Here is a 56,264-nt window from a genome sequence, read left to right as displayed (position 1 = left end):
GGGAGCGCGCTGCCGGCCGTCCGGTGCCCCGTGCGCGGTCCGGAAGCCGTGCGCGGGCGCTCGGCGCCTGTGGCGCCAACGGTGAAATCGGATGCGCGTTCGCGGGGAACTCCCCACAATGGTGCGGTTGTTCCCCCTGTCACGCGATCACGGAGGCCACCACGTCCGCAGAACAGCAGCCCGCCGTCCGCCGCCACGAGCTCACCTGGGAGACGCTGGCCCCCGGACTTCATCCCTTCCGTCTCGACGACGAGGAGGGGGCCCGGCTCGTGACGCGGGTGGAGGCGCTCGTCCCGGAAGGTGTCGCCTGGTCGTGGCCGGACCACCACTGGGAGGAGCGGCACCGCTGCGTTGAACGGATCACGGATCTGTTCGTGGACCGGTACGGCCCCTGGGCGCGCGAGTGGAACTGGAGCGTCGGGGAGGGCGACAAGGACGGCGGCCCGGTCGGTTCCTGGTGCTGCGGATCGCATTCGGTACGCGCGCCGCGGGAGACCGCCACCAGGGCGGTCGCCGCCCTGCTGGAGTGGCGGGCCTGGCTGGAAGGCCTCGAAGCGGTGTTCGCGCAGCTCGCCCCGGCGCCGGACGCCACGCCCGAGCAGCGCAGTTGGCACCTGGAGCGGGCCGCCGTACGACTGGTGACACGGGTGCTCGACAGTAGCGGCGGGGAGAGTGGCTGGTACGGGGGCTGCTACCTGGCGCTGGAGTGGTTCCTCACCTCGTGCGGTATGGACCGCGCGACCGCGGGTGCCGCCGTGCGGGAGGCGATAGGCGGACGCTTCGAGAGCTGGGTCGCGCCCTCGCGGACGCTGATCGACTCGGTGGGCGAGGACCTCGCGGTCCGGTTGACCGGGCGGATGCCGTACCGCGACCACCGGGAGTACGAGGGCATCGAGGAGCGCCACGACCGGGGCCCGCGTGAGCGGGGCTGAGGCACTCTCCGGCACCGGTGCCGAGGAAGTCCACGGCACTGGCTACCAGGCGCTCCCCGGCACCGATTCCCTGGCGCTCCCCGGCACCGATTCCCTGGCCGACTGGTGCCGCGTCCGGCAGGAGGTCGACTGGGCGGGCCTCGACGCCCCAGCGGTCACGGGTCCGGTGACTCCTGCGGCCGACGGGTTCGTCGCCTGGTGCGCGGGGCCGGCCACCGACCGCGATCCGGTACGCGCCCGGCGCCTGCTGGCCGGGTACGCGGCCGTGCGCGCCGATGCCGAGCGCGGGGTGCCACTCACCTTTGCCCTGCTGTCCGGCTGGCAGCGCAGGGTTCTCGGTACCCGTGAAGCCCCGTTCCGCACCGGGGACGCCTACGCGAAGCGGGGGCGGGAGCGGTACGCCCTGACAGCCCGTACCCGTGCGGACCTCGAGGCGTGCCTGCGGGAGAGCGGCGCCCGCGACGTGCCACTGGTCGCGCGCGCCGCCCGGACCTACCTCGACGTGGCCTTCTTCCACCCCTTCGAGGACGGGAACGGCCGCGCGGCCCTTCTCACGCTCACCTACGTCCTCGCCCGGGAGCGGGTATTCCTGAGCGAGGTCGGGCCGCTGCAGACCACGCGCTACGCGGACGACCCGGCGGGCGCGGCGGATCTGGCGGTGCTGGTATCGGTCCTCGTACGGCGGTCGGCGGCGGAGTCCGGCCGTCACGGTCGACGGCACCCGCGCACCCCGGTCCGGACGGCGTCCGGGAGACCTTGACCACATCACGGACCAGCGGGGATTCGGATGCGCCCTCCGGTTGTTGGGGACGGGTGGACCTGCCCCCACCCGACGAACAGGACTCCCCGTGACAGACGAGCATGCCCGCCGTGCGGCCGACGCCCTCTCGCGTCCGTTCTCGGTCCGCGGACTGACCTCCCCCAACCGCATCGCCATGGCGCCGATGACCCGTCAGTTCTCGCCCGGCGGTGTCCCGGGCCAGGACGTGGCGGACTACTACGCCCGCCGCGCCGCCGGAGGTGTCGGCCTGATCATCACCGAGGGCACCTACGTGGACCACGACTCCGCGGGCACCAGCGGCAGCATCCCGCGCTTCCACGGCGAGGACGCGTTCGCGGGCTGGGCGGGCGTCGTGGACGCCGTCCACCGCGAGGGCGGCACGGTCGTCCCGCAGCTGTGGCACGTGGGTGTCACCCGCGCCGAGGGTGCCCCGCCCGTGGCGGAGGCCGAGCCGGTCGGCCCGTCCGGTGTGTCGCTGTCGGGCGAGCCCAAGGGGCGTGCCATGACGCGGAAGGACCTCGACGACGTCATCGGGGCGTTCGCCGGCGCGGCGGCGGCCGCCGAGCGGCTCGGCTTCGACGGCGCCGAACTGCACGGAGCACACGGCTACTTGATCGACCAGTTCCTCTGGGAGGGCAGCAACCGCCGGACCGACGCGTACGGCGGGAGCATCGTCGCGCGCACCCGGTTCGCCGCCGAGATCGTGGCGGCCTGCCGGGCAGCGGTCTCGGACGACTTCCCGCTGTTCTTCCGCATGTCCCAGTGGAAGATGGACGCCTACGACGCGAAGCTCGCCCGGACCCCCGAGGAGCTGGAGAGCATCCTCACGCCGCTGGCCGAGGCCGGCGTCGACGTCTTCCACGCCTCGACCCGGCGCTACTGGCTCCCCGAGTTCGAGGATTCCGACCTGAACCTCGCAGGCTGGGTGAAGAAGATCAGCGGCAGGCCGGCCGTCACGGTCGGCTCGGTCGGCCTGGACGGCGACTTCTTCAGCGCCTTCCAGGGCAACGGTTCGTCCGTGACCGGGATCGAGCAGCTCCTGGAGCGTATCGAGCGCGACGAGTTCGACATGGTCGCCGTCGGCCGGGCCCTGATCGCCGACCCCGAGTGGGCCGCGAAGACCCTCCGCGGGCGCACGGAGGACATCACGCCGTTCTCCGCGGAGATGCTCAAGACCCTGCGCTGAGCGGCGGGCCCTCAGGGTCCGGGACGGGCACGGAGGGCCGGTGCCCGCCCCGGGCACCGGGCCCGTCCGCATCCGCATCCGCGACCGGCGGGGCTGCCGGGCAACGCGGTCGCGTCGCGGAACGGGCACAGCACCGCTGAGTTGCCCCGGTGTCACACGTATGGCTACCCGCGCAGTCCCGCGTAAGCGGCTGGGGAGACCCCGCCGACGGCCCCGGCGGCGCCGCCGACCGACCAGACCCTGCCGGAGCGATCGGTCGAGGCACCGTAGAGGTAGCCGGCGCCTGAGGGGGATTCCGTCCGGGTGAAGGCACCGCTCCGGTCACGGGTCAGCACGTAGTCGCCGTCCTCGTCGACGGCGGTGTCCGCGGTCTCCCCAACGATCACCGGGCGGCCGGAGCCGTCGAAGGCGATGTCGTACAGCTGCCCGGTCTCCTGCGGTGCGGGGATCTCGCGCCACGACTTCCCGTCGAAGCGCATGATCGCCGGGCGTCTCCACAGCTCCTCGTCCGGGTGGAACCCGACCGCCCAGATGTCGTGGGCGGACCGGATCTCGATCCCGGCGAGCACGGTGTTGTCGTCGGGGAGTGCCTGCCTGGCCCACGATCGGCCGTCGAAGCGGGAGATCCCGTCACCGGTGGCGGTCAGCGTGCCGTCCTCGCCCGCCTCGATGCTGTCGACCCAGTTCAGGCCGGTGTCGGCGGGCAGGGTGGTCCAGGTGCCCGCCGTGTCCCTGTGGAACAGGATGTTCCCACCGCCTTCCTCCGTCGCGTACCAGCCGTACGCCCAGACCTGGCCGTCGGCCGTGGTGTCCAGCGCGTCCAGCCCGCTGTCCGTCGCCGTGGCGGGGAGCGGGAGGGCCGCCCTGCGCCATGAGCCGTGCTGCCTGCTCACGAGCAGGGCGTGGGAGGACTGTCCCTCGGCCGTGGTCAGGGTCTCGGCCCCGGCTGCCCACGGCTGCCCGTGCGCTCCGCCGGACACGTCCAGAAGTCGTCCGTGCTCGGCGGGGAGGACGGACCGCTCCCAGCCCCGGCCGGTCCAGCGCACGGCCAGGAGAGTTTCGGGGCTCTTGCCGGTGCCCAGGACTCCGCCCACCGCCCAAGCGGTGGTACCGGACGACTCGACGTCCCTCAGGATGCTGCCCGCCCCGGTCGTGGGGCTGACGTCCCGCCAGGTCTGCCCGGCCGCTGCGGCGGTCTGTGCGGCCGACAAGGTGAGGACGAGGGCGAGACCGGCGGCGGCACCGGCGGTGACGGGGGACAATCGCGAACGCATACGAACTCCTCGCTCGTAGATGACTCGGTCACCCCTTCGGTGCGCCGGCACCCCGTTTCCGTTTCACCTGATCGATTTTTTCCAGCCGCTCACGCCACGGCCCCCACATCCGTACCTGGCGTCTCCCAGTCGCCGGTGCCCAGCCGCCAGCCCGGTGGCCGCATGCCCAGCTCCACGGCGACTGCCGGGCACTTCCCTCAACTCCCCCACCAGGAAGACAAGTAGGGGATGTCCGCACCCGGCGCGACGCGACGGATCGCGGCGGTGGTCACCTCCAGGTCCGCTCGGATCTCCTCTGCGGCCCGGCTGCCCACGGACCAGTGATCCCGCGCTCCGGGCCCGTCCTCGGTGTACAGTTTTCAGGTCCTGTTGTCTCCGATAGAGGTGGACGTTGCGCATCTGAGGTCCGCGATCATCGCGCGGTACGGCCCCGCTGCCGTAGCCCGTCACGCCCGCGTCGGCTCCGCCGCCGCCCGTGACTCCGCGTGGATGCGACCTCGGTGCATGAGCCGTCCCCCGTCTGTCCACAGGCCTCGCACCCATCCCTCCTCCGGCCGGTCGCCGCGTGGTGCTCGCACACGAAGCCCCTGTTCCCATGCTTGCGACTGCGAGGATCACATGTCCCACCCCACCGCGCCCTCCGCCTCCCTCACCTGTTCCGCCCTGTCCTTCCGCCTGCCGGACGGTACGGCGGTCTTCGACGGGCTCTCCCTCGGCGTGGGCCGGGGCCGCACCGGGCTCGTCGGCGCCAACGGCTCCGGGAAGTCCACCCTGCTCCGCCTGCTGGCCGGCCGGCTGAAGCCCTCGGCCGGCTCCGTCACCGTCGGCGGCCACCTGGCCTACCTCCCGCAGAACCTCACCCTCGACACCGGGCTGAGCGTCGAGGACGCCCTCGGCATCACCGCGCGGCGTGCGGCGCTGCGCGCGATCGAGGCCGGAGACGTCGCCGACGCCCACTTCGAGACGGTCGGCGACGACTGGGACGTCGAGGAGCGGGCCCTCGCCACCCTGGGATCGCTCGGACTGGGCGAGATCGGGCTCGACCGGACCGTCGGGGAGCTGTCCGGCGGCGAGACGGTCCTGCTGCGGCTCGCCGCGCTGCTCCTGGAACGCCCCGACGTCCTGCTGCTGGACGAGCCGACCAACAACCTCGACGTGTTCGCGCGGCGCAGGCTGTACGACGCCGTCGAGTCCTGGCGCTCCGGTGTGCTCGTCGTGGTCAGTCACGACCGTGACCTGCTGGAACGCGTCGACCGGATCGCCGAGCTGCGGGCCGGCGAGATCAGCTGGTACGGCGGCGGCTGGTCGGCGTACGAGGAGGCGGTCGCCACCCAGCAGGAGGCGGCGGCGCGCATGGTGCGGGCCGCCGAGTCCGACGTACGCCGCCAGAAGCGCGAGCTGGAGGAGGCGCAGACCAAGGTGGCCCGCCGCCAGCGGCACAACAAGAAGATGGACGCCGAGCGACGGGCGCCGCGCATCGTCGCGGGCGCGCACAAGCGGTCGTCCCAGGAGTCCGCGGGCAAGCTGCGCGGGCTGCACGAGGACCGCCTCCAGGAGGCGCGGGACCGGCTCGACTCGGCGTCGGAGGCGGTACGCGACGATGCCGAGATCCGGGTCCGGCTCCCCCGCACCGCGGTCCCGGCCGGCCGTACGGTCCTGAGCGTGAAAGGACTGCGCCCTCGCTTCGGCACCCTGCGCGAAGGTGAGCTCCACGTCCAGGGGCCCGAGCGCATCGCGCTCGTCGGGCGCAACGGCGCGGGCAAGACGACGCTGCTGCGCACCCTCACCGGAGAGCTCGCGCCGGAGTCCGGCGAGGCCAGGGCCTTCGTGCCCCTACGCTTCCTGCCGCAGCGCCTGGACGTGCTCGACGACGGGCTGAGCGTCGCGGAGAACGTGTCACGCCTGGCGCCCGGCATCACGGACAACGAGATCCGTTCGCAGCTCGCCCGGTTCCTCTTCAAGGGAGCCCGTGCCGAGCAGCCGGCGGGCACCCTCTCCGGCGGCGAACGCTTCCGCGCCGCACTCGCGGCGACGATGCTGGCCGCCCCGGCACCCCAGCTGCTGCTGCTCGACGAGCCCACCAACAACCTGGACATGGCGAGCGTGCGGCAGCTCACGACGGCACTCGACTCCTACGAAGGGGCGCTGGTGATCGCGGGCCACGACCTCGCGTTCCTGGAGTCGGCCGGCATCATCCGCTGGGTGCTCGTGGGGGAGGAGCTGACGGAGCTGGGCGTGGAGGAGGTACGGGAGCTGTTCGGCGCGCCCGGCGCGACCGTGTGAGCGGTGTTCTACTGGAGGGGTGCGGGCCGTTTCCGGGCCCGCACCCGGCACCACCGGCAGTCGATCCGGACACCGCCATGGATTCCTCCCCCGCATTCCGAGTCATCTCCCGGGCCCTCGCGGGCACGGCCGTGGTCCTGCTGACGGCCCTGGCCCCACCTGCCGTCGCGGCCGACGGCCCTCCGTCGCCCACCGCCGTCGCCACCACCGGGCCGTACGCCGCCCCCTCCGACCGGACCGACCCGCGTACCGCCACCGCGGACCTCACCATCCCGTCGATCGGGGTGACGGACCTGCCGGTCGTTCCTTACGAAGGGACGACCGACGACACCCCGGGCACCCGTATCCAGAACCGTGGGGTGGCCGCCAGCCCGTACGGCGAGGACGGCGGCGTCGGGCCCGGCGAGGTCGGGAACTACCTGGTGACCGCCCACCGGATCACCTACGGGGGACCCCTGTACGACCTGCCGTCGCTCGACGAGGGCGGATCCGTCCTCGTCGAGGAGGACGGCACCGTCTACGAGTACCGGATCACGGAGACCCGGCAGACGTCCTTCCGCTCCGAACGCTCGCTCACCGAGCAGCGCGCCGAGGTGCCGGGCGAGCCGGGTCAGAAACCGACCCGGGCGATGATCACGATCTCCACCTGCGCGACCCCCGAGGACGACGCGGCCGGGAACCACTGGCGTGACGCCCACGACAACCCGGAGCACCGCATCGACAAGATCGGCGTACTGGTCTCCTCCCGGCCCGCGTGACCCGGCCCGAGGTGCACCCGGCCCTGGTGCTCCGGCCCTCGTGACCGGAAGGCGCCGGCCCGACGGCCCCGGTGTTCCGGCTCTCAGGGTCCGCCGTCGATGTCGTCCGGCAGCTCCAGCCACCGCGAGGTCCCCGGCTCGACGACGTACGCGCTGCCGTCCAGGCGGACCCGGACTCCCGGCCGCTCCGAGTCCGGTACGGCGATCCTGAGGCGTTCCGCGCGCAGGCGCAGGTCCACGTCCCAGTGACGCCTGAAGCGCAGGCGCATCCGGAACTTCGAGAGCTGGGGAAGCGTGGCCGGCGCGAGCCACAGGGCGTCGTCCCGGGTCTCCAGGCCCGTCATCCCACGCTGGACGAAGTCCAGCGTGCCGGCCATGGCGCCCAGGTGGATGCCCTCCTCCGTCGTACCGCCCTGGATGTCGACGACATCGCCGATCAGGGCCTCCTCGCAGTATTTCCAGGCCTGTTCGCGGTGCACCCTCGCGAGCACCCAGGCGTGGACGAGCGAGCTGAGGGTGGAGCCGTGGCTCGTGCGCCGCTCGTAGTAGTCGACGGTCGCCCGCCAGGCGTCGTCGTCGAGATCGTGGCCCAACCGCCCGAACAGTGCGGCAAGTTCCTTGGGGGAGAAGAGATAGCCGAGCATCAGCACGTCGGCCTGCTTCGACGCCTGGTAGCGGTTGACCGTGTCGCCCTCCGCCTCCAGGATCCGGTCGAGCCGCCGGATGTCCCCGTACCGTTTGCGGTAACCCGCCCAGTCCAGCTCGGCGAGCTCCCCGTAACCGGCGAACTGGCTCAGCACGCCCTGGTGTCGCGGCACATGGAGCCGCCGGGACACGTCCTCCCAGTGGTCCAGCTCGGACGGGTCGATGCGGATCATCTCGAGCAACTGCCGGCACCGGCTCGGCGGCAGGAGGCCGCAGAGCTCGCCGGCCCTCGCCAGCACCCAGGCGGCCGTCACGTTCGTGTAGGTGTTGTCGTCGAGTCCGGACACCTCGGAGTCGGGATAGGCATCGTGGTACTCGTCGGGCCCGACGACCCCCCGGATGCGGTACCGCCCGACCGAGTCGTCCCACGTGGCGCTGTCCGCCCAGAAGCGCGCGATCTGCAGGATCATCTCGGCGCCCTTGGAGTACAGGTACTCCGTGTCACCGGTGGCCTGGCAGTACTGCCACACGTTGTAGGCGACGGCCGACCCGACATGGTGCTGCAGCCGCGAGCGGTCCGGCAGCCAGCGCCCCGACCTCGGGTTGAGGTGCACCTCCTGGGTCTCCTCGCGCCCCTCGTCCGCGCTCTGCCACGGGTACATCGCACCGCGCCGCCCGGTGGCCTCGGCCGCCGCGCACGCGGCGGGCAGGCGCCGATGCCGGTAGTCCAGCAACCCCCGGGACACCTCGGGGAGATGCATGTTCAGGAAGGGCAGCACGAACAGCTCGTCCCAGAAGACGTGACCCCGGTAGGCCTCCCCGTGCAGCCCCCTGGCCGGTACGCCGACGTCGAGTTCGGCCGTGTGCGGCGAGAGGGTCTGCAGCACATGGAAGAGGTGCAGCCTCAGGATGCGCCCCGGCTCCCCCGGTACCTCCAGCTTCACCTGCTGCCACAGGTCACGCCACGCCCTGCGGTGGGAGGACCGCAGCCGGGAGTAGGGCGGAGCGTCGCTCACCGCCGACACGGCGGCCCGCAGCGGGCTGCCGATCGCCGGGTCACGAGAGGTGAACAGGCCGACCGTCTTGTCGACGACGGCCCCGGCGTCGGGTGACAGGGGAAGCAGCAGCCGCTGGTTGACGGCGCGGGGCTGCTGCTCCGGTTCGGCGCGGTGGTCACCGTTGCGCTCAGGCCCGCAGGAGGCCACCGTGCGGGCGGCCAGGGCGATTCCGATGTCCGACTCCACCGTCCGGCAGCGCAGCCACACCAGGGAGCCGGCCTCCGTGCCGGTCTCCCAGCCGGTGAGGTGCCGGTCGGCCAGGGCCCGGTAACGGGCGACTCCGGTGTTGCGGATGTCGCCGTCGATCCCCGCCTCCACCTCCAGCTCCCCCGACCAGCCCTCTGCGGTGAACTCCGCGTGCAGCGCGGCGAGATGGGGGTCACCCATGTGCACCAGGCGTTCCTGCTCCACCGTCAGCCGGCGACCGGCCTCGTCCTCGTACACGGACCGGCGCGTGAGAATCCCGCCGCGCAGGTCGAGCGACTGCCGGTGGTCGGTGAGGAACTCGTGGTCGGGTGTCAGCCACGGTCCGGGCGGGATGCCCCCGTCGGGGCGGATCCGGTAGCGAAGCGGCAGCCAGTTGGGGAGGTTGACCACGTCCTCGTTCTCGACCTGCCGTCCCTCGACGGACGAGGTCAGCCGGTTGTAGCAGCCCGCCACGTAGGTGCCCGGGTAGTGGACGTCACCGGCGGGGGTCTCGGGCGCGGCCCCACGGGTCGCGAAGTAGCCGTTGCCCAGGGTGCACAGCGCCTCCCGCAGACGCTCCTTCTCCGGGTCGTACCCCTCGTAGCTCCAGGTCCAGCCTCGGGCCATCAGTCCTCCCCGTTGATCAGCAGTTCACCGGGATCGGAGACCACCACGTCCGCGCCGTGACGCCGCAGGTCCCCGGCACCTTCGGGACTGTCGGTCCGGTCCACACCGACGACGAGACCGAAGCCGCCCCGCCTTCCCGCCTCCACACCGGCCAGCGCGTCCTCGACGACGGCGCTCTCCCCCGGCGGGATCCCGAGCCGCCGTGACGCCTCCAGGAACAGGGCCGGGTCCGGTTTGCCGGGCAGCTCCAGGCGCCGGGCCTCGTTTCCGTCCACCACCGCCTCGAACATCTCCAGGAGTCCGGCCCCTGCCAGGAGCTCCGTCGCGTGCCGGGACGCGGAGGCAGCGGCGAAGGGCACCCGAGCGTCGTGCAGCACGCGCAGCAGACGGACGGTCCCTGGCCAGACCGCGATCGGGTTGGTACGCATCCGGCGGGTGAACGCCTCGTCCTTGCGCGCGGCGACCGCCCACACGGTCCCGGTGCCGGGAGGGTCCTCGGGACTGCCCTCGGGGAGGTCGACACCTCTGGCCTTCAGGAAGGAGGCAGCGCCGTCCTTGCGCGATCTTCCGTCGACATGCCGTCTGTAGTCCTCCGCCTCGTCGAAGGGCGGCTGCCCCTCGTGGCCGGCGAGGCAGGCGTCGAAGGCCACCTTCCAGGCCGCGGCGTGTGCCGGGGCGGAGTCGGTGATCACACCGTCCATGTCGAAGACGACGGCGTGCACGGAGAGCAGGACTGCTGCCGGTGACGGTGCGCGTGCCATGACCGGGTGGTCCCTTCGTCGAGGCGTCCCCCGCTCCATGGCACCAGGAACCGGCTGGTCCCGCCTCTCGTACCGCGGCCCGCTCGTCGCTCACGAGACCCCAAGGCAAAATGTCGTAAAACTTTCTCTCTGCCCCATTCGGGACTACCGTGAAGTCATGGCCAGAACCGAGCGTCAGACCGGTCGGCAGGCTGAGTACGCGTGCCCGGCCTGCAAGAAGCCCGTCGCGACCGTCCTCGCGCGGCACAAGACTCTGGGCATCTTCGTCCCGCACTGGGGACCCGGCGATTGCCACAACCCGGCGTGCCATCGGTACACCGAGCCTGATCAGAACGTCTCCGCCGGACGAGGCGCACACTCCACCCGCCGGTGAGCCGTGGTCGGGAGCATGTAGCGCGCCCTGGTGGCCGTTGCGGCCGTGAGTGCTGGTGAGGCAGTCGGCCATGGGACCTTTCCGGACTTCTCCGGCAACCGGGCTCCTCGCGGATGACCGCGCGACGGTCCGCTCGAACCACCGCTTCTCCTGCTCGAACCACGTCTCCTGCGTGTCCGGCTCGAACCACGTCTCTCGCTCGAACCGCTCAGGCACCGTGCGCACTTCACCACCCACGTCTCGTCCGTAGTCCTGGCTCGACACTGCTGGCCGCTCGAACGGGGGAAGGCCCATCGCCTTCTCGTCGTGACTCCACCGGTCTTCGCGTCACGGTGGTGCCTCGGGATCAGAGATTCCGCTGGCTCAAGGTTTCAGCCTGTCCGGCTGTCCTGCCGACTCACGAGCCCTGCTCGGTCATCGATCCCGCTGGTTCATGGGTTCCGCTCATTCGCAGTGCTGCTGGTTCATGGGTCCTGCTGGTCCACCGGTCCTGCTTGGCCCATCGGTCCTGCTTGGTCCATCGGTCCTGCTTGGTTCATCGGTCCTGCTTGGTTCAGGCATTCAGGCGCAGTCGCTGGCCGGGGAAGATGAGGTGCGGCCCCTGGTCGAGGACCTCGCGGTTCATCTCGTACAGCGCGGGCCAGCCGCCGTCCACGTCAGCGCGCTCGGCGATCACCGAGAGGACGTCTCCGGACTCGACGACGTAGCTCTCCTCTTCGGCCAGATCCGCGGAGTACCGAGTCGCACCGTTGTCGCTGCCGGCCGAGCTGCTCTTCGCGCTCTCGTGGGAGCTGCCGGAGGATCCGCCTGAGTACGAGTTGCCGGAGGACGAACCACCGGACGAGTAGCTCTGGGACCCGCCGTTCGAACTGCCGGTCGACTGTCGCTGCGGAGTCGACTGCGTGGTGTCACTCCGGTCGGAGCCACTGGACGAGGAGGACGAAGACGAAGAGGAAGAGGAACTGGAGGAGCCGCTCGCTCCGAGCCGGCCGCAGGTGGGCCAGGCGCCCATCCCCTGCCCGCGGGCCACGCGTTCACCGACCGCGATCTGCTCGGACCGGGTGGCGAGGTCCGCGCGAGGCGCGTACTTCGCGCCGCCGTAGGCCCGCCAGGTGGAGGGGGAGAACTGCAGTCCGCCGTGGTAGCCGTTGCCAGTGTTGGTGTTCCAGCGGCCGCTGCTCTCGCACTGGGCGATGCGGTCCCAGTCCGTACCGTGCTGCACACCCGTCACCGTGGTGACCGCGGGAGCGACGGCGGCGGGAGCGGTGGCCGCCTGGGCCGGAGCCTGGGCGGGAGCCTGCGCCGGGGTGGCGGCGGCGCTGCGGCCGGAGAGGCCCAGCACGCTCAGGAGGACGAGCAGAAGGGCGAGCACCGATTCGACGGGCCGCTTGGCGAGGGGTGATGCCGGCATGACGGTATTTCCTCCGCTGTGCTCCAGAAGGTGTGCAAGGGCACGAACAGATAAGCCGCCGATATTCTTTTTATCTGGCTTTGACGCGTTCAAGGTCCGCACATTCACTCGGGTGGAGGGTCCTCAATGGCACTGTTCGGCAACGCGCACACCATCGATCCGGCAGGCGCACAGCGTGACTACGCACGGCTTCTCGGGCGGGGAGAGCAGGTGCACGCCGCCTACCAGCTGATACGCGACACGATCCTGTTCACCGACCGCAGGCTCGTCCTCATCGACAAGCAGGGGATCACCGGCAAGAAGGTGGAGTACCACTCCGTCCCGTACCGCAGCATCACGCACTTCGCGGTGGAGACCGCGGGCACCTTCGACCTGGACGCCGAACTGAAGATCTGGGTCTCCGGATCCGCCACCCCGATCCAGAAGACGTTCACCAAGGGCGTCGACATCTACGAGGTGCAGGCGGTCCTCACCCAGTACGTCGCGGGGTAGTCGCGTCAGGAACTGGCGTGCTTGGCACGAAGGTTGGCCATCTCCTGGCGGATGGAAGGCAGTTGGGCGTACAGCGCCTCACCCGGGCAGTAGGTCTGAAAGGTGTCGCGGTGCCCTGCCACCGTGTGCAGATAGACCACTTCGCCCCGGTGGTACAGGCTGTCGTCGTTCGTCGAGACCATCCGTACGAAGCCCTTCGGATCGACGGACCGGTCGAGCTTCCATGCGCCCACCTTCGCGATGCCCTCGATCATCGCCTTCGGCACCGGCACGCCGGGGTCGAAGGTGCCGAGGGCCGCGATGCCCACGCTGTGCGCGTTGAACCCCGTCGTGTGGGCTCCGCGGACCGAGCGTCCGACACCGCCCGCCCTGCCCTCGTAGATGTTCCCGCAGCGGTCGACGACGAAGTTGTAGCCGATGTCGTCCCAGCCCTTCCCTTCGATGTGCGTCTCCTCCATCTGCCGCAGCATCACGGGGGCGTCGGCGCAGTCGTATCCGTTGGGGTGCCCGGTGTGGTGGACGAAGACCGCCTTGACCGACCCCGTGTAGACCGCGTGCTCCTTCACCAGGCTCTCGTCGGCGTGCCACTGCGCCCTGGTGATGATCATCGGCTTCGGGGCCGCCGGAGTCTCCACCGGCTTCGCGGCGGCACGCTCGGGCGTGCCGAGCCGCACCGGCGCGTCCCGGATGACCAGGAACGCCAGCGGCACGACCATCGCGCACACGATTGTTCGGCGAAGCCACATAGGGCCACCATGCGTGCTGACCAGCCATTTCGCAGGTGACCGCACCCGATCGGGTGACAGGTGGAGGCAGTCCTCGACGCGGCCCGGAGGTCAGGAGACCGCGACGCTCGGGGCCCGGGGGTCAGGAGACCGCGACCGCCTGCTGCTGCTCGATGAGGCGGGCCGCGCGGTGCGGAGAGGTGTCGAGGCGGGCCAGCACACCAGGGACCGCGTTGTTGGGGAGGATCAGCTCGAACAAGGCGGAGATCTCTCCCACCAGGTCCGGCGGCTCGGCCATCGACTCCGTCACCAGCTGGACCCCTGTCCAGGCACCGACGAAGAGCCGGGACGTGGTCTCCGGGTCTACGTGCGGGAGGAGCTCACCGCGGTCCTTGGCCTCCGTGAGGATCTCCGCGCACAGAGCTATCCAGTCCGGCCAGCGGGTACCGAACAGCCCCCGCGCCCGGGGGTCGACGGAGAGCCGGATCGAGGCGCTGAGCAGGGGTTCCCTGGGCAGCCGGTAGGCCAGCAGGAGCGCCATGTCGACCCATTCCTGCAGCTTGAAGGTCTGCGGGGTGACCCCGTCCGAGGTCACCGCCTCCTGCAGGACACCCCGGGCCAGCTCTTCCTTCGACGTGAAGTGGAAGTAGAGCGCGCCCCTCGTCAGGCCGGCCCGGTCCAGGATGGCCGCGATCGTGGCCGCGTCGTACCCGTGCTCGTCGAAGACCTCTGCGGCTGCTTCCAGGAAGATTCTGCGCGTGCGGATCGCCCGTTGCTGTCGTGCCAACTCGCGCTCCTCTTGAACGTGCCTGACGCTTCTTCAAAAAGTACCGGTGGACCGGTATTCTATCAGCGCCGTAATGACCATTTTGCGCCATGCCCGGGAGTGCCATTGCCCGACATACCCACCGTTCCGAGCCGACCGCAGGACACCGCTGCGGGCTGGAACGGCGTCCGCGGCGAGGACGTCCACCTGCGGCGTTCCGACACGGTCCTCCTCACCGCATGGCGGCCTGTCGCGGATGGCGAGTTCTCGCTCACCGCGAGCTGGCCGCCCCCGGCCGCCGGGCTCCCGTACGACCCCCGGATGCTCACCCAGACGGTCCGCCAGAGCGGCCTGCTGATCGCGCACGCGGCGTACGGCGTACCGCTGGTCAACCAAACCCTGCTCCACAACTTCGACTTCACCGTCCTCCCGGGATTCGAGGTACCCCCGGACGCGCCGGCTGAACTCACGATCGAGGTGTCCGCCTCGACACCCAAGAAGCCCGGCAGGTCGGTGAGTTCCCTCGGCGTGGACGTTCGGTTCCTCCAGGGAACCACCTTGGTTGCCCGTGCCGCATCGGAGTTCGGCTGGATCTCCCCCCGGGTCTACAGCCGGTTCCGCGGTGCGACTCCCGGCGCCGGCTGGAACACCTGGGAGCTCCCAGCCCCTTCCGACCCGTGCGTCGTACGGCGCCCGACCGCGGCCGAGGTGGTCCTCTCGCCCGGGGACCGGCCGATGCGCTGGCAGTTGCGCAACAACGTGGCGGACGCCGTGCTCTTCGACCACCCGGTCGATCACGTCCCCGGACTGGTCCTGATGGAGGCGGCACAGCAGGCGGCACAGGCCGCCCTGCATCCCGCGACCCTCGAAGTTACCAACTTCAGCAGTTCTTTCGAGCGTTACACCGAGTTCGACCGGCCCTGCTGGATCGAGGCGGAGGTGACCTCCGCCGCCGACCCGGGCGAGGTCTCCGTCCTGGTCACCGCGACCCAGGACGGAGAAACGGTTTTTCACAGCCGGCTGTCCGGCCGTTCCGGGCCGGTCGGACCGGACAGCGGCCTCACTGGTTGAGGAAACCGCCGTCCACCGGGAGAACGGTGCCGGTGAGGAACGGGCTGCGGTCACTGAGCAACCAGGCAGCCGCCTGAGCTATTTCCTCCGGTTCGGCCGTACGCCCCTGCGGGGTCATGCTGTTGACCATGTCCTCCAGCCCCGGATTGCGGCCGAACCAGTCCGCGGTGATCTCGCTCCGTGTCGTCCCCGGCGCAACGGCGTTGACGCGTATGCCCTGTTGGGCGTACTCGTCCGCAGCGGCGCGGGTCAGTCCGACCACCGCGTGCTTGGCCGCGATGTAGGGAGCGGCAGCGGGTATGGCAACCACACCTCCCACGCTGCTGTTGTTCACGATGGAGCACCTCCCGGGGTTCTCCAGCATGGCGGCGATCTCGTGGCGGAGGCAGTTCCAGACCCCCCTCACATTGACGTCCATCACCGCGTCGTACACGTCATCGCCCATGAGGTGCAGCGGAGTTCTGTCACCTCCGAGACCCGCGTTGTTGAACGCCGAGTCCAGTCGGCCGTAGGTGTCGACCGCGAAGCCGACCGCACGAGCGGCGTCCTCCGGGACGGTGACATCACAGACGACATAGGCGGCTTGTGCCCCCTTGTCCTTCAACTCATCCACCAGAGAGGCGAGTCGCTCCTCCCTGCGGGCGGCCAGGACCACCGTCGCACCCTCGCCGGAGAACACCCGGGCCGCCGCCGCGCCGATACCACTGCTCGCCCCGGTGATCAGGACGACTCTGTCGTGAAGTAGATCGCTCATGGCCGCAGTCTGGCAGGAGCCCTCCGGCATGCCCACGCCGACGACCGCGCCACCGCCGGCCGCGTCGGCCCGTCCAGCACGGCCGGCGCAGCCGCATTACGTCCTGAAACATAACAAACCGCACATCCTGTTTCGGATGTCTCCAGGCGGAGAATCCCGACGACGGCTCGCATGTCCGTGACCGCGAGCCGGGGTGTCCTGTCGGCCGGTGGATCGATGTGTGCCGCCGCGCCGCGGTCGGGTGCGCCACCCGGGCAGGCCGAGGGCGGGAGACACGGACTCAAGGGCTCCGGGGGCAGCCGTGAGGGCCCTGAGCGGCGCCGGCGAGGGGAAGGGGGCCGGGGGAAGCCCGGGGCCGCACCAGGACGACAGGGCGACCCACCCTTCCGGCTCCGCCCGGCCCTCAGTCCGCGACGAGCGTCGTACCGAGGACCGTGACGTGCTCCAGGACGTCCTCCAGGGGGTCGTCGACCTGTCCCGTGGCGATCAGTGCAACCTGCGGCCCGTTGTGCGATCCGGTGTGCGTCTCGTCGGCCTGCGCGCCCGCTGCGGGGACCACGGAGGCCAGTACGGCCGCCCCGATGGCTGCCAGCTTGCTCTTCATGTCGTCCCGTCTCCTCGCCCGAACCGTCCGTGCGGCACCGTCGGCGTGATCTTCCCGGCCGTGGGCCGAGGACGCGCGCGGACACGAGCCGGGTCCCGCGACACCGGTCCGCACGTCGCCGCTTCGGCGGACACCCACATGCGGCACCCCGGGGCGGAGGGCCCCGGGGTGCGCGGTAGTGCGTGGGTGGGAGGGGCTACGCGGCCTTGTTGGCGCGCCGCTGGGCGGCGGCGGCGCGCGCCTCGGACGTCGGGGTGTTGGCGTTGGAGCGACGCCCCTGGCCGGGGCGGGCGCCCCGTCGGCCACGCGGACCGGAGCCGCCGCCCTTGCCCGGCTCGGAGACCTGAGCGCCCGCGGTGACCGGCACGCCCGACGGCGTCCGTGCCCCGGTGATCCGGCTCAGTTCGGCCTGGCCCGAGCGGACCTGGGCGACCTGCGGGGTGATCCCGGCGTCGGCCATCAGACGGGTCATCTCGCGGCGCTGGTTGGGCAGCACGAGCGTCACGACGCTGCCGGACTCCCCGGCACGGGCGGTACGGCCACCGCGGTGCAGGTAGTCCTTGGGGTCGGTCGGCGGGTCGACGTTGACGACGAGGTCGAGGTTGTCGACGTGGATGCCCCGGGCCGCGACGTTCGTGGCGACCAGCACGTTGACCTGGCCGGTCTTGAACCGGTCCAGGGTCCGGGTGCGCTGCGGCTGCGACTTGCCGCCGTGCAGCGCGGCCGCCCGTACTCCGCTGTGCAACAGGTGGGCGGTGAGTTTGTCGACCGCGTGCTTGGTGTCCAGGAACATGATCACCCGGCCGTCGCGGGCGGCGATCTCGGTGGTCGTCGCGTACTTGTCGGCGCCCTGGACGTAGAGCACGTGATGCTCCATCGTCGTCACCGCGCCGGCCGCGGGGTCCACGGAGTGGACGACCGGGTCGTTGAGGTAACGGCGGACCAGCAGGTCCACGTTCCGGTCCAGGGTGGCCGAGAACAGCATCCGCTGGCCGTCGGGGCCGACCTGGTCCAGCAGCTCGGTGACCTGGGGCATGAAGCCCATGTCGGCCATCTGGTCGGCCTCGTCGAGGACCGTGACGGTGACGCGGTCGAGCTTGCAGTCGCCTCGCTCGATGAGGTCCTTGAGCCTGCCCGGCGTGGCGACCACGACCTCGGCGCCGCCGCGCAGCGCGCTCGCCTGGCGCCCGATGGACATACCGCCGACGACCGTGGTCGTCCGGAGCCTCAGGGACCGGGCGTACGGGGTGAGCGCGTCGGTGACCTGCTGGGCCAGTTCCCGGGTGGGGACCAGGACGACGGCCAGCGGCCGACGGGCGTCCGCCCTCCGGCCCGCGATGCGGGCCAGCAGCGCCAGCCCGAAGGCGAGCGTCTTGCCGGAACCGGTGCGCCCGCGGCCCAGGACGTCGCGTCCGGCCAGCGAGTTCGGCAGGGTGGCGGCCTGGATCGGGAAGGGCACGGTGAGACCCTCGGCGGCCAGCGCCGCGAGCAGCGGCGCGGGCATGTCGAGGTCCGCGAAGGACTCGGCGGCCGGAAGGGCGGGAGTCACGGTCACCGGCAGGGCGAACTCGGCCGTGGCGGAGGAGGTGCGGCGGCCGTTGCCGCCCGGGCGGCCGGGTCCGCCGGAGCGCCCCCGCGAACCCGGGGCGCCCTGCCGGCCGGACCCTGCCGAACGGAATCCGTCGGCCGTGCGGCTTCCCGCGGAACCTCCCGAGCGCGTCCGCGAAAATCGGTCGTTCGTACGAGCTGTGCGATCTCGGTTCAATGCAGAACCCTTCCCTCGAATGGCACGTGTCGAGGGATTCCCTTCCGGGCGCCGCACATCGGGCGCCGAGAATCGCAAGAACGAGCCGGTGAAATTAAATGGAATTCGAAGTGCACCCGGGGTGGACCACCAGGATTCGGCACTTCGTACACCTGTGCACCACCGCCGCCGCCACGGACGGCTCGGCGGGGAGCCGGGAAAACACAACGAGCTGGGACCCGCACCCCTTGGTGCGGGCCCCAGCTGTGTCACTTACCCGAGTGCTCAGGCAGGGGTGATGTTCTCCGCCTGCGGGCCCTTCTGGCCCTGCGTGACGTCGAAGTTCACCTTCTGGCCCTCCTGCAGCTCACGGAAGCCCTGGGCCGCGATGTTCGAGTAGTGGGCGAAGACGTCAGCGCCGCCGCCGTCCTGCTCGATGAAGCCGAAGCCCTTTTCCGAGTTGAACCACTTCACGGTGCCGGTAGCCATGTCATATCTCCTTCGGGGCGTTGCCCGTGGGCCCGCACTGTGCGAACCCTACGTCGCCGCAAATGATTGCCCCGTCCGGAAGAGACCGGAAATACAAAAGCGCACCCACCGGAGTGAAAACGGTGAGAGCACTTGAAGTTTTGGGAACCACAACTGCAACTGAGATCAACAGTAGCATGATTCGGGCACAAGTGAGCAGTACGCCATATCACTGCGCAGCCGCCACGGTACACGGGACATAGCGTGGGACATAAACCCTCACCGCGCATTGCGCGTATTTCTGTGCCCACGGAAACAGATATGCACCCGCGTGCCGCTCAGGAATCGGTGCCGCTCCGGCCGGGCGCGGACCGGCGGAGCTCCTCGTTGAGGCGCTGGGCCTCCTCGAGCTGGTCCTCCAGGATCACGATGCGGCAGGCCGCCTCGATCGGTGTGCCGCCGTCCACCAGTTCGCGGGCGCGGGCGGCGATGCGCAGCTGGTAGCGCGAGTACCGCCGGTGGCCGCCCTCCGACCGCAGGGGCGTGATCAGGCGGGCCTCACCGATCGCCCTGAGGAAGCCGGGCGTCGCACCGATCATCTCGGCGGCCCGCCCCATCGTGTACGCGGGGTAGTCGTCGTCGTCGAGACGGTCCGTCGCGTGCGACGGGGGCTCCGGGGGCATCTGCACCTTCTCTGCTGCGCACCGGGCCACTGATATGACCTGGCTGCACAAGAAACCCTAGGCGCAGGGGTAGGTCATGTCTATCGCCGCCGGGACAGCTTTGGGCGTCCCGGCGCGCCGACGGCGCGCGGGACGGCGCGGGCAGGGGGCCGCCCGCCACCCCACGCGTCCGCGCGACACCCCCAACACCACTGACCGACCGGTCAGTTGTCGCTGGACCGGCGAACGGTCATACTGCTCACGTAGCCCTTCACGCATCCCCCGTCGTGAAGGGCTACTCCACGTCCGGCCCCGGTACACCGGGGCCGCCCACGTCACCGGAGCACGCACCGCATGAACACCACGGACGGGACCGCGCACAGGACCACGGCCGTGGCACGTACGGTCACCGATGTCCTCCAGCCCCGCAACACGCTGATCGTCGGCATGCTCGCCATCGGGCTGGCCTCCGCCGGTGACTGGACCGGCCTCCCCTGGGGCTTCCTCGGTGCTCTCTGCGCCGGTCTCGTCCCCGCCGGGTACATCGAGTGGGAGCGCGGGCGCGGGACCTGGGGCGACAGGCACGTCGTGGACCGGACGCAGCGGGCGCCGATCTTCCTGGTGATCCTGGGTTCGCTCGGCGCAGGGTCTCTGATCATGGTCCTGGGCCACGCGCCCCTCGGAATCCTGATCGCGATGCTCTCGCTGTGGGGCATGACGACGGTGCTCCTGGCGGTCAACACGGCCTGGAAGATCTCGGTGGACTCCGCGGTCGCCGCAGCCGTGGTCGCGCTGCTCGGCGTCGCCCACTCCGCCTGGTGGCTCTGCGCGGGCGTCCTCACCGTCGCCGTGTGCTGGTCCCGGGTGGCGCTGCGCTACCACTCGGTGGCCCAGACGGTCGCGGGCGCGGCGGTGGGCGCGTGCACGGCCGCCGGCTTCCTCTTCGTCTGAGTGCCGGACGGTCCGGGCTCGTCCGAGGCGCCGGACGGTCCCGGGCGCCGCCCGCGCGGGACGCCCCCGATTGCGGACCTGCCCGGGAGCCGGTTACGTGGACGCGGGGGCGGCTCTGTCACCGGGAGGCACCACATGGCGAGGAAAGCCTCGAACTCCAAGGTCGGTCTGCTCCTGAGCCTCGGCAGCAGCGCGATCGCCGTGATCCGCTCCGTCAACCGGATGCGGAAGACGCGGGGCGACCAGGACAACCTGGAGATGGCCAACGCCGTGGCCGGACTGCTGCCCCTGATCACCTCGGCGCTGATCGTGCTGCGTCGGCTGCGTGGACACACCCGGCAACCCGCCCGGTGACGCGGACATGACGCGGACGGGTCCGCTCAGGCCGCTTCCCGACGCGTCCGCGCGCCAAGCCTCTCCAGCACCCGCGCCCGCAGCAGCTCGTACTCCTCGCGGAGCCGCACGATCTCCTGCGGGCGCTCGATGACGACGCCGCCGCTCACGGTCTCGTGGGCCTCGAACTGCTCCCGAGTCAGGTCGATCTCGACGCCCATGCCCAGCCGGTTCCACCAGTGGTAATCGACGCGCACGCCGTCGACCAGGACCTCTCCCCGGATCAGCTCACCGCCCAGCAGGTCGTTGAGGACCATGGCGGTGACCCCGCACTGGTCGCGGGCCGGGTTGTCCGGCTTCCACCGGTCCCGGTACTCGGGGGTGGTGGTGTCCGCGCCCCAACTGCTGCGGACGGCGGTTTCGATGTCGGTGAGGAGCAAGGGTTCCATGGGCCCGATCCTGGCACCCGCCTCTGACAACGACCCCGCACCGCAGTGCTGTTCAGTAGCCCTTGCTCCGTGAGACGAGTACGGCGATGTCGTCCTCGGCCGTGGCGGCGAATCGTTCCACGACCTCGTCCAGGAGATCCTCCAGATGCCCGGCCGCCGGGGCCCGGAGACTCGTCAGCCGGCCGATCGAGACGTCGATGTCCTCGCCCCGCCGCTCCACCAGTCCGTCCGTGTACATGAAGAGCACGGTGCCGGGGCTGCACGGCAGCACCGTCGTCCGGTAGCCGCCCATGCCCGTGCCGAGCGGTGGTCCCACGGGGATGTCGGCGATCCTCCCGCAGGCACCCGGATCGATGAGGACCGGTGGTGGATGCCCGGCGCTGGCCATCTCGCAGACGCCCTCCCGGCGGTCGACGACGGCGACGACACAGGTCGCGGCCCGGTCGAGGCCGGACTGCTCGACGGCCTTGTCCAGACGGTCCAGGACCTCGTGGGGCGGGAGGTCGTCCACGGCCATGAGGCGCAGCATCGAGCGGTAGTTGCTCATGGCGACGGCGGCGTCCACGCCGTGGCCCATCACATCGCCCATCACCTTCATGTGACGGCCGCCCGTGAGCGGAATGGCGTCGAACCAGTCACCGCCCACCACCGCCCCCGCGCCGGCGGGCAGGTAGAGGGAGGCGATCTCGATGCCCGAGTTGGGCCCCCGCGGCTCGGAGAGCAGGGACCGCTGGAGCTCCCTGGCGACACGGTGCTCCTTCTCGTACCGGTGCGCGTGGTCCATGTCGACGGACGCCCGGCCGGCGAGGGCCCTGGCGACGACCACGTCGAGCCCCTCGGTGAAGGGAGGGGAGTTCCCGGCCCGGACCATGCTGAGCACGCCCGTCGTCCGGTCGCCGATGACGAGCGGCACCGCGACGACCGAGTGCAGGCCGAGAGCCCGGTAGGCGGCGACCCGCTCCGGACCCGGTGCGGATTTCTCGAACCACTCGTCGTCGGCGAGGTTCTCGATCACCGGTTCTCCGGTCACCTGGCACCGGGCCACGGCGGCACCCGGGGGATAGACGACGTCCTCCCCCACCCCCTCGAAGCGCCGGATCCCCTCGGCGAGTTCCGGGACGGAAGCCAGCCCGTCGCGTCGCAGGCGCAGCATCCCGGCGGCCGTCGCCGTGCTGCGGTGATCCGGGTCGTCGGCGAGCACCTCGACCACGGCGATGTCGGCCATCAGGGGCACGACGAACTCCGCCAGTTCCTGACAGGTGGTGGCCGCGTCGAGGGTGGTACCGATGCTGGCGGCCGCGCTGTCCAGGAGCGTGAGGTAGCTCCTCGCCCGCCTGAGCTCCTCCTGCTCGTCGTCGGTGGCGGTGATCTCCTGGGCGATGCCGACCAGCCCCTGCACCCGGCCGTCCGTCTCGACACGGTGGTAGGCGATGCGCCAGGAGCGTCGCTTCGCGACGGCATCCGTCCGGGCACCCACGCCGACGGTTCCCGTCCGTGCCCTGCCGTCGGCCAGCACCTTGCGCACCACACCGGCCCGGACGTCGACGGCCGAGAGGACCTCGTCCACCGTCCGGCCCAGATGGTCGGCGGCCGGGATGCCGTTGAGCCGTTCGAACGCGGCGTTCACATAGATGTAGCGGAGCTCCGTGTCGAGGACGGCCACGCCTGCCGCGCTGTCGGCGAGCACCGCTGCCAGGCCCGCCACGTCGAGGCCGGGCGGGTCGGCGTGCTCTTCGGCCTGCAACGGAGCCTCCCATGGGTACGGACCGTGCGGCCGGCCCTCACGCGCCGTCTGCCTCCGCCCGGTCCTTCATCGTCTGCCGCCCCGCCCCGCACCGCATCTCCGCGGGGCCGGTTCACCGGCGTCCAGGCCGCCCAGCGGCAGGGTGCCTTCGGAGGCGGTGGCGCCGCGCGGCAGCTCGAACGCCGCTTCGACCCGCTTGGGTACGGGGGTCAGGCCCAGCAGCCCGCTCACCAGGATTCCGGCCATGTGGTGCCAGGCGGGGGCCCGGCGGATCATCGCGTGGTCGCTGCCCGGGATCGTCACCAGGCAGGTACGGGCACCGGCCCGCCGCGCCCTGGCGGTGAGCGACTGGGACGCCAGGGGGCTGGTCACCCGGTCCCGGGTGCTGTGCAGCAGTACGACGTCGCGGCCCGCCAGTTGCGTCACCGGGTCACCGGGCGGGCACCAGGGGGCGAGGCCCACCACCGAGCGGACCAGCGGGTGTCCGGCGGCGTGCAGGGCGGCGCGGGCACCCATGGAGTGGCCGAGCAGCACCACGGGGATGTCCCCCGCTTCCTTCCGCAGGTCGTCCAGGGCCCGCACGGTGTCGTGCAGGGGGTCCTCACGGTGTCCGTTCCAGCCGCGGTGGGTGTAGCGGATCCGCTGCACCCGCACCCCGGCGTCACCGCGCACCGCGCGGGCGACCACCCGGGCGAACGGCAGCATCCGCAGCCCGGGCAGGTTGAGGGCTCCGGGCGCCGGTGCCTCAAGACCTGTCTCGTAGCCGCCGTGGAGGATGAACACCGCTGCCGACGGTCTTCCGGCCACACGTACCTCCCGATCGGTGCGCGGGGCCCGCGCCCGCCCACTCTCCCCATATTCGGTGCCCGGGGCCTCATGGATGGGTCGAACGTGTCGATGGGCGGAAAGTGCCGTTCACTGTACGAGGCACACAACCGTCCACAACGCGACACGAGGAGCCTTCGACATGGCCTCAGGACCCCGAATCGGCACCGCCGCACCCGACTTCACCCTTCCCGGCGGCGTCCTGGCGGAGGACGGATTCACCAGGAGCGACTACACGCTCTCCGCCGCGCGGGGCAGGGCCGTCGTCCTCGCCTTCTACCCGGGGGACAACACGGCCGTCTGCACCAAGCAGCTCTGCTCGTACTCCTCGGGCATGGAGACCTTCGAGGGTCTCGACGCGGAGGTCTGGGGAATCAGTCCACAGGGTGTGGACAGCCACGAGTCCTTCGCCCGAGGTCACGGCCTGCGCATGCCGCTGCTGGCCGACACGGCGAAGGAGACCGCCCGCGCCTACGGGGTCGCCGCGCCCGGCATCGGCGTACGCCGGTCCGTCTTCCTGATCGGACCGGACGGTGTCCTGCGGTGGAAGCACGTCGCTCTGCTGGGGGCCACCTTCCAGTCGCTCGACACCCTGGCCGCGCAGCTTTCCGGCATCAACTCCGCCTGAAAACTGCCGGACTCCGGCAGTACCCACGGCGGCCGCCGTATGGGACCATGCAGCCAGTTCGACTGAACCATTTCGGGGGAATCGGTACATCGGGGGATGTGATCGCGTGACCATCTTTCTCGGTCTCGGCATTGCGGGAATCGTTCTCCTCACCCTGTCCCTGATCTTCGACGGGGTGCTCGAAGGACTCTTCGGCGACGTCCTGGGCGGCGTGCTGGACGGCTTCTTCGACGGCCTGCTCTCGCTGCCCGTCATCGCGGGCTTCCTCTCGATGCTCGGTTTCGGCGGGGCGATCGTCCTCGGCACCACCGGCGCCTCCACGCCCGTCGCCATCGCGGCGGGCGCCGGGGCGGGCCTCGTCGCGGCCTGGCTGACCTGGAAGCTCAGCAAGGCCCTGATGGCGGATCAGACCACGCCCACACCCAGGGGCGACGACCTGGTCGGCACCTCGGGTTCCGTGGTCACACCGATCCCCGCCGACGGTTACGGCGAGGTCCTGCTCCGACTGGCGGGCCAGACCGTCAAGTTCGCCGCGAAGAGCTCGGTCCCGGTCGAACGCGGCGCCGAGGTCTGGGTGGAGGCCACGCTCTCGACGACCTCGGTCACGGTCCGCCCCGTCGAGCGCTGACCGCACCCGCACCACCCGCCTTCTCCAGTGCCCGTACCGCCGAACACCGCCGTCCCGTCGGGGACGGCCAGGGGGACACGTCTCATGAGTCCAGTCTTGATCGCCGTCATCGGAACCGTCGTACTGATCGTGCTGCTCGCGCTCGTCGTGATCACCCGGTACAAGGTCGCCGGGCCCAGCCAGGCCTTCATCATCACCGGCCGCCGGGGCAAGAAGTCCGTCGACCCGGTGACCGGACGCACCAGCATCGACAACAGCGGCCAGAAGGTCGTCGTCGGCGGCGGCGTCTTCGTGGTGCCCTTCGTGCAGCAGAAGTTCACCCTCGACCTGTCCAGCCGGCACATCCCCGTCGCGGTCCGCGGCGCGGTCACCCTGCGGGGCGTGAAGTCCAACCTCGAAGGTGTCGCGATCGTCAAGGTCGGCGGCAACGAGGACGCGATCCGCGCCGCGGCACAGCGCTTCCTGCAGCAGCAGAACGGCATCGTCGGCTTCACCCAGGAGGTGCTGTCCGGAGCCCTGCGCGCCATCGTCGGCCGGATGTCCGTCGAGGACATCATCCGGGACCGCGCGGCCTTCGCCGGGCAGGTCGCCGAGGAGGCCGAGGCGAGCCTCTCCGGTCAGGGCCTCATCCTGGACGCCTTCCAGATCCAGGACATCACCACCGAGGGCTCCTACCTGGAGGACCTCGGGCGCCCCGAGGCGGCACGCGCCAAGCAGGAGGCGGACATCGCCGAGGCCATCGCGCGGCGCGCCTCCGAGCAGGCACGGCTGAAGGCGGCCGAGGAGATCGCCATCGCGGAGCGGACCTTCTATCTGAAGCAGGCGGAGATCAAGGCCGAGACCGAGGCCGCCGCGGCCAAGGCGAACGCCGCGGGTCCGCTCGCCGAGGCCGCCCGTCAGCAGGAGGTCCTCGCCGAGCAGGAGAAGGTCGCCCAGCGCCAGGCCGCCCTGACCGACCGGGAGCTCGACACCAAGGTCCGCAAGCCCGCCGACGCCGCCCGCTACCGCGCGGAGCAGGAGGCCGAGGCCCGCCGCATCGCCCAGGTCAAGGAGGCCGAGGCCGACGCGGAGCGCTCCCGACTCACGGGTCAGGGTGAGAAGCTGCACCGCTCGGCGCTCGCCGACGCCGTACGCATCGAGGGTGAGTCCGAGGCAGCCGCGATCGCCGCGAAGGGCGCCGCCGAGGCCGAGGCCATGCAGAAGAAGGCGGACGCCTTCAAGCAGTACGGCGACGCGGCCGTCCTCCAGATGCTCGTCGAGGTGCTGCCGCAGGTCGTCGCCAAGGCGTCCGAGCCGCTGAGCGCGATCGACAAGATGACCGTCATCTCGACGGACGGCGCGAGCCAGCTGTCCCGTACGGTCACCGACAACGTGGCCCAGGGTCTGGAACTCCTCAGCTCCACGACCGGCGTCGATCTCGGAGCCGTCCTCCGGAACCTCCAGGGCAAGGCGGAGGGCGCCGCGAAGCCCGTCGTGCCCGCCCCTTCGGGCAGCGAGAAGGCCGAGTCCGAGAAGATCGAGATCAAGGACTGACCGACCACGCCTCACGAGTGCCCGGCCGGCGGATCTCACCGGCCGGGCACACTCACGTCCGCCCCTTCGCCTCAGCCGGTTTCCGCCTCCGCGTGCAGGGCGGCGACCCTCTCCCGCCAGGGGGTGTGGGCGTACACGTCGACGTCATCGACCGGAGGATCGGCTACGGGCGGGTCGGTGACGGCGGGTGAGGCGGCCGGGGACTCGGCCGTACGGAGCTCCGCCTCCTCGGCAGCGATCTGCGCGGCCCGCGCCTCGGCCCAGGCTGCACGGGCGGCGTCGAGGCGGCACGGTCCGCACCGGGTCTCGTCCTCCTCGCCCGGGACGGGCCGGAAGAGGTGCTCGTCCCCGGGCGCGGCACAGGTCCGCAGCGGCGGCACGGGCGGGGCCTGGACCGGTTCCGGCACCGGCGCCGGTTCCTCGGGCATCTTCGCCATAAGCCGGTGGCGCAGGAAGCCGACCGCCGAACGCACACCCTTGCCCGGCAGGTCCCCGGTGAGCACCCTGCGCATCTCGGCGGCGGTGACACCGCGCCGCAGCCAGACCACCGCGAGCTTCACCAGCTTGCGGGCCTCAGGCACACCCAGCCGCAGCGAGCGGTGCGCGTGACGCAGTGAGAGCAACACCCGCTCCGCCTCCGCCGCTTCGGCCTCGGACGGTTCCAACCCGGTTTCCTCCGCGTGCGGTTCGGTGGGTGGGTGGGATGCGTTCTTCCCAGGTTCTTCTTCCTCGGGTTTTTGACCACCGACGTCCCGATTGCCCGGCTCACCGACCGTCGGATACCGCTCACCCGGAGACACCACCGGAGCTTCGGCCGGGATCGCGGGCTCTCCGGCTCGGGCGGCCCTCGCCTCCTCCGGAGTCAGCGGGACATTGCTCAGCAGCTGCTCGGTGGTCCAGCAGCCTCGCCCGCCCTGCTGCCGCCGCTCATGGAGATAACCGCAGGTGACCAGCAGCTTCTTGGCCTTCTGGTACGCCCGACCGGTGATCCCGAGGGCTCGCGCGTGCTCGCTGAGGGCCACGCCGCGACGGTCGTCGGGGAGCCCCTGCACATAGAGGAGAAGGATCTTCGCGTCACTGCTCAGACGCGGGGTGCGCACCAATTCGTTCGCGGCCTTCGTGTAGCCGCGCGAGGGCGCGATAGCATGCCACAGCATCTCTGGTGGGTCTCCGAACCACTGGCGGTGAAGGTCCTCGGTCGGTGCTCGTTACACCCCCGGGGACCGCGCCATATGCGCACGTACGCACACACAGCGTGATGACGCGATTACGCTACCGCAGCCGAACCCCCTCGCCCGACCTGAGCAACTACGTTCACACGTGGGAGTGATCGGGGATCATCACATGACGGGGGCATATCCCCGACGACCGGCGACGGCGACCCGGCGACGCGACGACCGACGGCAGGGGGCACCCATGGACACCCGTACCGCGACCGCCACCGCACTGGTGGTGCAGAACCAGGGCGGAGGCGGACTCGGGCGCTGGACAGCCTGGTTGACGGAGCGTGGGGTGACCCCGCACATCGTCCTCGCGCACGAGGGAGAGGCGGTCCCGGACCGGCTGGAGCACACCGCGCTCATCGTCCTCGGCGGCGCCTACCTTCCCGACGACGACGCGAACGCGCCGTGGCTGCCCGCGACGAGGAACCTCGTACGCCAGGCACTCGCCGACGGAACCCCGATGTTCGGCATCTGCCTGGGCGGCCAGATGCTCGCCCAGGTCGCCGGGGGCGAGGTACGCGGGAGCCACGGAACGCCGGAGTTCGGTTCCACCCGGCTGAGCCTGCTGCCGGAGGCCGCCTCGGATCCGGTGTTCCGCGACCTGCCGGAACACCCGCACGCCATCCAGAACCACGTGGACGCCGTCACCGCGCTCCCCGCCGGAGCCCACTGGCTGATCCGCAGCGAGCACTGCCCCTACCAAGGGTTCCGCGTCGGATCCGTCGCGTGGGGTGTGCAGTTCCACCCGGAGACCACGGCCGAGCGCATCACCGGCTGGAACCGCGACCGACTGACCCGCCACGGCGCCCCCGCCCCGGAAACCCTGCTGGCCCAGGCCCTGCGGGACGAACCGGCGGCCACTGACACCTGGCGCACCGTCGCCCACCGCTTCGCGGACGTGGTGACCGCTAGGGCTGAATACCCGGGGGCCCGAACCGGCTGAGCCCGCGTACCTCGCGCCGCGTCAGCCTGGCCGTTTCCGGGCGCGCGAAACCGAGTTTTCGCCCGGAGCTGGATCGGTTGCCCCTGGCCAACCAGCCCCGGAAGGTGAGGAGATGACCGCATCCCTCGCACACCTCAGTGATCCGCACATCACGACGGGGCCGCTCGCCGGAGCTCCGGCGGAGGGGCTGTACCGGGCCCTCGGCCGCCTCCTCACGCTCGACCGGCGGCCTGACTGCGTCGTCATCACCGGCGACCTGGTCGACCGAGGTGCACGAGACGAGTACCGGGCTCTGCGCGAGGTGATCGAGCGCTTCCCGCTCCCTCTGCACCTGGTGGCCGGGAACCACGACGACCGGGAGGAACTACTGGCCGAGTTCGCCGGTACCGGTTTCCTGGGCGAGGGGGACCGGACGCACTACGTGGTGGACCACCCGTCGTTCGCCGTCGTGGTCCTGGACTCGACCGTGCCGGGCTCCCCGGGCGGCCGTCTCGGTCCGGAGCAGCTGGAGTGGCTCGACGAGGCGCTCACCCGCAGGCCGCACACCCCGGTCTTCGTCTGCCTGCACCATCCGCCGATCGCGATCGGCGTCCCCTTCCTGGACGGGATGTGCCTGGACGACGGCGAGGACCTGGCAGCCGTACTGACCCGGCACACCGACGTCGTGCGGGTTCTCGCCGGCCATGTGCACCGCCCCGTCACCGCGGGCTTCGCCGGGACCGTCCTCGCGACGGCCTCCAGCACCCACCTCCAGAGCGGCCTCGCTCTCCAGGGAGGCGTACCCCACTACCTGCCGGAGCCCGCCTCGGCCCTGCTCCATCTCCTCAGCGGCCAGGTCTGGGTCACCCACACCGTCCCCGTGAGCCACGCAGCCGCGACGATCGGCTGCTTCTGACAGCAGCCGCCCTCTGCGTCTCCCCGCTCGTCAGCCCGCCTCGATCCCCCGCGCGGCGAGCTGGTCCTCGGCGTCGGGGAGCGTCAGCATGTCCGCGTTGTCGATCAGCCTGAGATTCGGCAGGAGCGCCAGGTCGTCGAGGGAGCGGACGTCGAAGAGGTCGTCCTCGCCGTCCCAGACCGGCGAACACTCGTAGTACACCTGATGGCCTCCGTCGAGGAGCAGTTCATCGACGCTTGCCAGCAACTCGTCGCTTATCTCCAGCTGTTCGAAGTAGGTGCGGGACTCTTCGAGCACGGAGAAGGCCAGGTCGTTGTCGTACACGTACGTCACCGTGTCGGCGATCCCCCGGTCCCGCATCCGCTCGTCGATGCTGAACGCCGGGGTCAGCGTCTCGTCCTCGTACATGAGCTTCTCGATCACGAGCAGCTTGAAGTTGAAGTCCTTGAACTGAGCCATGCCGTATGGATACCACCCGGCACCGACGGTCCGTACCCCTCCCGGGAGGTTCAGGCAGGAGCCGACCGCCCGACCACCAGCCCGGCGAACCACTGTGGTCGGAGCACTAGCGTCTGTCGGCGCGCTTCCGTGCGGCGATCACGGTGGCGGCCGTGCCCGCCGTTCCGTACAGCGTGTACAGCAGCCCCTGGCCCAGGAGATCGCCGCGCTTCACCTTCTGGGCGTACTCGAGCTGGTTGTACGTGGCCGTGCCGGTCGAATCGCCGCCGTTGACGTTGTAGTCGAGCGCGCAGGTATAGCCCTGCCGCATGGGGCCGGGGTGGTCCTCACCATCCTCGCCCAGCTGGAGCCCCGGGCAGTCCGGGACGCCGTGGGCCGCCCCGGCCCTCAGCAGGGTGATCACCCCCCACGCCAGCGGGACCAGGAAAAATGTGATGAACACTCCGCGCAACCTCACAGCGGCACCCTAGTGCCGCAAGCTTCTCGGCAAACCTTTCCGGTCACGGCACCAACGGCATCATGCGACGTCCGGCCCCCTGGCGGCCCTCGTCCCGACGCGGGACGCCCACCGGCCGGAAACAGTGGGCCGTTAGGGTAATGAGTGGCTAAAGAAATGATCAAAAGCGTGCCCCGCCACCGCGCGCCCCTCGGGAGGACGTCATGGGAACCCACCGCACATCGCTGCCAGGAGTCGGCGTCCAGTACGACTACACCACCGAGTCGGGGCAGCACATCTCCGTGGTCGTCCACCACGACGGGCGCCGGTTCCTGGGCTTCTACGAACACGACGACCCAGATTCGTGCGTGCTCTCCGTGCCGCTGACGACCGCCGAGGCCACCGGGCTCGCGCACCTCATCGACGCGGCGCCGATCGACGCCGTACGCACCGAGGGCATCGACCTGGTCACCGAGCACATCCCGCTCGGGACCCGCTCCCCGTACGGCGGCCGGCTGCTCGGGGACACCCGGGCCCGGACGAGGACCGGGGCGTCGATCGTGGCGGTCCTGCGGACACACAGCGCGCATCCGTCGCCGGGGCCGGACTTCCGGCTGGCCATCGGGGACACGCTCGTCGTCGTCGGTACGCGTGAGGGCGTCGACACGCTCTCCGAGATCATCGCGGAGGGCTGATCGTGCACGACACGACCGCACTGCTCGTGGAGCTGGGCTCCGTCATCCTGGGACTCGGCATCATCGGAAGGTTCGCCGGGCGGATCGGGCTCTCGCCCATCCCGCTCTACCTCCTCGCCGGCCTCGCGTTCGGTGACGGCGGCCTGCTGCCGCTCGGCGCCAGCGAGGAGTTCACCGCCATCGGGGCGGAGATAGGTGTCATCCTGCTGCTGCTCCTGCTCGGGCTGGAGTACAGCGCCTCGGAACTCGTCACCAGTCTCAAAACGCAGTACCCGTCCGGGGCCGTCGACTTCGTACTCAACGCGACGCCCGGGGCGGCGGCCGGGCTGATGCTCGGCTGGGGCCCGGTGGGTGCCGTCGCCCTGGCCGGGGTCACCTGGATCTCGTCGTCCGGCGTGATCGCCAAGGTGATGACCGACATGGGACGGCTCGGCAACCGTGAGACGCCCGTGATCCTCGGGGTCCTCGTCATCGAGGACCTCTCCATGGCCGTCTACCTGCCGCTGCTCACCGCGATGCTCGCCGGTGTCGGTCTCGCCGGGGGCAGCATCGCGCTGCTGATCGCGCTCGGCACCGTCGGGCTGGTGCTGTACCTCGCGCTGCGCCACGGGCGCCTGATCAGCCGGGCGGTGTCCTCCGACAACCCGGAGATGCTGCTGCTCGTCGTCCTCGGACTCACCGTCCTGGTGGCCGGGGTCGCCCAGCAGCTCCAGGTGTCGGCGGCGGTCGGCGCGTTCCTCGTGGGCATCGCCCTGTCGGGCGAGGTCGCCGAGGGCGCGCGCAAGCTGCTCACACCGCTGCGGGACCTGTTCGCGGCCGTCTTCTTCGTCTTCTTCGGGCTGTCCACCGACCCGGCCGAGATCCCGCCCGTGCTGATCCCGGCGGCACTCCTCGCGATCGTCACGGTCTTCACGAAGATCGGCACCGGCTGGTACGCGGCGCGGCGGGCCGGGATCGGCCCCCGGGGACGGTGGAGGGCAGGTGGCACGCTCGTCGCGCGCGGGGAGTTCTCGATCGTTATCGCCGGTCTAGCCGTAGCGACGGAGCCGAGGATCGGTCCCATCGCGACGGCGTACGTGCTGATCCTCGTCATCGCCGGACCGCTCACCGCCCGGTGGACGGAGCCGGTGGCCACGAAGCTGCAGGCATCTCTCGCCGGGAGGCGGAAAAAGCCCGCCCCGGTAGCGGAGCGCCCCGCTCCGATGCCGTCGCACGACGACCTCACGCCGGAGCACGCCGGGCGCGACGCGGACTGACGGAACCTCCGGGGAGGGCAGGGAGCGCGGAGCGGTCGTACCGGCTACGCCTGCCGCCGCCTCACCTGGCCCAGATGTGCAGGGCGTTCTCGGCGGCGGACACCGTGTACCAGGTGCCATCGCCGAGCCCGCTCGGCAGGCCGGTCACCTCGAAGGGGTAGGCGATCCGGTCGACCGGTCGCATACGGGAGGCCTCGACGAGCCAGTGCCGGCCCTCCCCGAACTCCTCGTCGCTCTCGACCGTCCCGGCCACGACGGTGTCCTCGTCGACGAAGCCGCCCTCGTAGTCGAAGAACGCCTCCGCCTCGCAGTCCTCGGCCTCGGCCTCCGACGCCGGGTGCGCAGGCAGGGCGTCCGCGGCCAGGTCCGCCTCGACCGTGCCATCGGCGACGCGGTGGACGGCCAAAGTGTCCTGGTCGTGGGTGACGGTGAGGAGCCGGCCGCCCGTAGGACTCACGGCCAGCAGGACGAGGTCCTGGCCCCCGAAGTCGTCGACGGCCAGGGTGCGGCCGTCCCATCGCCCCCAGCGCAACGGCGCACCGTCCTGCCCTTCCCCGACGGTCAGGCCCATCAGCGCGGGGTCCGGATGCGGCACATGGCCGGAGCCCGCAGCCGCCGTGTGCGTCGCGGTCCGGGCCAGCACCGTGCCGTCCCCGGAGTCGAGGACCAGCCACTCGTCGGCGCCGCGGCCCCGGTCGTCGTCCAGGGAGCCGCGGACGTGGGCCCAGACCAGCCGCCCGTCCGAGGAGAACCCCGCCGAGCCGCTGCCGGTGTACCGGTGGTCACGTTCACCTCCGTACTCGGCGAAGTCCTGGTGCCCCGCGCAGCCCGCCCAGCAGCGGTGCCGCACCTCCCAGCGCGTCCTCCCCTCCCGGTCCACAGCCCGCAGCGCGTGGAGCCCGGCGAAGACGACGAGATCACCGCCGGGCGCCACCGCGTGGTGCCCGTACCGGCCGGGCCACGGGGCGGGAAACCGGACCTCCTCGGCCTCGGCCGCGTCAAGGGCCCGCACGACCAGCTCCGTGTCACCGCGCTGTACGAGCAGCCGCCTCCCCGCTCCCCCCTGCACCCGCGGCGCGTCAGGCGCTCCGGAGAACTCCAGAGGGGCGGCGATCGTGGTCACGAGTCCGGCTTGCTGCGGCACAAGGGCTCCAGGGGAGGGGCGAGTTCCTGCCGGGACCTTATGGCAGGCCTCCGACAGCCCGGCCCGGCGGCCTGCCGCTCGCACGCGCCCAGGTCGGCCGCTCGTGCCCCGGCCCGCCCACCCGCTCAGAGCTCGTTCGCCGGCCAGTCCAGCAGCTGGGCCCCGATCACCGCCGTCTGCAAGGTGTACCGGTGCGCGGGATCGGCCGGGTCGGAGCCGGTCAGCTGGTGGATCCGCTCCAGCCGGTACGTCAGCGCCCGCACGCTCAGCGAAAGCCGGCGGGCCGTCTCCGCGGCGACGCAGCCCGCGTCGAAGTACACCGACAGGGTCCGCAGCAGGGGTTCCGCGCCGCCGCGTGCCTGCCGCAGCGGGCCCAGCTCGCTGCGCACCAGGTCGGCCATCGCCTGCCGGTCCCTGGTCAGCACCGGGTAGACCAGCAGATCCGCCGCGTAGAGGACCGGGTCGTCGAGCGACATCCGGCGCGCCAGGTCGAGGGCGTCGAGCGCCTCGTCGTACGAGTGGACCACCCCGCCGGGCCCGCGATGCGGGCGGCCCACCGCGACCTGGCCGCCGTCGGTCGCGGCGTGGGCCTGCTTGGCGAAGTACCGCAGGACGTCCGGCTGACTGCCGGGGGCTATGCAGACCAGTCGGCCGTCCTTCGTCGTCAGCAGGATCTTCCGGCCGTCGAAGCGCGCGAGCAGGGCCGCCTCCACGCTGCGGGCGACCCGGTCGGACTCCGTGTACGCCTCGGGCCCCGCCGCCACGGCCACGGCATGCGCCCGGGAGAGCCGCAGCCCGAAGCGGGTGGCACGCTCCGCCAGTCTGCCGAGGTCGCTGCGCCCGTACAGCAGGTCGTCGATGAACTCCCGCCTCGCCGCCTCCTCGCGCCGCACCGTCAGGCGCTGCGCCCGCTCGAAGCCCTCCGCGAAGGCGTCCACGGCCTGTTCGACGGCGCCCAGCACCGCGTCCGCGCTGCCGGCTTCGGCGGCCTGGGCCGGCCAGGACGCCCGGGTCTCCGTGAGGTGGCGGTGCACCAGTGCCCGCAGCTGATGGCCCGCCTCCGCGGCCTCGCGCCCCAGTGTCCGGCGCGCCTCCAGCTCCTCCCGGGTGAGCCGCCGGCCGGTCCGGGCGACCTCGGACAGGATGTGGGCATAGCCCTCCAGGAACCTCTCCGGTATCTCAGGTCCCACCGTGCGCTCCTCCGTACGTCAACAGCTCTGCCACCTTCCCAACGCGTACCGGCGGATGCCGGTGCCCGGAAGGCAGGGTCCGCGAACCCTGCCGGATTCCGGCAGTGCGCCGACGCCGCCCGGACTGTCAGGATCGGTCCTGCAACACACGGGGGAATCACGGGGGTTGCGGGGGAACACGGGGGAAGGAACCGGTCGTCGCGGCACCGCTGAAGGTGCCGCGGCTCCGGTGCCCCCGCCGTCACCCGCGGACGCCCTGCCTCCCGGACCGTACAGCGTGTCCCGAACAGGGGGGTGGAACGGATGACCGAATTCCTTTCCGCGGCCGCCACGTTCCCGGCCGTCGTCCTCGGCGCCGCCCTGGTGGTCGTCATCGGCTTCTGGACGCTCGTGCTGGCAGGCGCCGCCGGACCCGACTCGTTCGACGCCGACCTCGACTCCGAGGCGGTCGGTTTCGGTGGGGTGCCGGTCTCCGTATCGGTCTCGCTCTTCATCGTCGTCGCCTGGTTCTCCGGCCTGACCGGCTCGGTCCTGGTCCTCCGCAGCGGAGTCACGGGCACCGCTCGGGCCTCCCTGCACCTGGCCGTCCTGGCCGGTGCGCTCCTGATCGCCTGGGGGGTGGTCCGCATGCTCGTACGCCGCTTCCGCCGGTACTTCCCCGCGGAACCTCCACCGTCCCGGGAGGACTTCGTCGGCGAGGTCTGCACGATCCGCACCGGATCCGTCACTGCCGACTTCGGGCAGGCGGAGGTCGCGGCGGCGGACGGTTCGACCGCCATCGTGCAGGTGCGCCGGCAGCCCGGCCCGTCCGCACCGGGTGAGGTCCTCGGCTCCGGCAGTACGGGGCTGCTCTTCGCCTACGACGCCGAGGGCGAGTTCTTCTGGGTCGCGCCCTACGACGCGGCACTCGCCCCGCGCCCACTGCCCCGCGCACCGGGCTGAGCCGCACCCCGCTCCGTCACCGGATCACTTCCGGGCCCGAGCCGGGCCCGTGGTTCCGCATGCCCCGCGTGCGGTGCCCGCCCCATCCACGTACGCCCCACCAGCCGTCAAGGACCGCCATGGACGCAATCTCCTGGGGCATCGGCGTGCTCGTCGCCGTTGTCCTGCTCATCACCATCGCCCTGGCCTTCGTCGTCACCCGGCTCTTCCGCAAGGTCGAGCAGGGGAAGGCACTGATCATCTCCAAGACCAAGAAGGTCGACGTCACCTTCACCGGTGCCGTGGTCCTCCCGGTGCTGCACAAGGCCGAGACGATGGACATCTCGGTGAAGACCATCGAGATCCGGCGCACCGGACGCGAGGGCCTGATCTGTCAGGACAACATCCGCGCCGACATCCACATCACCTTCTTCGTCCGGGTCAACAAGACCGTCGAGGACGTCATCAAGGTGGCGCAGGCCATCGGCACGGACCGGGCCAGCGACAAGGTGGCCATCCAGGACTTCTTCGCCGCGAAGTTCTCCGAGGCGCTCAAGACGGTGGGCAAGCAGCTCGACTTCGTCGACCTCTACACCAAGCGCGAGGAGTTCCGGGACCGGATCATCCGAGTCATCGGGACAGATCTGAACGGCTACCACCTGGACGACGCCGCGATCGACTTCCTGGAGCAGACGCCGATGGCGCAGCTCGACGGGGCCAACATCCTGGACGCCCAGGGCATCCGGAAGATCACCGAGCTGACGGCGATCGAGCACGTGCGGACCAACGAGTTCCAGCGCACCGAGCAGAAGGAGATCACCCGTCAGGACGTCGACGCCCGGGAGACGATCCTGGAGCTGGAGCGCCGGCAGTCCGAGGCCGAGATCAAGCAGCGCCGCGAGATCGAGACGCTGCGGGCCCGCGAGGAGGCGGCCACCGCCCGGGTGCAGGAGGAGGAGCGGCTCGGTTCGCAGAGCGCGTTCATCCGCACCGAGGAGCAGCTCGGCATCCAGCGGGAGAACCAGGCCCGCGAGGTCGCCGTCGCGCAGAAGAACCGCGAGCGGGTCATCGCCGTGGAGAACGAGCGCATCGAGAAGGACCGGCTGCTGGAGGTCATCGGGCGGGAGCGCGAGACCGAGCTGAACCGGATCGCCGCGACGAAGGAGGTCGAGGCCGAGCGCCGTGAGGTGGCCGACGTGATCCGGGAGCGGATCGCCGTGGACCGTACGGTCGCCGAACAGGAGGAGTCGATCCGGACGCTGCGGGCCGTCGAGGAGTCGGAGCGCACCCGCAGGTCCGTGATCATCGCGGCGGAGGCGGAGGCCCAGGAGAAGCTGGTCAAGGACATCAAGGCGGCCGAGGCGGCGGAGGCCGCGGCGGTCCACCTGGCGGCCGAGCAGCTGACCCTCGCGGAGGCCCGGCTGAAGTCGGCCGACCTCGATGCCCAGGCCAAGCTGCGGCTCGCCGAGGGTGTCCAGGCGGAGACCGCCGCCGCGGGTCTCGCGGACGTCCAGGTCCGGGAGGCGGAGGCCGAGGTCACCGAGAAGGCCGGCCGCGCGGAGGCCCAGGCCACCGAGGCCAGGCTGCGGGCGGAGGCGGAGGGCGCGCGCCTCAAGGCGCTGGCGGTCGCCGAGGGCACCCGGGCCCAGGCCGAGGCGGACGCGGCGATGATCGGCGAGAAGCTGAAGGCCGAGGCCGCGGGGCTGACCGAGAAGGCCGCGGCGATGGCCGCGCTGGACGACGCCTCGCGCGGGCACGAGGAGTACCGACTGCGGCTCGACGCCGAGAAGGAGATCCGGCTCGCGGAGTTCGACGTCCGCCGGCAGGTCGCCGAGGCCCAGGCGACGGTACTGGCGACGGGTCTTGAGAACGCGGACATCGACATCGTGGGCGGCGACTCCGTCTTCTTCGACCGCCTGGTCTCCTCGGTCTCGCTCGGCCGGAGCGTCGACGGTTTCGTGGAGAACTCGCGGACCGCACAGACCCTCGCCGGTCCCTGGCTCGACGGCAGCGGCTCCTTCACGGACGACCTGACCCGGGTGCTGGGCTCCTTCTCCACGGGGGACGTACGAAACCTGACCGTGTCCGCCCTGCTCACCCAGCTGATGCGGTCACCGGGGGCGGCCTCGGGACAGGTGAAGCAGCTGCTCGCCGCGGCGGAGGAGCTGGGGCTCGCCGGGATGACCGTGTCGTCCCTGGCGGGAGCAGGCACGGGAGCAGGTGCGGGAGCCGGTACGGGGGCGGGTTCCGGCGCGCCTTCGGCGAACGGGACGGCTCCGCACAACGGAACGGCCCTCGTCTGAGGGCGGTCCGGCAACGCGATCAGGACACACGGGGGACCGGCCGGACACGGGGTGCCGGCCGGTCCCGGCAGCAGAACGTCATCCCGGCACGTCATCCCGTAGGGAGCCTTGCGCATGGACAGCGACCCCACCCCCACCGAGCCCGACGCCGGCGCCTACGAGGTGCTCGGCCGTCGGCTCCGGGAGCAGGCCGGCGAGCTCGTCCGGCGGGCCGAGGCTCTCAACGCGCGGCGGACCGAGGAGTTCGGCTCCGCCGGACTCCGGCTGCTCTCCACCGGACAGGTGGCCACCGAGGCCGCATCGGTGGCCCGCGACCTCGTGGACGTCGGCGGACAGCTGCTGTTCGGCTTCGAGCGAGGGCCCGGGGCGCGCGGGGAGGCAGGCGTCGGCGACGTGCTCGTCCTGCGTGGATCCGGGCCGGACCACACCGTCCCGGAGTCGGGGGATCCGGAGGGATCGGGGCTCCTGGAGGACGAGGCGTTCGTCAGGGAGTTCACGGCCCTGCACCGCTACTACCGCGACGCGCGGCTGCTCCGGCTGCGCCGGGCCGGGGGCCGCCTGCTCGCGGTGTTCCGCACGGGTGAGACCGCCGAGGACATCCGGGTCCTGCGCTGGTCCCTGGGCCCGGACGGAAACCCCGGGGCGTTCCTGGACGCGCGCGGCGAACGCGACCACGTCTTCCCGCCCTCGCACGACTTCGAGTGGACCCCCGTGGGCCGGGAGGCCCACGTCCCCGGCCGGCACCCGTACGTCTCCGTGCTGGACACCGTCTTCGTCGACACCGTCGGCGGCACCCTCACCATCCGGACCGTGCCGGACACCGGGACCCCCGACGGGATCTACGAGGAGCCCGTCGACGAGCCGCTCCAGTCGCTGGCGGACGCCTCCGTCGAGTACGCCGCCACCGGCCCGCTGATCCTGCTCCGGGTGCGCCCGTACAAGGAGGACGCCTGGCGCCACCTGGTCTTCAACACCCTGCTGTCCGAGGTGCGGCGCCTCGACGGGATCGGCCCCTCCTGCCACCGGCTCCCCGAGGACCAGGGGATCATCTTCCCGGGCGGCTACCACCTCACCACCGGTGCCACCAGGACCTTCGACACCGCGCAGGAGCTCGACGACCCGGTCTTCGAGGGCGCGGTCCGCTCCCCGAACGGCGAGGACGTGCTGTACGTCTTCCGGTCCAGGGACGGCGGCCGCGCCCTGCTCCTGCCCTACAACGTGATCCGCCAGGAGGTCGCCACTCCCCTGACGGCCCGGGGCCACGCCCTCCTCGACGACGGAACGCTGATCCTGCTCAAGGGCGGCGAGGACGGTCCCGGCCGTATCCACCCGGTGCAGCGCTGGGAGACGCCGTACGTCTCCGACACGCACGCCGCCGCCCGGCCCGCCGGGACGGGTCCGCTCGCCCGGACAGGCAACGCCGACCTGGTGCGCGGGATCTCCGACTGCCTGGCCCTGGCGCACGGGGTCCGTGACATGGCCCCGACCGCCGCCGTGTACCGCAGGCTCGCAGCGGACTGTGCCCGGGCAGGCGACCGCTACCACTGGCTCTCCGACCCCGAACTCGGCGCGCTCGCCGAACCGTTGGACGAGCTGAGGGCCACCGCGCACCGGATCGTCGACGAGTTCGACACCGTCCAGGAGCTGACCGGGCAGGCCACCGCCGCGCTCGACGAGGCGGCCGCGGAACTCACCGCACTCGTGCGCCGCATCCGGGGCGAGGCCCCCCGCTCGGCCGCCGTCTGGGTCGGCCGCCTCACCGAACTGCGCCGGGCCCACGGCCGGCTGACGACCCTCGCCGAGATGCGGTACGCGGACACCGCGCGCGTCTCCGCACTCTCCGAGGAGACCGCACGCGACCTGGACTCGGCGGCCCGGCGCGCGGTCACCTTCCTCTCCGGTGCGGACGCCTTCGCCGCGTACCACGAGGACCTCGCACGACTCACCGGGGAGGCCGCCGGTCTGAAGACCGTGGCCGACGCCGCGGCGGCCGTCGGACGGCTCACGGAGATCACGGACGGCCTCGGGGCCGTCACGGAGGTCGTGTCCTCCCTGGACATGGGCGACACGACCGTCCGCACCTCGGTCGTGGAGCGGATCGCCGAGGTCCTGGGCGGCGCCAACCGCACCCGGGCGGTCCTCGACGCCCGGCGGAGGGAACTGGTCTCCCAGGAGGGACAGGCGGAGTTCGCCGCCGAGTTCGCCCTGCTGGGGCAGGCGGTCACCGGGGCCCTGGGTTCCGTGGACTCCCCCGAGGCCTGCGACGAGCAGCTGGCCGGGGTGCTGCTCCGCCTGGAGAACCTGGAGTCGCGCTTCGCGGAGTCCGACGACTTCCTCGCCCGGCTCACCGAGCGCCGCGCGGAGGTGTACGAGGCGTTCTCCGGCCGCAAGCAGACCCTCCAGGACACCCGCGCCCGGCGCGCCGAGCGCCTCGCCCAGTCCGCGGCCCGGGTCCTGGAGACGGTCTCCCGGCGGCTGGCCACGCTGGAGGACCTGGACGCCGTACACACCTACTTCGCCTCGGACCCCATGGTCGCCAAGGTCCGCCGCACCGCCGACGAACTGCGCGAGCTCGGCGACCCGGTGCGCGCCGAGGAGCTCGACGGCCGGCTGAAGGCGGCCCGGCAGGAGGCCGGGCGCGCCCTGCGGGACCGGGGCGAGCTCTACTCGGACGGCGGGGCGGTGATCCGGCTCGGCCGCCACCGCTTCGCGGTGAACGACAAGCCCTTCGACCTCACCCTGGTCCCCTCCGGGGACGGCGTGGCCTTCGCGCTCACCGGCACGGACTACCGCGCCCCGGTCACCGACCCGGAGTTCGAGGCGGCCCGCGCCCACCGGAACCGGTCGCTGCCCTCCGAATCCCCGGAGGTCTACCGCGCGGAACACCTGGCGGCCCGGCTGCTGGCCGAGCACGGCGCGGACGCCCTCGCCGGGGCCGACCTCCCCTCGCTCGTACGGGAGGCCGCGGCAGCGGCGTACGACGAGGGGTACCAGCGGGGCGTCCACGACGAGGACGCCCTCGCCGTCCTGACCGTGCTGCTGCGGCTGCACGCGGGGGCGGGCCTGCTCCGGTACGCATCCCCGGCCAGGGCGGCCGCGCAGTTCTTCTGGGCCCACGGGACGGACGAGGCGCTGCGCGCCTCATGGACCCTTCAGGCCCGCTCGCTGTCCCGGGCCCGGGACACCTTCGGGCTCGCACCGGCGATCACCACGCTCCAGGGCGAGTGGGCGACGGTGATGGAGGGCGGGCAGGCCGCCGCCGAGTACCTCTTCGAGGAGCTGGCCCACTCGCCCGCCGGGTTCGTCACGAGCGCCGGGGCCCGCTCCCTCCTCGCCGCGTTCCGCGCGACCGCCGACGCAGCGGCGTACGACGAGGACCTGGCCGCCCTCGCCGCCGACCTCCCCGCCCGCCGCAGGCTGGTGGAGGCCTGGCTCTCCGCGTACACGGCGGCGGACGGCCGGGAGACGGACGAAGGAGACCTCGCCGAGGCGGTGGCCGTGGAGCTCTGTCCGGAGCTGGAGCGTTACGACGCCGACGCCGACGCACCGCTGACCGCGACCGCCGAAGGGCTGCTCGGTGACCACCCCCGCGTGGTCCAGGGGTGTCTGACGATCCGGCTGGACGAATTCCTGTCCCGCACCGACGAGTTCCGCGCTCACGGCGTGCCGGGCTTCCGCGCGTACCAGCGGCTGCGCACCCGGCTGGTCGACGCCGAGCGCGCCCGGCTGCGGCTGGACGACCACCGGCCGCGCACCATGCCCGCGTTCGTCCGCAGCCGGCTGCTGGACGAGGTGTACCTCCCGCTCATCGGCGACAGCCTGGCCAAGCAGCTGGGCACCGCCGACGCGGACCGGCGCACCGACTCGCAGGGCCTGCTGCTGCTCGTGTCGCCGCCGGGCTACGGCAAGACGACGCTGATGGAGTACGTCGCGGAGCGGCTCGGCATGGTCCTCGTCAAGGTCAGCGGACCGAACCTCGGCCACGAGGTGACCTCGCTCGACCCCGCCCTGGCGCCCGGGGCGACGGCCCGCCAGGAGGTCGAGAAGATCAACTTCGCCTTCGAGTCGGGCTCCAACACGCTGCTCTACCTCGACGACATCCAGCACACCTCGCCCGAGCTGCTCCAGAAGTTCATCCCGCTCTGCGACGCCACCCGCCGCGTCGAAGGGGTGCGGGACGGGCAGCCGCGCAGCTACGACCTGCGGGGCAAGCGGTTCGCGGTGGTCATGGCGGGCAACCCGTACACCGAGTCCGGCGCCCGCTTCCGGATTCCCGACATGCTCGCCAACCGTGCCGACGTCCGCAATCTCGGCGAGGTGCTCAGCGGGCGGGACGAGGTCTTCGCACTGAGCTTCGTCGAGAACGCCCTGACCGCCAACCCGGTGCTGGCCCCGCTCGCCGGGCGCTCCAGGGCCGACCTCGACCTGCTCGTACGGATGGCCTCCGGCTCGGACCCGGCGGCCCGCGCGGAGCGGCTGGAGCACGGCTACGCCCCGGCCGAACTCGACCGGATCGTCGCCGTCCTGCGCCATCTGCTCACCGCCCGGGACACGGTCCTCGCGGTGAACGCCGCGTACATCGCCTCGGCCGCGCAGTCCGGCGCCACCCGCACCGAGCCGCCCTTCCGGCTCCAGGGCTCGTACCGCGACATGAACAAGATCGCGGAACGGATCGTGCCGGTCATGAACGACGCCGAACTCGCCGCCGTCGTCACCGACCACTACACGGCCGAGGCCCAGACGCTCACCACCGGCGCCGAATCCAACCTGCTGAAGCTGGCCTCCCTGCGGGGGACACTCACCCCGGAGCAGGCCGAGCGATGGGCGGCGATCGTCTCCGGCCACACCCGCTCGCTGGCCCTCGGAGGCCCGGACGGCGACCCCGCCACCCGTACGGTCGGGGCGCTGGGGCTGCTCGCCGACCGGATCGCGGCCGTCGAGAGCGCCATCGAGCGCGCCTCGGACCCCCGCCGCCTGCTCGTCGCCCCTCCGCCCCGCACCCAGGCGGTGATCCGGGAGGCCTGACACCCCGGACGCCCCGTCAGGAAGGAGCACCAGGCATGCTGGGTTTCGTGCCCCCTCTTCCGCAGCAGCCCCAACGCGCCCCGCGCGCAGGCCACATGGTCGTATGCGGTGACGACGCGCTCGCCCGGCGACTGGCCGTGGAGCTCCGCTACGTCTACGGCGAGCGGGTCACCCTCGTCCTCCCGCCGGGCCGGGAGGCCACGCGTCCCGACCTTCCGCTCACCCAACGGGCGCGCGCGGCGGCCCTGTTCGGCCGGATGTCGGCGGCGATGAACCGCAACGGGACTCCGGGGGAGGGCGACACGAACGCCGGGGTGGAGTCCGTCCGCATCATCGAGGCCCCCGAGCCCTCCGACGACGTACTGGAGGAGGCCGGCGCAGAACGGGCGGCGGCGCTCGCCCTGGTGTACGACGACGACGAGACCAACATCCGTGCCGCGCTGACCGCCCGCCGGCTCAACCCCCGTCTGCGGCTCGTCATCCGGCTGTACAACCGCAAGCTCGGCCAGCACCTGGAGACGCTCCTCGACCAGGCGGCGGCGCTGGCCGACCCCGGCATCGACCCGGCGGTACTGGACGCGTCGACGACCGTGCTGTCGGACGCCGACACCGCGGCGCCCGCCCTCGCGGCCACCGCGGTGACCGGCAGCAGCAAGGTCATCCAGGCCGAGGGCCTGCTCCTGAGGGCGGCGGAGCGCCCTCCGCCGGGGCGCGGCGAGCTCGCCGATCCCGGGCTCTGCACCCTGGCCCTGCTCTCCTCCACCTCCCACGACCCGGCGGGTGCCGAGGGCTCGGACAGCAGCGGCGCCGAAGGCCCGCGGCTCCTGCCCGACCGGGCGACGGTCGAGGCCGCCACGGGCCGGGGCACGGTGGTGCTCGAAGCCGTCAGCAAGGCCGGCCCCGAGCGGGAGGCCCGGCGGATGGGCGGCCGGGGCGCACCGCTGAGCCGGGTCTTCTCCCGAAGGCTGCGCTGGTCGGCGGCGGGCGTACTCGCCGCGGTCGTGGCGCTGGCCGTCGCCTCGGTCCTCACCAACGGGGACAGTCCGCTGCACGCCACCTACCTCACCCTGCTCGACCTGCTCGCGATGGGCGACCCGGCCCCCGACGACGCCCCCATGTCCCGTCAGGTCATCCAGCTCCTGTCCGGGACGGCGGGCCTGCTCCTCCTGCCCCTGCTGGTCGCCGCCGTACTGGAGGCGTTCGGCACCCTGCGCGGCGCCTCCGCGCTGCGCCGTCCGCCGCGCGGCCTTTCCGGGCACGTGGTGCTGCTCGGCCTCGGCAAGATCGGCACCCGGGTGCTGGTGCGGCTGCGCGAGATGAACATCCCCGTCGTCGCCGTGGAGGAGGACCCCGAGGCACGCGGCGTCCCGCTCGCACGGGTCCTGCGCGTCCCCACGGTGATCGGGGACGCCACCCAGGAGGGTGTGCTGGAGTCCGCCAAGATCCACCGAGCCCGGGCCTTCCTCGCCCTGACGAGCGTCGACACGACGAACCTGGAGGCGACGCTGTACGCGCGCTCCGTCGCGCCCGACCTGCACGTGGCCCTGCGCCTGTACGACGACGAGTTCGCCACCGCCGTCTACCGCACCCTGCGCACGGCCCACCCGGGTGCGGTGACCCGCTCCCGCTCCGTCACCCACCTGGCCGCTCCCGCCTTCGCGGGCGCCATGATGGGGCGCCAGATCCTGGGGGCCATCCCGGTCGAACGCAAGGTGATGCTCTTCGCGGCCCTGGTGGTGGCCGGCCATCCCCAGCTGGAGGGCCGCACGGTCGAGCAGGCCTTCAGGGCCGGCGCGTGGCGGGTCCTGGCGCTGGACGCGACACCGCTCGCCGACCGGCTGCCGGACCTGGCGGCCGCACCGCCCTTCGACCCGCTGGACCCGGCGTCGGCAGGCACCACGGACCGGGCCTCCGGCCTGGTCTGGGACCTGCACCCGGGCTATGTGCTGCGGCACGGCGACCGTGTGGTCGTCGCCGCGACACGGCGCGGGCTCGCGGAGCTGCTCCGCGGGCGCGAGGTACCGGTACGGAGCTGAGGGCCCGGCGTGGGCCTCGGCTCCGCACCGATGGCGCGCCCCGCGGGGACGGCCTCTCAGCGCACGGTGCCCATGGCCTCGCGCACCTCGTCCAGGGTCGCCTCCGCCACGGCGTTCGCCCGTTCGTTGCCGGCTCGCAGCACCTCGCGCACGTACCCCATGTCCTGCGCGTACTCCGCCCGCCGGGCGCGGATCGGCGCCATACGGGCGTTCACGGCCTCCGTGACCGTCCGCTTGAGACCGGCCGCACCGGCGGCGCCGATCTCCTCGGCGACCTCGTACGGGTCGCGGTCCAGGCAGAGCGCCGCCAGCAGGACCAGGCTCGACACCCCGGGCCGCAGTTCGGGGTCGTAGGTGATGTACCGGTCGGCGTCGGTGGTCGCCCTCCTGATCAGCCGGGCGGTGTCGTCGGCGTCCGCGCCCAGGGCGATGGAGTTGCCCCGGCTCTTGCTCATCTTGGTGGCGTCGGTGCCGAGCAGGAGCGGCGCGGCGGAGAGCAGGGCATCGGGCTCGGGGAAGACGGCCCCGTACCGCTCGTTGAAGCGCCGGGCGATGGTGCGGGTGATCTCCAGATGGGGCAGCTGGTCCTGGCCCACGGGCACGACGTCGCCCTTGCAGAACAGGATGTCGGCCGCCTGATGGACCGGGTAGGTGTACATGAGGCCGCTGACGGCGGACTGCCGGGAGTGCGCGATCTCGTCCTTCACCGTCGGGTTGCGGCCCAGCTCGGCGACGGACACCAGGGACAGGAACGGCAGCAGCAGCTGGTTCAGCGCGGGCACGGCGCTGTGGTTGAAGACGGTGGAGCGGGCGGGGTCGACCCCGATGGCGAGGTAGTCCAGGAGCAGGCCCTCGACATGCTCGGTGAGCCGCTCGGCGACGTCCCGGTCGGTGAGGACCTGGTAGTCGGCGATCAGGACGAAGACCTCCACGCCGAGGTCCTGGAGGCGCACCCGGTTCTGGAGGGTGCCGAAGTAGTGCCCGAGGTGCAGCGCGCCGGTCGGCCGGTCCCCGGTCAGGACGCGGAAGCGGCCTGGGTCGAGGGCCAACTGCCGTTCCAGCTCGGCGCTGCGGCGCACGGCGGCGCCGACGGACTGATCGGTGGTGACGGACGGGTCGGTGGTGAGGGACGGATCGGTGGTGACGGTCACGGGACTCTCCTCGCTGGTGGTGCACCGGTGGAGGACGGCCCGCGACAGGTGCCGAGGCAGCGAAAAGGGCCGTCCGAAGATCGAACGGCCCTGGTCCGCGCTGAGGAAGGTGGCCGCTCCTAGGAGGAGCGCCACCAGTTACGGCACGGCACGGAGGTCATGGCGCGAGTGTAACGCCCACCGGCTCCCCCGGGTCGGGTTTCCGGAGGCGTACGCGCGGGATACCGACCGGTCGGCTTCATTCCGTCGACTTCGGCTCGGGACACCGACCGACAGGGGGCGGATCACCGACCGGAACGGGTCACCGACCAGCAGGTCCGGAAGGGCGATGCCCACGACCGTGCGCGCACGGGCAACCGCACGTCGCGCATCCGCTACCGGACGGCGCGAGCACCGACGTACAACGGGACGGAAGACCCTGCTCCACCGGACCGCGCGACGTGCGGAATAGAGGGGGTGGGTGCTCCGTTGTAGGGTGTGTTCACATAGTTCAACGTTCAACCAATGATCGACGCTTTGGAGGCGGGCGCCATGCAGTTCGGGATCTTCACCGTCGGGGACGTCACCACCGACCCCACGACCGGTAGGACGCCCAGCGAGAACGAGCGGATCAAGGCGACCCTCGCCATCGCGCTCAAGGCCGAGGAGGTGGGCCTGGACGTCTTCGCGACCGGTGAGCACCACAACCCGCCGTTCGTCCCGTCCTCGCCGACCACCACGCTCGGCTACATCGCCGCCCGCACCGAGAAGCTGATCCTCTCCACCTCGACCACCCTGATCACCACCAACGATCCGGTGAAGATCGCGGAGGACTACGCCACGCTCCAGCACCTCGCGGACGGCCGCGTCGATCTGATGATGGGGCGCGGCAACACCGGGCCGGTCTACCCCTGGTTCGGCAAGGACATCCGCCAGGGCATCCCGCTCGCGATCGAGAACTACGCGCTGCTCCACAAGCTGTGGCGCGAGGACGTCGTCGACTGGGAGGGGAAGTTCCGCACCCCGCTGCAGTCCTTCACCTCCACCCCGCGCCCCCTGGACGGCGTACCGCCGTTCGTCTGGCACGGCTCCATCCGCTCCCCGGAGATCGCCGAGCAGGCCGCCTACTACGGCGACGGCTTCTTCCACAACAACATCTTCTGGCCGATGGAACACACCAGGAAGATGGTCGACCTGTACCGGCGCCGCTACGCCCACTACGGGCACGGCACCGCCGAACAGGCGATCGTCGGCCTCGGCGGCCAGGTGTTCATGCGGAAGAACTCGCAGGACGCGGTGCGGGAGTTCCGCCCGTACTTCGACAACGCGCCGGTCTACGGCCACGGTCCCTCGCTGGAGGACTTCACCCAGCAGACCCCGCTGACCGTGGGCTCCCCGCAGGAGGTCATCGACCGCACCCTCTCCTTCCGCGAGGACATCGGCGACTACCAGCGCCAGCTGTTCCTGATGGACCACGCCGGGCTTCCGCTGAAGACGGTCCTGGAGCAGCTCGACATCCTGGGCGAGGAGGTCGTGCCCGTACTGCGCAAGGAGTTCGCCCGCCTGCGCCCGGCCGGAGTGCCGGACGCCCCCGTCCACCCCGCGGTCGCCGCGGCCCGTGCCGCCACCGCGGACCTGAAGGAGCTCTGACCACCCGTGACCGTCACCACCCCGCTGAGGATCGTCGCCGTCGCGGCCGGGCTCAGCAGCCCCTCGTCCACCCGGCTCCTCGCCGACCGGCTCGCCGAGGCCACCCGGGAACGGCTGGCAGCCGAGCAGGACCGACACGTCGAGGTCGAGGTCGTCGAACTGCGCGACCTCGCCGTGGACATCGCGAACCACCTGGTCAGCGGCTTCCCGCCGGCCGCGCTGAAGAAGGCGTTGGACGCGGTGACCGCGGCGGACGGACTCATCGCCGTCACCCCCGTGTTCACCGCCTCCTACAGCGGTCTCTTCAAGTCCTTCTTCGACCTGATCGAGAACACCGCACTCACCGGCAAGCCCGTCGTCATCGCGGCGACGGGTGGCACACCCCGCCACTCGCTCGTCCTGGAACACGCGATGCGCCCGCTCTTCGCATACCTGCGCGCGGTCACCCTGCCGACCTCCGTCTACGCGGCGTCGGAGGACTGGGGCTCCCACGGCGACGAGTACACCGAGGGCCTGCCCTCCCGGATCCGGCGCGCGGGCGGCGAACTCGCCTCCGCCGTCACCGGGCGTACGGTCTCGGGCGCCTCACGCGCACTCACGCTGGAGGACGGCGAGGAAGCGGTGGTCCCGTTCGAGCAGCAGCTCGCGGCCCTGCGGGCCGGCTGACCGCCCCGGGAGCACCTGCCCGCCACAGGGGCTTTGACTACAGTTGCTCCCGGTATGTCCGGCATGCTGGAACACTCAGGAGGCAGACATGGGCAGGATCGTCGTGGGCGTGGACGGATCGGACCCGTCGCTGAAGGCCCTGCACTGGGCGGTACGCCAGGCCGAACTGACCGGCGACACCGTCGAGGCGGTGAACAGCTGGGAGTACCCCGCCACGAGCTGGGCGTCCATGATGCCGGGCATGCCCGAGGACTTCGATCCCCAGGCCGTCGCGACCGTCGCGCTCACCGAGGCCCTCGAGGAGGCACTCGGCGCGGCGGGAGCCGCGGCGATCCAGAAGATCGTCGTGATCGGCAACCCGGCGCAGTCCCTCCTGGACCGGTCCGAGGGCGCGAACCTGCTGGTCGTCGGCGCCCGAGGCCGCAGCGGGCTCAAGGCCACCCTGCTCGGCTCGGTCAGCCTCCACGTCACCCAGCACGCCACCTGCCCGGTCACCGTCGTCCACGGCTGACCACGGACAACAGATCACCGAGCTTGGGGCTCCCGGCGCCCGGCGCCCAGGCTCGGTGATCCGCTCCGTCACTTCCGGTTGTAGAGCCTCATCGTCACCGATCCGAACACCACGACGAAGAGCGCCGACCACCCCAGCGACCACGCGATGTCCGTCGCCGGCCAGTTGCCGGCCATCAGCTCACGTACGGCCGCGGCGAGGTGGGTGACCGGGCTGTTGTTCACGAATGCCTGCAGCCAGCCGGGCATCGTCGACGGGTCGACGAAGACGTTGCTCAGGAAGGTCAGAGGGAAGATCACCATCATGCTGACGCCCATCACCGACTTCTCGCTGCGCAGCATCAGCCCGAACATCGTCCAGATCCACGAGAAGGCGAACGAGAACACCAGCAGCAGCGCGACGCCCGCCAGCACCCCGAGCACCCCGCCCTGCGGCCGGTAGCCGATGACGATCCCGACGACGAGCATCACCGCCGAAGCCAGCAGGTAGCGCACGACATCGCCGAGCAGATAGCCGACCATCGGCGCGGGCCGCCAGATCGGGAGCGTGCGGAAGCGGTCGAACACCCCCTTCTCGATGTCGGTGTTGACCGCCAACCCCGTGTACATCGTGATCATCACGACGCTCATCACGAGGATCCCCGGCAGCAGGAACTGGATGTAGCTCTCGGTCGAGCCCGCCAGCGCGCCTCCGAAGAGGTACGTGAACATCAGCACCATCATGATCGGGAAGACCGTCACGTCGAACAACTGCTCGGGTACATGCTTGATCTTCAGCATGGCCCGCCAGCCGAAGGTGAACGACGCGGAGAGCGCGCTCGGCCGGTGCGGGCGCTCCTGCCCGACGAGCAGGGAGGCGAGGGTACGCGCGTCCGGTGCGGTGAGTTCGGCGTCGTCCTGTTCGGTCCGGGTGGGCGCGGTGCTCACGCCGCCACCCCCTTCTTGTCCGTGAGCGCGAGGAAGACCTCGTCGAGGCTGGGCTGCCCGAGGGCGAAGTTGTCCACGTGGATACCGGCACGGGCCAGCTCGGCCAGTGCACGGGCGGCCTGCTCGGCGGCGCCCTTCTCCGTGCCGTGGCCGCCGACGGTGGCCGTCAGCGCCACCGGGTCGTGGTCCAGCTGGACCGTCGCGTCCAGCACCAGGGCCAGCACGCGTTCGGCCTCTGGCCGCTGTGCGGGATCGCGCAGCCGCAGATGAACGGAGCCCGCGCCCACGGACGCCTTCAGCTCACCCTTCGTGCCCTCGGCGATCACCTTGCCGTGGTCGATCACCGCGATCCGGGAGGCCAGGTGGTCGGCCTCGTCGAGGTACTGCGTGGTCAGCATGACCGTGGTGCCCTGCGAAACGACCGCCCGCACGATGTCCCACACCTGGTTGCGGCTGCGCGGGTCGAGACCGGTCGTGGGCTCGTCCAGGAAGAGCAGGTCCGGCGTGTTGAGGATGGAGGCCGCGATGTCGATCCGGCGCCGCATGCCGCCCGAGTAGTTCTTCACCTGCTTGCCCGCCGCCTCGCTCAGCCCGAAGGCCTCCAGCAGTTGCGCCGAGCGGTCCCGGGCGGCCGGCTTGGAGTGGCCGAGCAGCCGGGCGAGCAGCACCAGGTTCTCCGTACCGGTGAGGTCCTCGTCGACCGAGGCGTACTGCCCGGTGAGGCTGACCCGGCTGCGGACCGTGTCGGCCTCCTTCACCACGTCGTGCCCGAAGACCCGTGCCCGTCCCTCGTCCGGCCGCAGCAGCGTCGCCAGCACCCGGACGGTGGTGGTCTTGCCCGCTCCGTTGGGCCCCAGGACCCCGTACACGGTGCCGGTGGGCACGGCGAGATCGACGCCGTCGACCGCGCGGTTCTCGCCGAAGACCTTCACCAGGCCTTCGGTCTCGATGGCCAGTTCAGCGCTCATGGTCCCTTCCTTGCCGAAGTGCCGAGGGCGGACACGGGCCACGATGGCACGGTACGGAGCGGCGCATGGCCGAAACGGATGGAATGGGCGAAACGGACGGCGCGACCGCCGGAACCCGTCCGGCGGCCACGCCTCCCGGTGCGCCCGTGAAGGCTGCGCGCCGACGGCCGGGGCCGTCCCTCTCCCGCGGTGGCCCGGTCAGTCCTCGCGCGTGTAGTAGAGGTAGAACATCGCGCAGAACATCCCCGCGCCGACCACCAGTCCGAGCAGGCCCGAGGCCAGCACGCTGTTCTGGTTCAGGCTGTAGAGGTAGCCGATCGCGCCTCCGGTCAGGGCCCCGAACGCGGCGGCGCGCATCTCACGCGGCAGGGACCACCTGACGCGCGCGAGCGCGAAACAGAGCGCCGCGAAAGCGACCCCGGAGATGACACCACGCCAGATCTGGCCGTTGGTGGTCGTCCCGCCGTCCCGCGTGATGAAGAAGGCCCAGAAACCGAGGATCACCCCCAGGGCGAGGGGCACCGCCCAGGCGAGCGGGGTGCGCCTGTGGCGCACCGGTGTGCGGGTACGCGCCGGTCGGCGTACCGGCATCGTCGCGTGTGTGGCCATGGCACACAGCTCCTTCCGTCACCCCCGTGTTCCTCAAGCGCACACCCGGCCGGGCCGCCCGGCAACTCGAATGGCCCACGGCCCACGGCGCACCGCCGTCGCAGGCGCTTGGCTGGTGGGTGTGCGGACCTACCTCTCAGCGGCCCTGTCGGCGGTGCTTCTCGTCCTGCTCGCCGTGCTGGTCCCGGTGAGCGCCCTCTCCGCGTGGGTCGACCTGGAGCTCGACGACACCGACCGCTACCTCGCCGCCGTCTCGCCCCTGGCGGCCGACGAGGACGTACGGAACACCGTCGCCGATGTCGTCACGGACGAGACGATGAAGAACATCGACCTCGGGCCGCTCCAGGAGACCGCCGAACAGTTCCTGCACGAGACCGCGCTCTCCTTCACCACGACGGACGCCTTCCAGCGGGCCTGGGACAGCGCGAACCGCGCCGCGCACCAGGCCGTCTCCGCCTCCCTGCGCGGCGACGACGGGCAGGCGGTGACCATCGACCTCGCCCCGGTGATCGAGGACGTCAAGAAGGACCTGGTCGACGCCGGGGTGCCGTTCGCCGATCAGATCCCGGTCCAGGAGACCTCGATCACCGTGCTGCCCGCCGACCGCGCGGACGGCCTGCGGGACTCCTTCCGGTGGCTGCGGTACTGCAGCGTCTGGCCCGCCGTGGGTACGGCGGTGCTGCTCGTCCTGGTCCTGGGACTCTCCCTCGTACGCGGGGGCGCCCGGGCGGGGCTGACGGCTGCCGCCGTGGTGGGCGGCGGGCTCGTCGTCGGCGCCGCCCTCCTGCGGGTCGCCGTCGCCGTCGGGCGCGACCGGGTGCTCGACGAGGTGCCCGGCACCGACCGGGGCGCGGCCGCCGCGGTCTACGACGCGCTGACCGCCTCGCTCCGTACGACGGTGTGGGTGGTCCTGGTGGCCGGCGCGGTCCTGCTGGCCGTCGGCGTCACCGGCCGGATCGTGGCCGCCCGCCGCGGCCGGACCACCGTGCCGCGCCCCCGCGCGGGCTGAGCCGCCGGGGCCCGACATGCGCGAGCGCGTGGGCCGGGCGAGAGTGGGACGCGTGAGCGCAGGGGGGCGACTGAGAGGTCTGCCGTATGCGAGCCATCGCTGTCAGCGCCTTCCGTACGGAGCCCTGTCTCGTCGAGGTGCCCAAGCCGGAACCCGGACCGGGCGAGGTACGGGTGAAGGTCGAGTACGCCGCGCTCAACCCCCTCGACTGGCAGACCGCGGACGGCGCGGCCGCCCCCGGCCTCCCGCACGTCCTCCCGTACGTCCTGGGCACCGACTTCGCCGGCCGGGTGGACATGATCGGCAGCGGCGACAACACCTTCCGCGTCGGTGACCCGGTCTTCGGCCGGGTCACCGCGCCGCCGCTCGGACGCTGCGGGGCGTACGGCGAGTACCTGTGCGTCCCCCAGGACTCCCCGATCGCCCTGGTCCCGTCCGGGCTGCCGCTGCGGGACGCCGCCGCGCTCCCGACGTCCGGGACGACCGCGGCGCAGATCCTGTCGAGCACCGCCGTGCGCAGCGGGCTGAGCCTGCTGGTGGTGGGGGCCACGGGCGGTGTCGGCAGCTTCCTCACCCAGCTGGCGGCGAGGCGGGGCACCGGGGTCGTGGCGGCCGTACGGGGCGACGAGGGACGACGGATGGGGGCGCTCGGCGCCGCCGCCACCGTCGACACGACCCTCGGCGCGGAGGCCCTGGAAGCCGCGGTGCGCGGGCTCTACCCGGACGGCGTCGACGCGCTCGTCGACCTCGTGTCGGCGGACACCGCCTCCTTCGCCGCGTACGTCGCCCTGGTCCGCGACGGCGGAGTCACGGTGACCACCCGGGGCGCCGCCGCGCCGCCCGGTGTGGCCTGGACCGACTACCGGCTCGCTCCCGGCGCCGCGCTCCTGGACGAACTGGCCTCGGCGGTGACCGCGGGGGAGCTGGAGGTGCCCGTCGACATGGAACTGCCTTTGGAGAAGGCCCCGCAGGCGCTGGCCCAGAACCGTGCGGGTGGCGCGCGCGGCAAGACCGTCTTCAGCGTGTGAGGCGACACCCGGCGACGGCCCGCCCGGGTCGGCGCACCGGGACGCACAGGACACCGACAGGGAGAGGCACATGGCCGAGAAGGACATCTTCGAGGACATAGACGAGCTGGTCACCGAGGAACGCGCCCTGCGCGCCCGCTCCACCGCGGAACTGGGGATGAGCCCCGACGAACGTTCACGGCTGCGCGAGGTGGAGGTCAGGCTCGACCAGTGCTGGGACCTGCTGCGCCGGCGCCGGGCGCTGCGCGAGTACGGCGAGGACCCGTCGAAGGCCCGGGTACGCCCGGCAGACCAGGTGGAGGGCTACCAGAGCTGACGGGTCAGCCCTGGTCGGTGCCCCGGCCCTGGAGGCGTTCCATCTCGCGCCGGTCCCGCTTGGTGGGACGGCCCGCTCCACGGTCACGCACCGGGACCTGGATCGCCGCCTCGCGAGGCGGCGGGGGCGGGCTGTTGTCGACGAAGCACTCGGCCGCGACCGGCGGGCCGACCCGCTTCCGGACGATCTTCGAGACCACCACGATCCGGTCCCGGCCCGCGTGGCGCAGCCGGACCTCGTCACCCGTACGCAGGTTCTGGGCGGGCTTCGCGCGCTCACCGTTGACCCGCACATGACCCGCGCGGCAGGCGGCCGCCGCCTGCGAACGGGTCTTCGTCAGCCGGACCGACCAGATCCACGCGTCGACCCGGACGCTTCCCTCCGCCTGCGGCGCCTCACCGGAAACCATGGGTCCGACTGTAGTCCGGTGAGGCGCCGCGCACGGGGTCAGGAACCGAAGTCGCCGATGACCTCGGACATGTTGTAGCTGTACATCTCACGCTTGCACCCGGTGCACACACTCGGCGCGTGCTCGCCCAGGGAGTAGAGCTGGGGCGCGAAACCGTCGCCGCGGCCGTGCGCGAGGTAGAGGTCCTCCGGCCCGACCGAGGACTGCAGCACCTTCGCGTTCCCCACGAGCTGTGGCGTGCCGCCGACCGTCTGCGGTGTGGCCTGGAGCAGCCGCCCGGTGCTCGACGCGTTGCTGCGGTGGAAGTACCACTTGCCCTCGTACCGCGTCGCACCCTGGATCTTGTGCCACAGGTCCTCGCCGTTGAAGACGGCACCCGTGGGCAGTCCGTACGCCAGGTCGGCGCTCGCGGCCGTCCCCGCCGCGCCCTCGACGGCGGCCGTCAGGGCGGTCATCGGATAGGTGCCGACACGGCCCGTGCTGTCACCGCCGTTGTTGTGGTTGCAGTACTCACCGAGGATCAGGTGGTCCGTGTCCGTCCGGTCCAGCGAGATGAACGAGGCCTTCGGGCGGCCGGTGGCGTAGCACTGGTTCCCCGCGGTGGTCCCACCGTTCTTGGCCGTCGAGAACTTCAGCGTGGCGACCTGGGGCATCACGTACCGGTAGCCGTAGGAGTACCAGACGTTGCTCTGCCGGCCGACCCGCTTCTTGTCCAGGACGTCACTGACCAGTCCGTCGGGGGTCGGGTCGTTGACGTCGGCGTCGTCGTCCGGATTGAGGTCCATGATCTTGCGCAGGTCGAAGACGCGCATGCCGTTGGCGGTGTCGGCGACGTAGAGGTAGTTGCCGTACCAGACCATGCCACCGGCGTGGATGCCGTTCTGCGCCGCGCAGGACGCCGTCACGCTGCTCCCGCACTTGCCCTCACGCGCGTGCAGGGCGTCGAAGGAGATGTGGTCCTTGGAGTTGACGTAGGGCCAGACCAGGAGCACGTGGCGGTACATCTGGGTGGCCTGGTTGAAGAAGCTGACCCGGATGCCCTTCTCGTTGCAGGCGTCGGAGGCCGAGTCCAGGACGCAGTTGTCCCTGCCCGCCGTGTAGTTGCTGCGGTTCGGGTTGTAGTCGTCGTAGCCGGCCACGGCGATCGGCTCGGCGTTCGACGATCCCCAGTCCTCGTCCTCCTGGGCGTCCGAGACCCCGGTGATCGCCTGCGGGATCCACTCGGTGGAGGTGGCGTCGTCGCTCTTCCAGCAGATGCGGTGGTTCACGGCGAGATCGGGGCCGTAGATGCCGGTGCTTCCGCAGTCGCCCTCCCAGCCCGCCGGGCGGTTGGCCTGCTCCATGAGCTCGGTGAGGCCCTGCTTGGGCAGTGCCGCGTCCAGGTCGTCCACCAGGCCGGTGAGGGAGGAACCCGACACCAGCCTGAAGTCACCGGCCCGGCCCGGTACGGGGGCCGGCAGCACGCCGGAGGGGGCCAGGCGGGACGCGGATCCGTCGGGGCCGGCCAGATCGTCCTGCTCGCCCTCGGGTTCGTTCTCGAAACCGTCGTCGGGCATTCCCTCATGACCGGGTACTGGGTCGTCGGCGACGGCTGCGGGAGCGGCCGGGACGGGGGTCGCGACGGCGGCCGGCGTGAGGGCGGCGAACAGCCCTCCGGCCAGCACGGCACAGACCGCGAGGCGTGTTCTACGGGACGACATTCCCATGTGGGAGCCCTTCGTGAGTGCGCATGGACCGGCCGGTGTGCCTGACGTCTCGTCAGGCACACCCGCCCGCGCACCTCACAACCCACAATAAGGTCCCACCCCCACCCATTGGGGACCCCCAAACGGACCCCCACGCGGGAGGACCACCGGCGGGCGGG

General features: G+C 71.6%; 50 protein-coding genes and 2 pseudogenes. 27 read left to right on the top strand and 25 right to left on the bottom strand.

Annotated features, from left to right (window positions below; genetic code table 11):
* The first annotated feature begins 269 nt into the window (after window positions 1-269).
* From ACGFNN_RS19695 to ACGFNN_RS19685, 3 genes are all read left to right on the top strand, one after another.
* The gene (locus ACGFNN_RS19695) at window positions 270-932 is read left to right on the top strand and encodes a hypothetical protein (RefSeq protein ID WP_393557419.1); all 663 of its coding nucleotides are present in this window, start codon (window positions 270-272) and stop codon (window positions 930-932) included.
* Window positions 919-1,692 (top strand): Fic family protein, encoded by a 774-nt coding sequence (locus ACGFNN_RS19690; protein ID WP_393557417.1) that lies wholly within the window; start codon window positions 919-921, stop codon window positions 1,690-1,692. Before ACGFNN_RS19695 ends, ACGFNN_RS19690 begins: the two co-directional genes overlap by 14 nt.
* Before the next feature lie 88 nt (window positions 1,693-1,780).
* On the top strand, window positions 1,781-2,899 hold the full coding sequence (locus ACGFNN_RS19685) for an NADH:flavin oxidoreductase (protein ID WP_393557415.1): 1,119 nt from the start codon (window positions 1,781-1,783) through the stop codon (window positions 2,897-2,899).
* Between the two features lie 164 nt (window positions 2,900-3,063).
* Here ACGFNN_RS19685 and ACGFNN_RS19680 read toward each other — a convergent pair whose 3' ends face one another.
* Window positions 3,064-4,173, bottom strand: coding sequence for a hypothetical protein (locus ACGFNN_RS19680; protein WP_393557414.1), 1,110 nt, complete (start codon window positions 4,171-4,173; stop codon window positions 3,064-3,066).
* A gap of 489 nt (window positions 4,174-4,662) precedes the next feature.
* Between ACGFNN_RS19680 and ACGFNN_RS19675 the strand changes: the two are divergent.
* The 3 genes and pseudogenes from ACGFNN_RS19675 to ACGFNN_RS19665 all read left to right on the top strand — a co-directional run.
* Window positions 4,663-5,391, top strand: a pseudogene (locus tag ACGFNN_RS19675) (ATP-binding cassette domain-containing protein); the annotation flags it as partial.
* Between the two features lie 135 nt (window positions 5,392-5,526).
* Window positions 5,527-6,268 (top strand): annotated as a pseudogene (locus tag ACGFNN_RS19670) (ATP-binding cassette domain-containing protein); the annotation flags it as partial.
* 265 nt (window positions 6,269-6,533) lie between these two features.
* Window positions 6,534-7,214 carry a class E sortase gene (locus tag ACGFNN_RS19665; protein ID WP_393557412.1) on the top strand — a complete coding sequence of 227 codons (681 nt, stop codon included), beginning with the start codon at window positions 6,534-6,536 and terminating at the stop codon, window positions 7,212-7,214.
* Between the two features lie 83 nt (window positions 7,215-7,297).
* Here the strand turns inward: ACGFNN_RS19665 and ACGFNN_RS19660 are convergent, their stop codons facing one another.
* From ACGFNN_RS19660 to ACGFNN_RS19650, 3 genes are all read right to left on the bottom strand, one after another.
* A complete protein-coding gene (locus tag ACGFNN_RS19660; RefSeq protein ID WP_393557411.1) occupies window positions 7,298-9,730 on the bottom strand; it encodes a glycoside hydrolase family 65 protein in 2,433 nt (810 codons plus the stop codon).
* Window positions 9,730-10,491, bottom strand: coding sequence for an HAD family hydrolase (locus ACGFNN_RS19655; protein WP_393557409.1), 762 nt, complete (start codon window positions 10,489-10,491; stop codon window positions 9,730-9,732). The genes ACGFNN_RS19660 and ACGFNN_RS19655 overlap by 1 nt, the downstream gene beginning before the upstream one ends.
* A 926-nt stretch (window positions 10,492-11,417) precedes the next feature.
* Window positions 11,418-12,275: a transglycosylase family protein gene (locus ACGFNN_RS19650; protein ID WP_393557407.1), complete on the bottom strand. Its 858-nt coding sequence runs from the start codon at window positions 12,273-12,275 to the stop codon at window positions 11,418-11,420.
* A gap of 126 nt (window positions 12,276-12,401) precedes the next feature.
* Here ACGFNN_RS19650 and ACGFNN_RS19645 point away from each other — a divergent pair, with 126 nt between their 5' ends.
* Window positions 12,402-12,767 carry a PH domain-containing protein gene (locus tag ACGFNN_RS19645; protein ID WP_362549864.1) on the top strand — a complete coding sequence of 122 codons (366 nt, stop codon included), beginning with the start codon at window positions 12,402-12,404 and terminating at the stop codon, window positions 12,765-12,767.
* A 5-nt stretch (window positions 12,768-12,772) separates the two neighbouring features.
* Here ACGFNN_RS19645 and ACGFNN_RS19640 read toward each other — a convergent pair whose 3' ends face one another.
* Both ACGFNN_RS19640 and ACGFNN_RS19635 read right to left on the bottom strand, forming a co-directional pair.
* Entirely contained in the window at window positions 12,773-13,513 is a 741-nt protein-coding gene (locus ACGFNN_RS19640) for a peptidoglycan recognition protein (protein WP_393557405.1), read from the bottom strand.
* Between the two features lie 121 nt (window positions 13,514-13,634).
* The gene (locus ACGFNN_RS19635) at window positions 13,635-14,279 is read right to left on the bottom strand and encodes a ScbR family autoregulator-binding transcription factor (RefSeq protein WP_393557403.1); all 645 of its coding nucleotides are present in this window, start codon (window positions 14,277-14,279) and stop codon (window positions 13,635-13,637) included.
* Between the two features lie 99 nt (window positions 14,280-14,378).
* On the opposite strand from ACGFNN_RS19635, the gene ACGFNN_RS19630 reads away from it, so the two are divergent.
* Window positions 14,379-15,329 (top strand): ScbA/BarX family gamma-butyrolactone biosynthesis protein, encoded by a 951-nt coding sequence (locus ACGFNN_RS19630; protein WP_393557401.1) that lies wholly within the window; start codon window positions 14,379-14,381, stop codon window positions 15,327-15,329.
* On the opposite strand, the gene ACGFNN_RS19625 is transcribed toward ACGFNN_RS19630, so the two are convergent.
* The 5 genes from ACGFNN_RS19625 to ACGFNN_RS19605 form a co-directional block, all read right to left on the bottom strand.
* Window positions 15,319-16,083, bottom strand: a complete 765-nt coding sequence (locus tag ACGFNN_RS19625; RefSeq protein ID WP_393557399.1) for an SDR family NAD(P)-dependent oxidoreductase — start codon at window positions 16,081-16,083, stop codon at window positions 15,319-15,321. The two genes, ACGFNN_RS19630 and ACGFNN_RS19625, sit on opposite strands and share 11 nt — an antisense overlap.
* A gap of 403 nt (window positions 16,084-16,486) precedes the next feature.
* The gene (locus tag ACGFNN_RS19620; protein WP_393557397.1) at window positions 16,487-16,687 is read right to left on the bottom strand and encodes a hypothetical protein; all 201 of its coding nucleotides are present in this window, start codon (window positions 16,685-16,687) and stop codon (window positions 16,487-16,489) included.
* 196 nt (window positions 16,688-16,883) lie between these two features.
* Window positions 16,884-18,452: a DEAD/DEAH box helicase gene (locus ACGFNN_RS19615; RefSeq protein WP_393557395.1), complete on the bottom strand. Its 1,569-nt coding sequence runs from the start codon at window positions 18,450-18,452 to the stop codon at window positions 16,884-16,886.
* Between the two features lie 264 nt (window positions 18,453-18,716).
* Entirely contained in the window at window positions 18,717-18,920 is a 204-nt protein-coding gene (locus ACGFNN_RS19610) for a cold-shock protein (protein ID WP_033269772.1), read from the bottom strand.
* 317 nt (window positions 18,921-19,237) lie between these two features.
* Window positions 19,238-19,582 (bottom strand): MerR family transcriptional regulator, encoded by a 345-nt coding sequence (locus ACGFNN_RS19605; protein WP_362668277.1) that lies wholly within the window; start codon window positions 19,580-19,582, stop codon window positions 19,238-19,240.
* A gap of 333 nt (window positions 19,583-19,915) precedes the next feature.
* Between ACGFNN_RS19605 and ACGFNN_RS19600 the strand changes: the two genes are divergently transcribed.
* Together ACGFNN_RS19600 and ACGFNN_RS19595 are read left to right on the top strand one after the other, a co-directional pair.
* Entirely contained in the window at window positions 19,916-20,512 is a 597-nt protein-coding gene (locus ACGFNN_RS19600; protein ID WP_393557392.1) for a hypothetical protein, read from the top strand.
* Window positions 20,513-20,647: 135 nt separating this feature from the next.
* Window positions 20,648-20,866 carry a hypothetical protein gene (locus tag ACGFNN_RS19595; RefSeq protein ID WP_365518684.1) on the top strand — a complete coding sequence of 73 codons (219 nt, stop codon included), beginning with the start codon at window positions 20,648-20,650 and terminating at the stop codon, window positions 20,864-20,866.
* Window positions 20,867-20,892: 26 nt separating this feature from the next.
* Here ACGFNN_RS19595 and ACGFNN_RS19590 read toward each other — a convergent pair whose 3' ends face one another.
* The 3 genes from ACGFNN_RS19590 to ACGFNN_RS19580 all read right to left on the bottom strand — a co-directional run bounded on the left by ACGFNN_RS19590 (window position 20,893) and on the right by ACGFNN_RS19580 (window position 23,845).
* Entirely contained in the window at window positions 20,893-21,294 is a 402-nt protein-coding gene (locus ACGFNN_RS19590; RefSeq protein ID WP_393557390.1) for a hypothetical protein, read from the bottom strand.
* A 52-nt stretch (window positions 21,295-21,346) separates the two neighbouring features.
* Window positions 21,347-23,038 (bottom strand): SpoIIE family protein phosphatase, encoded by a 1,692-nt coding sequence (locus ACGFNN_RS19585; protein WP_393557389.1) that lies wholly within the window; start codon window positions 23,036-23,038, stop codon window positions 21,347-21,349.
* A gap of 66 nt (window positions 23,039-23,104) precedes the next feature.
* The gene (locus ACGFNN_RS19580) at window positions 23,105-23,845 is read right to left on the bottom strand and encodes an alpha/beta hydrolase (protein WP_393557387.1); all 741 of its coding nucleotides are present in this window, start codon (window positions 23,843-23,845) and stop codon (window positions 23,105-23,107) included.
* Window positions 23,846-24,005: 160 nt separating this feature from the next.
* On the opposite strand from ACGFNN_RS19580, the gene ACGFNN_RS19575 reads away from it, so the two are divergent.
* The 3 genes from ACGFNN_RS19575 (at window position 24,006) to ACGFNN_RS19565 (ending at window position 26,652) form a co-directional block, all read left to right on the top strand.
* Window positions 24,006-24,491 carry a peroxiredoxin gene (locus ACGFNN_RS19575; protein WP_365518678.1) on the top strand — a complete coding sequence of 162 codons (486 nt, stop codon included), beginning with the start codon at window positions 24,006-24,008 and terminating at the stop codon, window positions 24,489-24,491.
* A 106-nt stretch (window positions 24,492-24,597) separates the two neighbouring features.
* Window positions 24,598-25,119 carry a hypothetical protein gene (locus tag ACGFNN_RS19570; protein ID WP_393557385.1) on the top strand — a complete coding sequence of 174 codons (522 nt, stop codon included), beginning with the start codon at window positions 24,598-24,600 and terminating at the stop codon, window positions 25,117-25,119.
* An 84-nt stretch (window positions 25,120-25,203) separates the two neighbouring features.
* Entirely contained in the window at window positions 25,204-26,652 is a 1,449-nt protein-coding gene (locus ACGFNN_RS19565) for a flotillin family protein (RefSeq protein WP_393557383.1), read from the top strand.
* A gap of 71 nt (window positions 26,653-26,723) precedes the next feature.
* Here ACGFNN_RS19565 and ACGFNN_RS19560 read toward each other — a convergent pair whose 3' ends face one another.
* Window positions 26,724-27,809, bottom strand: a complete 1,086-nt coding sequence (locus ACGFNN_RS19560) for a hypothetical protein (RefSeq protein ID WP_393557381.1) — start codon at window positions 27,807-27,809, stop codon at window positions 26,724-26,726.
* 259 nt (window positions 27,810-28,068) lie between these two features.
* On the opposite strand from ACGFNN_RS19560, the gene ACGFNN_RS19555 reads away from it, so the two are divergent.
* Both ACGFNN_RS19555 and ACGFNN_RS19550 read left to right on the top strand, forming a co-directional pair.
* Entirely contained in the window at window positions 28,069-28,818 is a 750-nt protein-coding gene (locus tag ACGFNN_RS19555) for a type 1 glutamine amidotransferase (RefSeq protein ID WP_393557379.1), read from the top strand.
* 112 nt (window positions 28,819-28,930) lie between these two features.
* Window positions 28,931-29,713, top strand: coding sequence for a phosphodiesterase (locus ACGFNN_RS19550; protein ID WP_393557377.1), 783 nt, complete (start codon window positions 28,931-28,933; stop codon window positions 29,711-29,713).
* 30 nt (window positions 29,714-29,743) lie between these two features.
* On the opposite strand, the gene ACGFNN_RS19545 is transcribed toward ACGFNN_RS19550, so the two are convergent.
* Window positions 29,744-30,172 carry a DUF6892 domain-containing protein gene (locus ACGFNN_RS19545; protein ID WP_393557375.1) on the bottom strand — a complete coding sequence of 143 codons (429 nt, stop codon included), beginning with the start codon at window positions 30,170-30,172 and terminating at the stop codon, window positions 29,744-29,746.
* A 106-nt stretch (window positions 30,173-30,278) separates the two neighbouring features.
* Window positions 30,279-30,614 (bottom strand): hypothetical protein, encoded by a 336-nt coding sequence (locus ACGFNN_RS19540; RefSeq protein WP_393557373.1) that lies wholly within the window; start codon window positions 30,612-30,614, stop codon window positions 30,279-30,281.
* 218 nt (window positions 30,615-30,832) lie between these two features.
* Between ACGFNN_RS19540 and ACGFNN_RS19535 the strand changes: the two genes are divergently transcribed.
* Window positions 30,833-31,303, top strand: coding sequence for a TrkA C-terminal domain-containing protein (locus tag ACGFNN_RS19535; protein ID WP_362549800.1), 471 nt, complete (start codon window positions 30,833-30,835; stop codon window positions 31,301-31,303).
* A gap of 2 nt (window positions 31,304-31,305) precedes the next feature.
* The gene (locus ACGFNN_RS19530; RefSeq protein WP_393557371.1) at window positions 31,306-32,559 is read left to right on the top strand and encodes a cation:proton antiporter; all 1,254 of its coding nucleotides are present in this window, start codon (window positions 31,306-31,308) and stop codon (window positions 32,557-32,559) included.
* Between the two features lie 61 nt (window positions 32,560-32,620).
* On the opposite strand, the gene ACGFNN_RS19525 is transcribed toward ACGFNN_RS19530, so the two are convergent.
* Window positions 32,621-33,703, bottom strand: coding sequence for a hypothetical protein (locus tag ACGFNN_RS19525; protein ID WP_393557369.1), 1,083 nt, complete (start codon window positions 33,701-33,703; stop codon window positions 32,621-32,623).
* Window positions 33,704-33,828: 125 nt separating this feature from the next.
* Window positions 33,829-34,893, bottom strand: a complete 1,065-nt coding sequence (locus tag ACGFNN_RS19520; protein ID WP_393557367.1) for a PucR family transcriptional regulator — start codon at window positions 34,891-34,893, stop codon at window positions 33,829-33,831.
* A 303-nt stretch (window positions 34,894-35,196) separates the two neighbouring features.
* Here ACGFNN_RS19520 and ACGFNN_RS19515 point away from each other — a divergent pair, with 303 nt between their 5' ends.
* The 4 genes from ACGFNN_RS19515 to ACGFNN_RS19500 all read left to right on the top strand — a co-directional run bounded on the left by ACGFNN_RS19515 (window position 35,197) and on the right by ACGFNN_RS19500 (window position 45,178).
* Window positions 35,197-35,835 (top strand): hypothetical protein, encoded by a 639-nt coding sequence (locus ACGFNN_RS19515; protein WP_393557366.1) that lies wholly within the window; start codon window positions 35,197-35,199, stop codon window positions 35,833-35,835.
* 119 nt (window positions 35,836-35,954) lie between these two features.
* On the top strand, window positions 35,955-38,117 hold the full coding sequence (locus ACGFNN_RS19510; RefSeq protein WP_393557364.1) for a flotillin family protein: 2,163 nt from the start codon (window positions 35,955-35,957) through the stop codon (window positions 38,115-38,117).
* Window positions 38,118-38,231: 114 nt separating this feature from the next.
* Window positions 38,232-43,142: a DNA repair ATPase gene (locus tag ACGFNN_RS19505; protein ID WP_393557362.1), complete on the top strand. Its 4,911-nt coding sequence runs from the start codon at window positions 38,232-38,234 to the stop codon at window positions 43,140-43,142.
* 35 nt (window positions 43,143-43,177) lie between these two features.
* Window positions 43,178-45,178, top strand: a complete 2,001-nt coding sequence (locus ACGFNN_RS19500) for a potassium channel family protein (RefSeq protein WP_393557360.1) — start codon at window positions 43,178-43,180, stop codon at window positions 45,176-45,178.
* Window positions 45,179-45,234: 56 nt separating this feature from the next.
* Here ACGFNN_RS19500 and trpS read toward each other — a convergent pair whose 3' ends face one another.
* Window positions 45,235-46,329, bottom strand: a complete 1,095-nt coding sequence (trpS, locus tag ACGFNN_RS19495; protein WP_393557359.1) for a tryptophan--tRNA ligase — start codon at window positions 46,327-46,329, stop codon at window positions 45,235-45,237.
* 531 nt (window positions 46,330-46,860) lie between these two features.
* Here trpS and ACGFNN_RS19490 point away from each other — a divergent pair.
* The 3 genes from ACGFNN_RS19490 (at window position 46,861) to ACGFNN_RS19480 (ending at window position 49,135) form a co-directional block, all read left to right on the top strand.
* Window positions 46,861-47,958, top strand: a complete 1,098-nt coding sequence (locus ACGFNN_RS19490; RefSeq protein ID WP_362668322.1) for an LLM class flavin-dependent oxidoreductase — start codon at window positions 46,861-46,863, stop codon at window positions 47,956-47,958.
* A 6-nt stretch (window positions 47,959-47,964) separates the two neighbouring features.
* Window positions 47,965-48,624, top strand: coding sequence for an FMN reductase (locus tag ACGFNN_RS19485; RefSeq protein ID WP_393557357.1), 660 nt, complete (start codon window positions 47,965-47,967; stop codon window positions 48,622-48,624).
* Window positions 48,625-48,712: 88 nt separating this feature from the next.
* Complete coding sequence (locus tag ACGFNN_RS19480) at window positions 48,713-49,135, top strand: universal stress protein (protein ID WP_393557355.1); 423 nt, start codon at window positions 48,713-48,715, stop codon at window positions 49,133-49,135.
* A 68-nt stretch (window positions 49,136-49,203) separates the two neighbouring features.
* On the opposite strand, the gene ACGFNN_RS19475 is transcribed toward ACGFNN_RS19480, so the two are convergent.
* The 3 genes from ACGFNN_RS19475 to ACGFNN_RS19465 all read right to left on the bottom strand — a co-directional run bounded on the left by ACGFNN_RS19475 (window position 49,204) and on the right by ACGFNN_RS19465 (window position 51,638).
* On the bottom strand, window positions 49,204-50,061 hold the full coding sequence (locus ACGFNN_RS19475) for an ABC transporter permease (RefSeq protein WP_393557353.1): 858 nt from the start codon (window positions 50,059-50,061) through the stop codon (window positions 49,204-49,206).
* The gene (locus ACGFNN_RS19470; protein ID WP_393557351.1) at window positions 50,058-51,029 is read right to left on the bottom strand and encodes an ATP-binding cassette domain-containing protein; all 972 of its coding nucleotides are present in this window, start codon (window positions 51,027-51,029) and stop codon (window positions 50,058-50,060) included. Before ACGFNN_RS19470 ends, ACGFNN_RS19475 begins: the two co-directional genes overlap by 4 nt.
* 198 nt (window positions 51,030-51,227) lie before the next feature.
* Complete coding sequence (locus tag ACGFNN_RS19465) at window positions 51,228-51,638, bottom strand: hypothetical protein (protein ID WP_393557349.1); 411 nt, start codon at window positions 51,636-51,638, stop codon at window positions 51,228-51,230.
* A gap of 121 nt (window positions 51,639-51,759) precedes the next feature.
* Here ACGFNN_RS19465 and ACGFNN_RS19460 point away from each other — a divergent pair, with 121 nt between their 5' ends.
* From ACGFNN_RS19460 to ACGFNN_RS19450, 3 genes are all read left to right on the top strand, one after another.
* The gene (locus tag ACGFNN_RS19460) at window positions 51,760-52,647 is read left to right on the top strand and encodes a hypothetical protein (protein ID WP_393557347.1); all 888 of its coding nucleotides are present in this window, start codon (window positions 51,760-51,762) and stop codon (window positions 52,645-52,647) included.
* 86 nt (window positions 52,648-52,733) lie between these two features.
* Complete coding sequence (locus ACGFNN_RS19455; protein ID WP_393557345.1) at window positions 52,734-53,675, top strand: NADP-dependent oxidoreductase; 942 nt, start codon at window positions 52,734-52,736, stop codon at window positions 53,673-53,675.
* Between the two features lie 70 nt (window positions 53,676-53,745).
* Entirely contained in the window at window positions 53,746-53,991 is a 246-nt protein-coding gene (locus ACGFNN_RS19450) for a DUF2630 family protein (RefSeq protein ID WP_362549753.1), read from the top strand.
* Between the two features lie 4 nt (window positions 53,992-53,995).
* Here the strand turns inward: ACGFNN_RS19450 and ACGFNN_RS19445 are convergent, their stop codons facing one another.
* Together ACGFNN_RS19445 and ACGFNN_RS19440 are read right to left on the bottom strand one after the other, a co-directional pair.
* On the bottom strand, window positions 53,996-54,400 hold the full coding sequence (locus tag ACGFNN_RS19445) for an RNA-binding S4 domain-containing protein (protein ID WP_393557343.1): 405 nt from the start codon (window positions 54,398-54,400) through the stop codon (window positions 53,996-53,998).
* Between the two features lie 38 nt (window positions 54,401-54,438).
* Entirely contained in the window at window positions 54,439-56,106 is a 1,668-nt protein-coding gene (locus ACGFNN_RS19440; protein ID WP_393557341.1) for a hypothetical protein, read from the bottom strand.
* Window positions 56,107-56,264: the final 158 nt, after the last annotated feature.

Origin of the sequence: Streptomyces sp. NPDC048590 (assembly GCF_043199535.1) — a bacterium.
Taxonomy (GTDB): domain Bacteria; phylum Actinomycetota; class Actinomycetes; order Streptomycetales; family Streptomycetaceae; genus Streptomyces.
This window is presented reverse-complemented; position numbering and strand designations above follow the sequence as displayed.

Excerpts from the sequence above, each read along its gene's own strand:
- ACGFNN_RS19620 (WP_393557397.1), bottom strand. The coding sequence starts at position 16,687 with ATGAAGAGCAAGCTGGCAGCCATCGGGGCGGCCGTACTGGCCTCCGTG.
- ACGFNN_RS19470 (WP_393557351.1), bottom strand. The coding sequence starts at position 51,029 with ATGAGCGCTGAACTGGCCATCGAGACCGAAGGCCTGGTGAAGGTCTTC.
- ACGFNN_RS19500 (WP_393557360.1), top strand. The coding sequence starts at position 43,178 with ATGCTGGGTTTCGTGCCCCCTCTTCCGCAGCAGCCCCAACGCGCCCCG.
- ACGFNN_RS19650 (WP_393557407.1), bottom strand. The coding sequence starts at position 12,275 with ATGCCGGCATCACCCCTCGCCAAGCGGCCCGTCGAATCGGTGCTCGCC.
- ACGFNN_RS19535 (WP_362549800.1), top strand. The coding sequence starts at position 30,833 with ATGGGAACCCACCGCACATCGCTGCCAGGAGTCGGCGTCCAGTACGAC.
- ACGFNN_RS19595 (WP_365518684.1), top strand. The coding sequence starts at position 20,648 with ATGGCGAGGAAAGCCTCGAACTCCAAGGTCGGTCTGCTCCTGAGCCTC.
- ACGFNN_RS19605 (WP_362668277.1), bottom strand. The coding sequence starts at position 19,582 with ATGCCCCCGGAGCCCCCGTCGCACGCGACGGACCGTCTCGACGACGAC.
- ACGFNN_RS19665 (WP_393557412.1), top strand. The coding sequence starts at position 6,534 with ATGGATTCCTCCCCCGCATTCCGAGTCATCTCCCGGGCCCTCGCGGGC.
- ACGFNN_RS19510 (WP_393557364.1), top strand. The coding sequence starts at position 35,955 with ATGGACGCAATCTCCTGGGGCATCGGCGTGCTCGTCGCCGTTGTCCTG.
- ACGFNN_RS19445 (WP_393557343.1), bottom strand. The coding sequence starts at position 54,400 with ATGGTTTCCGGTGAGGCGCCGCAGGCGGAGGGAAGCGTCCGGGTCGAC.
- ACGFNN_RS19660 (WP_393557411.1), bottom strand. The coding sequence starts at position 9,730 with ATGGCCCGAGGCTGGACCTGGAGCTACGAGGGGTACGACCCGGAGAAG.
- ACGFNN_RS19640 (WP_393557405.1), bottom strand. The coding sequence starts at position 13,513 with ATGTGGCTTCGCCGAACAATCGTGTGCGCGATGGTCGTGCCGCTGGCG.
- ACGFNN_RS19560 (WP_393557381.1), bottom strand. The coding sequence starts at position 27,809 with ATGCTGTGGCATGCTATCGCGCCCTCGCGCGGCTACACGAAGGCCGCG.
- ACGFNN_RS19480 (WP_393557355.1), top strand. The coding sequence starts at position 48,713 with ATGGGCAGGATCGTCGTGGGCGTGGACGGATCGGACCCGTCGCTGAAG.
- ACGFNN_RS19555 (WP_393557379.1), top strand. The coding sequence starts at position 28,069 with ATGGACACCCGTACCGCGACCGCCACCGCACTGGTGGTGCAGAACCAG.
- ACGFNN_RS19625 (WP_393557399.1), bottom strand. The coding sequence starts at position 16,083 with ATGAGCGATCTACTTCACGACAGAGTCGTCCTGATCACCGGGGCGAGC.
- ACGFNN_RS19550 (WP_393557377.1), top strand. The coding sequence starts at position 28,931 with ATGACCGCATCCCTCGCACACCTCAGTGATCCGCACATCACGACGGGG.
- ACGFNN_RS19455 (WP_393557345.1), top strand. The coding sequence starts at position 52,734 with ATGCGAGCCATCGCTGTCAGCGCCTTCCGTACGGAGCCCTGTCTCGTC.
- ACGFNN_RS19645 (WP_362549864.1), top strand. The coding sequence starts at position 12,402 with ATGGCACTGTTCGGCAACGCGCACACCATCGATCCGGCAGGCGCACAG.
- ACGFNN_RS19575 (WP_365518678.1), top strand. The coding sequence starts at position 24,006 with ATGGCCTCAGGACCCCGAATCGGCACCGCCGCACCCGACTTCACCCTT.
- ACGFNN_RS19610 (WP_033269772.1), bottom strand. The coding sequence starts at position 18,920 with ATGGCTACCGGCACCGTGAAGTGGTTCAACTCGGAAAAGGGCTTCGGC.
- ACGFNN_RS19440 (WP_393557341.1), bottom strand. The coding sequence starts at position 56,106 with ATGGGAATGTCGTCCCGTAGAACACGCCTCGCGGTCTGTGCCGTGCTG.
- ACGFNN_RS19565 (WP_393557383.1), top strand. The coding sequence starts at position 25,204 with ATGAGTCCAGTCTTGATCGCCGTCATCGGAACCGTCGTACTGATCGTG.
- ACGFNN_RS19505 (WP_393557362.1), top strand. The coding sequence starts at position 38,232 with ATGGACAGCGACCCCACCCCCACCGAGCCCGACGCCGGCGCCTACGAG.
- ACGFNN_RS19490 (WP_362668322.1), top strand. The coding sequence starts at position 46,861 with ATGCAGTTCGGGATCTTCACCGTCGGGGACGTCACCACCGACCCCACG.
- ACGFNN_RS19655 (WP_393557409.1), bottom strand. The coding sequence starts at position 10,491 with ATGGCACGCGCACCGTCACCGGCAGCAGTCCTGCTCTCCGTGCACGCC.
- ACGFNN_RS19465 (WP_393557349.1), bottom strand. The coding sequence starts at position 51,638 with ATGGCCACACACGCGACGATGCCGGTACGCCGACCGGCGCGTACCCGC.
- ACGFNN_RS19680 (WP_393557414.1), bottom strand. The coding sequence starts at position 4,173 with ATGCGTTCGCGATTGTCCCCCGTCACCGCCGGTGCCGCCGCCGGTCTC.
- ACGFNN_RS19515 (WP_393557366.1), top strand. The coding sequence starts at position 35,197 with ATGACCGAATTCCTTTCCGCGGCCGCCACGTTCCCGGCCGTCGTCCTC.
- ACGFNN_RS19590 (WP_393557390.1), bottom strand. The coding sequence starts at position 21,294 with ATGGAACCCTTGCTCCTCACCGACATCGAAACCGCCGTCCGCAGCAGT.
- ACGFNN_RS19545 (WP_393557375.1), bottom strand. The coding sequence starts at position 30,172 with ATGGCTCAGTTCAAGGACTTCAACTTCAAGCTGCTCGTGATCGAGAAG.
- ACGFNN_RS19600 (WP_393557392.1), top strand. The coding sequence starts at position 19,916 with ATGAACACCACGGACGGGACCGCGCACAGGACCACGGCCGTGGCACGT.
- ACGFNN_RS19450 (WP_362549753.1), top strand. The coding sequence starts at position 53,746 with ATGGCCGAGAAGGACATCTTCGAGGACATAGACGAGCTGGTCACCGAG.